Source organism: Streptomyces sp. NPDC050145 (assembly GCF_044460245.1).
GTDB lineage: Bacteria > Actinomycetota > Actinomycetes > Streptomycetales > Streptomycetaceae > Streptomyces.
In genome coordinates this window covers 1-55,732 of the sequence record NZ_JBITJS010000014.1, presented here as the reverse complement: position 1 = coordinate 55,732, position 55,732 = coordinate 1, and the positions used below count along the sequence as shown (strand labels likewise).

Annotated in this window: 54 protein-coding genes (1 of these 54 cut by a window edge); 28 read left to right on the top strand and 26 right to left on the bottom strand. The window is 71.8% G+C overall.

The annotated features are described in order from the left end of the window. Positions 1-158, top strand: partial view of a hypothetical protein gene (locus ACIBTU_RS26910; protein ID WP_399129037.1) — the final stretch only. Its footprint begins 973 nt before the window's first position; only the last 158 of its 1,131 coding nucleotides appear in the window; the start codon falls outside the window, past its left edge; the stop codon is at positions 156-158. Between the two features lie 217 nt (positions 159-375). Here the strand turns inward: ACIBTU_RS26910 and ACIBTU_RS26905 are convergent, their stop codons facing one another. Continuing rightward, positions 376-1,281 carry a L,D-transpeptidase family protein gene (locus ACIBTU_RS26905; protein ID WP_399129036.1) on the bottom strand — a complete coding sequence of 302 codons (906 nt, stop codon included), beginning with the start codon at positions 1,279-1,281 and terminating at the stop codon, positions 376-378. A gap of 215 nt (positions 1,282-1,496) precedes the next feature. Here ACIBTU_RS26905 and ACIBTU_RS26900 point away from each other — a divergent pair, with 215 nt between their 5' ends. Together ACIBTU_RS26900 and leuE are read left to right on the top strand one after the other, a co-directional pair. After that, positions 1,497-3,077 carry a methylmalonyl-CoA mutase gene (locus tag ACIBTU_RS26900; protein ID WP_399129035.1) on the top strand — a complete coding sequence of 527 codons (1,581 nt, stop codon included), beginning with the start codon at positions 1,497-1,499 and terminating at the stop codon, positions 3,075-3,077. Positions 3,078-3,266: 189 nt separating this feature from the next. Next, positions 3,267-3,923: a leucine efflux protein LeuE gene (gene leuE, locus ACIBTU_RS26895; RefSeq protein ID WP_399129034.1), complete on the top strand. Its 657-nt coding sequence runs from the start codon at positions 3,267-3,269 to the stop codon at positions 3,921-3,923. On the opposite strand, the gene ACIBTU_RS26890 is transcribed toward leuE, so the two are convergent. Genes ACIBTU_RS26890 through ACIBTU_RS26880 form a run of 3 tightly spaced genes read right to left on the bottom strand, consistent with a single transcriptional unit; the run spans position 3,920 to position 7,364 of the window. After that, the gene (locus tag ACIBTU_RS26890) at positions 3,920-5,056 is read right to left on the bottom strand and encodes an acyltransferase family protein (protein WP_399129032.1); all 1,137 of its coding nucleotides are present in this window, start codon (positions 5,054-5,056) and stop codon (positions 3,920-3,922) included. The two genes, leuE and ACIBTU_RS26890, sit on opposite strands and share 4 nt — an antisense overlap. Beyond that, positions 5,053-6,390: a polysialyltransferase family glycosyltransferase gene (locus ACIBTU_RS26885; RefSeq protein WP_399129031.1), complete on the bottom strand. Its 1,338-nt coding sequence runs from the start codon at positions 6,388-6,390 to the stop codon at positions 5,053-5,055. The genes ACIBTU_RS26890 and ACIBTU_RS26885 overlap by 4 nt, the downstream gene beginning before the upstream one ends. Beyond that, positions 6,387-7,364: a glycosyltransferase family 2 protein gene (locus ACIBTU_RS26880; protein WP_399129030.1), complete on the bottom strand. Its 978-nt coding sequence runs from the start codon at positions 7,362-7,364 to the stop codon at positions 6,387-6,389. Before ACIBTU_RS26880 ends, ACIBTU_RS26885 begins: the two co-directional genes overlap by 4 nt. A 199-nt stretch (positions 7,365-7,563) precedes the next feature. Between ACIBTU_RS26880 and ACIBTU_RS26875 the strand changes: the two genes are divergently transcribed. The 4 genes from ACIBTU_RS26875 (at position 7,564) to ACIBTU_RS26860 (ending at position 12,254) form a co-directional block, all read left to right on the top strand. After that, on the top strand, positions 7,564-8,871 hold the full coding sequence (locus ACIBTU_RS26875; protein WP_399129029.1) for a DUF6716 putative glycosyltransferase: 1,308 nt from the start codon (positions 7,564-7,566) through the stop codon (positions 8,869-8,871). Between the two features lie 44 nt (positions 8,872-8,915). Continuing rightward, positions 8,916-10,169 carry a cytidylyltransferase domain-containing protein gene (locus ACIBTU_RS26870; protein WP_399129028.1) on the top strand — a complete coding sequence of 418 codons (1,254 nt, stop codon included), beginning with the start codon at positions 8,916-8,918 and terminating at the stop codon, positions 10,167-10,169. A gap of 16 nt (positions 10,170-10,185) precedes the next feature. Further along, complete coding sequence (locus tag ACIBTU_RS26865; RefSeq protein ID WP_399129027.1) at positions 10,186-11,127, top strand: N-acetylneuraminate synthase family protein; 942 nt, start codon at positions 10,186-10,188, stop codon at positions 11,125-11,127. Between the two features lie 74 nt (positions 11,128-11,201). Beyond that, on the top strand, positions 11,202-12,254 hold the full coding sequence (locus ACIBTU_RS26860) for a hypothetical protein (protein WP_399129026.1): 1,053 nt from the start codon (positions 11,202-11,204) through the stop codon (positions 12,252-12,254). Here the strand turns inward: ACIBTU_RS26860 and ACIBTU_RS26855 are convergent. Then, a complete protein-coding gene (locus ACIBTU_RS26855; RefSeq protein ID WP_399129025.1) occupies positions 12,228-12,665 on the bottom strand; it encodes a hypothetical protein in 438 nt (145 codons plus the stop codon). The genes ACIBTU_RS26860 and ACIBTU_RS26855 overlap by 27 nt on opposite strands. A gap of 125 nt (positions 12,666-12,790) precedes the next feature. On the opposite strand from ACIBTU_RS26855, the gene ACIBTU_RS26850 reads away from it, so the two are divergent. The 9 genes from ACIBTU_RS26850 to ACIBTU_RS26810 all read left to right on the top strand — a co-directional run bounded on the left by ACIBTU_RS26850 (position 12,791) and on the right by ACIBTU_RS26810 (position 23,240). Then, positions 12,791-14,041 (top strand): M20 family metallopeptidase, encoded by a 1,251-nt coding sequence (locus ACIBTU_RS26850; RefSeq protein ID WP_399129190.1) that lies wholly within the window; start codon positions 12,791-12,793, stop codon positions 14,039-14,041. A gap of 170 nt (positions 14,042-14,211) precedes the next feature. Then, positions 14,212-15,267: a BMP family protein gene (locus ACIBTU_RS26845; RefSeq protein ID WP_399129024.1), complete on the top strand. Its 1,056-nt coding sequence runs from the start codon at positions 14,212-14,214 to the stop codon at positions 15,265-15,267. Between the two features lie 237 nt (positions 15,268-15,504). Continuing rightward, entirely contained in the window at positions 15,505-16,560 is a 1,056-nt protein-coding gene (locus ACIBTU_RS26840) for a BMP family protein (RefSeq protein WP_399129023.1), read from the top strand. Positions 16,561-16,717: 157 nt separating this feature from the next. After that, positions 16,718-18,325 (top strand): ABC transporter ATP-binding protein, encoded by a 1,608-nt coding sequence (locus ACIBTU_RS26835; protein ID WP_399129022.1) that lies wholly within the window; start codon positions 16,718-16,720, stop codon positions 18,323-18,325. Positions 18,326-18,327: 2 nt separating this feature from the next. Next, on the top strand, positions 18,328-19,488 hold the full coding sequence (locus ACIBTU_RS26830) for an ABC transporter permease (protein ID WP_399129021.1): 1,161 nt from the start codon (positions 18,328-18,330) through the stop codon (positions 19,486-19,488). Continuing rightward, positions 19,485-20,747, top strand: a complete 1,263-nt coding sequence (locus ACIBTU_RS26825; protein ID WP_399129020.1) for an ABC transporter permease — start codon at positions 19,485-19,487, stop codon at positions 20,745-20,747. Before ACIBTU_RS26830 ends, ACIBTU_RS26825 begins: the two co-directional genes overlap by 4 nt. Continuing rightward, a complete protein-coding gene (locus ACIBTU_RS26820; RefSeq protein ID WP_399129019.1) occupies positions 20,744-21,154 on the top strand; it encodes a cytidine deaminase in 411 nt (136 codons plus the stop codon). The genes ACIBTU_RS26825 and ACIBTU_RS26820 overlap by 4 nt, the downstream gene beginning before the upstream one ends. Positions 21,155-21,276: 122 nt before the next feature. Continuing rightward, a complete protein-coding gene (locus tag ACIBTU_RS26815; protein WP_399129018.1) occupies positions 21,277-22,554 on the top strand; it encodes a thymidine phosphorylase in 1,278 nt (425 codons plus the stop codon). Positions 22,555-22,649: 95 nt separating this feature from the next. Next, positions 22,650-23,240, top strand: a complete 591-nt coding sequence (locus ACIBTU_RS26810; RefSeq protein WP_399129017.1) for a Uma2 family endonuclease — start codon at positions 22,650-22,652, stop codon at positions 23,238-23,240. A 4-nt stretch (positions 23,241-23,244) separates the two neighbouring features. On the opposite strand, the gene ACIBTU_RS26805 is transcribed toward ACIBTU_RS26810, so the two are convergent. Beyond that, positions 23,245-24,171, bottom strand: coding sequence for an AEC family transporter (locus ACIBTU_RS26805; protein WP_399129015.1), 927 nt, complete (start codon positions 24,169-24,171; stop codon positions 23,245-23,247). A gap of 122 nt (positions 24,172-24,293) precedes the next feature. Between ACIBTU_RS26805 and ACIBTU_RS26800 the strand changes: the two genes are divergently transcribed. Then, entirely contained in the window at positions 24,294-24,737 is a 444-nt protein-coding gene (locus ACIBTU_RS26800) for an STAS domain-containing protein (protein WP_399129014.1), read from the top strand. On the opposite strand, the gene ACIBTU_RS26795 is transcribed toward ACIBTU_RS26800, so the two are convergent. Both ACIBTU_RS26795 and ACIBTU_RS26790 read right to left on the bottom strand, forming a co-directional pair. Beyond that, the gene (locus ACIBTU_RS26795) at positions 24,645-25,625 is read right to left on the bottom strand and encodes a sigma-70 family RNA polymerase sigma factor (RefSeq protein ID WP_399129013.1); all 981 of its coding nucleotides are present in this window, start codon (positions 25,623-25,625) and stop codon (positions 24,645-24,647) included. The two genes, ACIBTU_RS26800 and ACIBTU_RS26795, sit on opposite strands and share 93 nt — an antisense overlap. Before the next feature lie 153 nt (positions 25,626-25,778). Continuing rightward, on the bottom strand, positions 25,779-27,089 hold the full coding sequence (locus tag ACIBTU_RS26790; RefSeq protein ID WP_399129012.1) for an MFS transporter: 1,311 nt from the start codon (positions 27,087-27,089) through the stop codon (positions 25,779-25,781). A 63-nt stretch (positions 27,090-27,152) separates the two neighbouring features. Between ACIBTU_RS26790 and ACIBTU_RS26785 the strand changes: the two genes are divergently transcribed. Further along, positions 27,153-28,121: a LysR family transcriptional regulator gene (locus ACIBTU_RS26785; protein WP_399129011.1), complete on the top strand. Its 969-nt coding sequence runs from the start codon at positions 27,153-27,155 to the stop codon at positions 28,119-28,121. A 125-nt stretch (positions 28,122-28,246) separates the two neighbouring features. Further along, positions 28,247-29,320, top strand: coding sequence for a hypothetical protein (locus ACIBTU_RS26780; protein ID WP_399129010.1), 1,074 nt, complete (start codon positions 28,247-28,249; stop codon positions 29,318-29,320). Between the two features lies 1 nt (position 29,321). On the opposite strand, the gene ACIBTU_RS26775 is transcribed toward ACIBTU_RS26780, so the two are convergent. Further along, entirely contained in the window at positions 29,322-30,080 is a 759-nt protein-coding gene (locus ACIBTU_RS26775) for an alpha/beta hydrolase (protein ID WP_399129008.1), read from the bottom strand. A 124-nt stretch (positions 30,081-30,204) separates the two neighbouring features. Here ACIBTU_RS26775 and ACIBTU_RS26770 point away from each other — a divergent pair, with 124 nt between their 5' ends. Together ACIBTU_RS26770 and ACIBTU_RS26765 are read left to right on the top strand one after the other, a co-directional pair. Continuing rightward, on the top strand, positions 30,205-31,341 hold the full coding sequence (locus ACIBTU_RS26770) for an adenosine deaminase (protein ID WP_399129007.1): 1,137 nt from the start codon (positions 30,205-30,207) through the stop codon (positions 31,339-31,341). A 53-nt stretch (positions 31,342-31,394) separates the two neighbouring features. After that, positions 31,395-32,338 (top strand): IS5 family transposase gene (locus ACIBTU_RS26765; RefSeq protein ID WP_399129006.1). Its coding sequence is split into 2 segments (ribosomal slippage): positions 31,395-31,842 and positions 31,842-32,338, totalling 945 coding nucleotides; the frame shifts between segments, so codons are not numbered across the junction. A 15-nt stretch (positions 32,339-32,353) separates the two neighbouring features. Here ACIBTU_RS26765 and ACIBTU_RS26760 read toward each other — a convergent pair. After that, positions 32,354-32,653 carry a hypothetical protein gene (locus ACIBTU_RS26760; RefSeq protein WP_399129004.1) on the bottom strand — a complete coding sequence of 100 codons (300 nt, stop codon included), beginning with the start codon at positions 32,651-32,653 and terminating at the stop codon, positions 32,354-32,356. 256 nt (positions 32,654-32,909) lie between these two features. Here ACIBTU_RS26760 and ACIBTU_RS26755 point away from each other — a divergent pair, with 256 nt between their 5' ends. Next, the gene (locus tag ACIBTU_RS26755; protein WP_399129003.1) at positions 32,910-33,248 is read left to right on the top strand and encodes an ATP-binding protein; all 339 of its coding nucleotides are present in this window, start codon (positions 32,910-32,912) and stop codon (positions 33,246-33,248) included. Positions 33,249-33,325: 77 nt separating this feature from the next. Here ACIBTU_RS26755 and ACIBTU_RS26750 read toward each other — a convergent pair whose 3' ends face one another. From ACIBTU_RS26750 to afsQ1, 5 genes are all read right to left on the bottom strand, one after another. Then, complete coding sequence (locus ACIBTU_RS26750; protein WP_188337214.1) at positions 33,326-33,526, bottom strand: PspC domain-containing protein; 201 nt, start codon at positions 33,524-33,526, stop codon at positions 33,326-33,328. Positions 33,527-33,612: 86 nt separating this feature from the next. Next, positions 33,613-34,155 carry a VanZ family protein gene (locus tag ACIBTU_RS26745; protein WP_399129001.1) on the bottom strand — a complete coding sequence of 181 codons (543 nt, stop codon included), beginning with the start codon at positions 34,153-34,155 and terminating at the stop codon, positions 33,613-33,615. Between the two features lie 67 nt (positions 34,156-34,222). Continuing rightward, positions 34,223-34,825, bottom strand: a complete 603-nt coding sequence (locus ACIBTU_RS26740) for a hypothetical protein (protein ID WP_399129000.1) — start codon at positions 34,823-34,825, stop codon at positions 34,223-34,225. Continuing rightward, entirely contained in the window at positions 34,822-36,390 is a 1,569-nt protein-coding gene (locus ACIBTU_RS26735) for an ATP-binding protein (protein ID WP_399128999.1), read from the bottom strand. The genes ACIBTU_RS26740 and ACIBTU_RS26735 overlap by 4 nt, the downstream gene beginning before the upstream one ends. Beyond that, positions 36,387-37,064, bottom strand: a complete 678-nt coding sequence (gene afsQ1 / locus ACIBTU_RS26730) for a two-component system response regulator AfsQ1 (protein ID WP_161300939.1) — start codon at positions 37,062-37,064, stop codon at positions 36,387-36,389. The genes ACIBTU_RS26735 and afsQ1 overlap by 4 nt, the downstream gene beginning before the upstream one ends. A 193-nt stretch (positions 37,065-37,257) precedes the next feature. Here afsQ1 and ACIBTU_RS26725 point away from each other — a divergent pair, with 193 nt between their 5' ends. Continuing rightward, the gene (locus ACIBTU_RS26725; RefSeq protein WP_399128997.1) at positions 37,258-38,025 is read left to right on the top strand and encodes a SigE family RNA polymerase sigma factor; all 768 of its coding nucleotides are present in this window, start codon (positions 37,258-37,260) and stop codon (positions 38,023-38,025) included. Positions 38,026-38,380: 355 nt separating this feature from the next. Here ACIBTU_RS26725 and ACIBTU_RS26720 read toward each other — a convergent pair whose 3' ends face one another. After that, entirely contained in the window at positions 38,381-39,013 is a 633-nt protein-coding gene (locus ACIBTU_RS26720) for an ATP-binding protein (RefSeq protein WP_399128996.1), read from the bottom strand. A 163-nt stretch (positions 39,014-39,176) separates the two neighbouring features. Between ACIBTU_RS26720 and ACIBTU_RS26715 the strand changes: the two genes are divergently transcribed. After that, positions 39,177-39,572, top strand: coding sequence for a hypothetical protein (locus ACIBTU_RS26715; RefSeq protein WP_399128994.1), 396 nt, complete (start codon positions 39,177-39,179; stop codon positions 39,570-39,572). Between the two features lie 32 nt (positions 39,573-39,604). Here ACIBTU_RS26715 and ACIBTU_RS26710 read toward each other — a convergent pair whose 3' ends face one another. Next, a complete protein-coding gene (locus ACIBTU_RS26710) occupies positions 39,605-41,059 on the bottom strand; it encodes an MDR family MFS transporter (protein WP_399128993.1) in 1,455 nt (484 codons plus the stop codon). A gap of 14 nt (positions 41,060-41,073) precedes the next feature. Then, positions 41,074-41,670 carry an NADPH-dependent FMN reductase gene (locus ACIBTU_RS26705; protein ID WP_399128992.1) on the bottom strand — a complete coding sequence of 199 codons (597 nt, stop codon included), beginning with the start codon at positions 41,668-41,670 and terminating at the stop codon, positions 41,074-41,076. Positions 41,671-41,833: 163 nt separating this feature from the next. Between ACIBTU_RS26705 and ACIBTU_RS26700 the strand changes: the two genes are divergently transcribed. Then, the gene (locus ACIBTU_RS26700; RefSeq protein WP_399128991.1) at positions 41,834-42,559 is read left to right on the top strand and encodes a TetR/AcrR family transcriptional regulator; all 726 of its coding nucleotides are present in this window, start codon (positions 41,834-41,836) and stop codon (positions 42,557-42,559) included. An 82-nt stretch (positions 42,560-42,641) separates the two neighbouring features. Here the strand turns inward: ACIBTU_RS26700 and ACIBTU_RS26695 are convergent, their stop codons facing one another. The 3 genes from ACIBTU_RS26695 to deoC are packed head-to-tail and all read right to left on the bottom strand — an operon-like array spanning position 42,642 to position 45,926. Next, positions 42,642-43,535 (bottom strand): aldehyde dehydrogenase family protein, encoded by an 894-nt coding sequence (locus tag ACIBTU_RS26695; RefSeq protein WP_399128990.1) that lies wholly within the window; start codon positions 43,533-43,535, stop codon positions 42,642-42,644. Next, the gene (locus tag ACIBTU_RS26690) at positions 43,528-44,964 is read right to left on the bottom strand and encodes an aldehyde dehydrogenase family protein (RefSeq protein ID WP_399128989.1); all 1,437 of its coding nucleotides are present in this window, start codon (positions 44,962-44,964) and stop codon (positions 43,528-43,530) included. Before ACIBTU_RS26690 ends, ACIBTU_RS26695 begins: the two co-directional genes overlap by 8 nt. A 5-nt stretch (positions 44,965-44,969) precedes the next feature. Beyond that, positions 44,970-45,926, bottom strand: a complete 957-nt coding sequence (gene deoC, locus ACIBTU_RS26685; RefSeq protein WP_399129189.1) for a deoxyribose-phosphate aldolase — start codon at positions 45,924-45,926, stop codon at positions 44,970-44,972. A 339-nt stretch (positions 45,927-46,265) separates the two neighbouring features. Between deoC and ACIBTU_RS26680 the strand changes: the two genes are divergently transcribed. Continuing rightward, a complete protein-coding gene (locus tag ACIBTU_RS26680; protein WP_399128988.1) occupies positions 46,266-46,895 on the top strand; it encodes a PH domain-containing protein in 630 nt (209 codons plus the stop codon). A 45-nt stretch (positions 46,896-46,940) separates the two neighbouring features. Here the strand turns inward: ACIBTU_RS26680 and ACIBTU_RS26675 are convergent, their stop codons facing one another. From ACIBTU_RS26675 to ACIBTU_RS26660, 4 genes are all read right to left on the bottom strand, one after another. After that, positions 46,941-48,140, bottom strand: a complete 1,200-nt coding sequence (locus ACIBTU_RS26675; RefSeq protein ID WP_399128987.1) for a hypothetical protein — start codon at positions 48,138-48,140, stop codon at positions 46,941-46,943. Positions 48,141-48,859: 719 nt separating this feature from the next. Then, a complete protein-coding gene (locus ACIBTU_RS26670) occupies positions 48,860-50,512 on the bottom strand; it encodes a phospho-sugar mutase (protein ID WP_399128986.1) in 1,653 nt (550 codons plus the stop codon). An 81-nt stretch (positions 50,513-50,593) separates the two neighbouring features. Next, entirely contained in the window at positions 50,594-51,418 is an 825-nt protein-coding gene (locus ACIBTU_RS26665) for a purine-nucleoside phosphorylase (RefSeq protein ID WP_188337201.1), read from the bottom strand. Between the two features lie 138 nt (positions 51,419-51,556). Next, positions 51,557-51,994 carry a gamma-glutamylcyclotransferase gene (locus ACIBTU_RS26660; RefSeq protein WP_188337200.1) on the bottom strand — a complete coding sequence of 146 codons (438 nt, stop codon included), beginning with the start codon at positions 51,992-51,994 and terminating at the stop codon, positions 51,557-51,559. Positions 51,995-52,132: 138 nt separating this feature from the next. Here ACIBTU_RS26660 and ACIBTU_RS26655 point away from each other — a divergent pair, with 138 nt between their 5' ends. Then, positions 52,133-53,581: an NAD(P)H-quinone dehydrogenase gene (locus ACIBTU_RS26655; RefSeq protein ID WP_399128985.1), complete on the top strand. Its 1,449-nt coding sequence runs from the start codon at positions 52,133-52,135 to the stop codon at positions 53,579-53,581. A gap of 192 nt (positions 53,582-53,773) precedes the next feature. Continuing rightward, complete coding sequence (locus tag ACIBTU_RS26650) at positions 53,774-54,709, top strand: DeoR/GlpR family DNA-binding transcription regulator (RefSeq protein ID WP_399129188.1); 936 nt, start codon at positions 53,774-53,776, stop codon at positions 54,707-54,709. Between the two features lie 193 nt (positions 54,710-54,902). On the opposite strand, the gene ACIBTU_RS26645 is transcribed toward ACIBTU_RS26650, so the two are convergent. Continuing rightward, positions 54,903-55,487: a TetR/AcrR family transcriptional regulator gene (locus tag ACIBTU_RS26645; RefSeq protein WP_399128984.1), complete on the bottom strand. Its 585-nt coding sequence runs from the start codon at positions 55,485-55,487 to the stop codon at positions 54,903-54,905. Between the last annotated feature and the right edge of the window lie 245 nt (positions 55,488-55,732).

Here is a 55,732-nt window from a genome sequence, read left to right as displayed (position 1 = left end):
CCCCCTCGTCGTCCGACTCCTCGGACTCCTCGGACTCCGCCGGCTCCTCCGGCTCGTCGGCCTACGGGTCGCGCCCCGTCACGCCGACCCGCACGGTCTCGGCCACGGCGGTGGCACCTGCGGAATCCGTCGCGCCCGAGCCCGTTCCTCCACGCTGACCTGCGCGGACGCGGTTTCACGAAAAAAGGTTCACTCAGGGTGTGACGTTTTTCGTGCGGGTGGCGCAGTACTGAGTGAGCCGACTGGTCATCGGCCCGTGCACGAGCCGGGGTTCCCCCCGTACCTGCGGCTCTGTGCCATCGGCGTGGGTGGGACACGTTCCCCCGGTCCCACCCACGCCCTCTCTTCTTTCTCCTCAGCCCCCTGAGTGCGGGCTCACCAGTAGACGACCACCTTGTCGCCGGTGCGGACCTGGTTGAACAGGGACGCGATCTTCGCCTCGTCCCGTACGTTCACGCAGCCGTGCGAGGCACCCGCGTAGCCGCGGGCCGCGAAGTCCGAGGAGTAGTGGACGGCCTGGCCGCCGCTGAAGAACATCGCGTACGGCATGGGCGTGTGGTAGATCGTCGAGACGTGGTGCCGGGACTTGAAGTCCACGTGGAAGACGCCCTCGCGGGTCGGCGTGTACTGCGAGCCGAAGCGCACGTCCGTCGTCATCAGCCGCTTGCCGTCGATCATCCAGGTCAGGGTCCGGCTCGTCTTGCTGATGCACATCACCCGGCCCGTCATGCAGCGCGGATCCGGCTTCGCCGCCGGCTGCCCGCCCGCCGCGTACAGCTCGTCGCGGGTCGGCTCGTGCGTCATCTTCAGCAGCCGATCCCAGGTGACCGCGTCCGTCGTGCCCGTCTTCGGCAGACCGCGCTTGCCCTGGAAGCCCTTGACCGCCTGCGTCGTCGCCGGCCCGTACGTGCCCGTCGGCCCCTCGAACAGCCAGGCCACCTGGCGCAGCCGGGCCTGGAGCTCCCGTACGCCCTTGCCCCGGTCGCCCGGCTTGTACAGCGTCCTCGGCGCCGGGGTCGGCGACGCGGCGGGCTTGGCGTCGTCGGACGCGCCGGCGTCCGGCGCGGCGGGCTTCGTTCCGGCGGGCTTCGTCCCGGAAGGCTTCGGCGAGGCCGCGCCGGAGGATGAGGCGCCGGGGGACGAGGCATCGGCGGTGGTGCCGGAGGGCTTCGCGTGCCCGCCGCTCTGCACGGCCTGCGCCGTGCACCCGCCGACGAGCGCCAGCACCCCGGCGACCGACAGTGAGGCCCGGATGGAATTCCTGATGACAGCTGTCCGCATGGCGTCCCCCGCCCGTCGCGCCGTTCTCTCTTGTCTGCACAGATGCTGCCCGGGCGTAAATGGTTGCGAACGCGGCGCGGAGGCAGGGCCCGACGGCCCGTGCGAGTCTGTGAGCAAGGTCGCGGCGTGGGCCACTCCACTCACCGCGGGCCCGCCGCTACAGTCCGTCGCGAAGGTCGGCCGGCACGGTCCGTCACACCGTTGGAGGCATCACCATGGCGCGCGAATCCGAGTCCGGACTGCCCATCGAGCCGGTGTACGGCCCGGCCGCGCTGGACGGCTGGGACCCGGACAGCAAGCTGGGGGAGCCCGGCGCCTATCCGTTCACGCGCGGCGTGTACCCCTCGATGTACACGGGGCGGCCGTGGACGATGCGCCAGTACGCCGGTTTCGGCACCGCCACCGAGTCCAACGCCCGCTACAAGCAGCTCATCGCCAACGGCACGACGGGCCTGTCCGTCGCCTTCGACCTGCCGACGCAGATGGGGCACGACTCGGACGCGCCGATCGCCTCCGGCGAGGTCGGCAAGGTGGGCGTCGCCATCGACTCGATCGACGACATGCGGGTCCTGTTCGACGGGATCCCGCTCGACAAGGTCTCCACGTCGATGACGATCAACGCGCCCGCGTCGCTGCTGCTCCTGCTGTACCAACTGGTCGCGGAGGAGCAGGGCGTGCCGGCGGACCGGCTGACCGGCACGATCCAGAACGACGTGCTGAAGGAGTACATCGCCCGCGGCACGTACATCTTCCCGCCGAAGCCCTCCCTGCGGCTGATCGCGGACATCTTCAAGTACTGCCGGGCCGAGATCCCGAAGTGGAACACGATCTCGATCTCCGGGTACCACATGGCGGAGGCGGGGGCGTCTCCCGCGCAGGAGATCGCGTTCACGCTCGCCGACGGCATCGAGTACGTCCGCACCGCCGTGGCCGCCGGCATGGACGTGGACGACTTCGCCCCCCGCCTCTCCTTCTTCTTCGTCGCCCGGACGACGATCCTCGAAGAGGTCGCCAAGTTCCGGGCGGCCCGGCGGATCTGGGCGCGGGTGATGAAGGAGGAGTTCGGCGCGGAGAACCCCAAGTCGCTGATGCTGCGCTTCCACACGCAGACGGCCGGGGTGCAGCTGACCGCGCAGCAGCCCGAGGTGAACCTGGTGCGGGTCGCGGTCCAGGGTCTGGGCGCGGTGCTCGGCGGCACGCAGTCGCTGCACACGAACTCCTTCGACGAGGCGATCGCGCTGCCGACGGACAAGTCGGCGCGGCTGGCCCTGCGGACGCAGCAGGTGCTGGCCTACGAGACGGACGTGACGGCCACCGTGGACCCGTTCGCCGGGTCCTACGTCGTCGAGAAGATGACGGACGACGTGGAGGCGGCCGCCCTCGCGCTCATGGGGAAGGTCGAGGACCTGGGCGGGGCGGTGAGCGCGATCGAGCGCGGCTTCCAGAAGGCGGAGATCGAGCACTCCGCGTACCGGATCGCGCAGGAGACCGACTCGGGTGAGCGGGTCGTGGTCGGGGTCAACCGTTTCCAGCTCGACGAGGAGGAGCCCTACGAGCCGCTCCGCGTCGACCCGGCCATCGAGGCCCAGCAGGCGCAGCGGTTGGCGCGGCTGCGGGCGGAGCGCGACCAGCCTGCGGTGGACGCCGCGCTGGCCGCCCTGAAGAAGGCGGCCGGGGGCGACGACAACGTCCTCTACCCCATGAAGGACGCCCTGCGCGCCCGCGCGACGGTCGGCGAGGTCTGCGGGGCGCTCCGCGAGGTGTGGGGGACTTATGTGCCGTCCGACGCGTTCTGATGGGGCGGGGGGTCGGTGACCCGGCACCCCGAGTCAGATACGCCCCGACAGGGGCGCGGGGAACTGCGCGACCAGCCACGACGGCGCGGTACCCGGCGATGATCCTCGCCCGGCAGCCCCCGGAGGGGCTCCCGTCCGGGATGCGGAATCGGTTGGGGGTATTTCGTATTGTCGTGCGACACTCCGGCCATGCTGGGTGTCATCGATCTGCCGACCTATCTCGCGGGGCTCGTCCTCATCGTCCTTCTGCCGGGGCCGAACTCGCTGTACGTGCTCTCCGTCGCCGCCCGCAAGGGCATACGCACCGGCTACAAGGCCGCCGCCGGCGTCTGGTGCGGGGACACCGTGCTGATGACGCTGTCGGCCGCGGGGGTCGCCTCCCTGCTCCAGGCCAACGCCGTGCTGTTCGGGATCGTGAAGTACGCGGGCGCCGGCTATCTGACCTGGCTCGCCGTCGGGATGCTCCGCGCGGCCTGGAGCATGTGGCGCACCCGCCGCGAGCGGCTCGCCGCCCGGACCGGTGCGGACGAGGTGCAGGAGGCCCAGGAGCGGCCCTACCGCAGGGCGTTCGTCATCAGCCTGCTCAACCCGAAGGCGATCCTGTTCTTCATCGCCTTCTTCGTGCAGTTCGTCGACCCCTCGTACGCGTACCCCGCGCTGTCCTTCGTGATCCTCGGCGCCTTCGCCCAGGCCGCGAGCGTGCTGTACCTGTCGGCCCTGATCTTCAGCGGCACCCGCCTCGCGGCCGCGTTCCAGCGGCGCCGGCGGCTGTCGGCGGGCGCGACCTCCGCGGCCGGCGTCCTCTTCCTCGGCTTCGCCGTGAAGCTGTCCCTGGCCAGCGCCTAAGCGGACAGCGCCCTCCGCAGTCGCGGCGTCGCCCACTCCTCCACGTACCGGTTCAGCACCCACGCCAGGGCCAGCATCGCGGCGATCGTCCCCGCGAACGTGGCCCACGACGGCAGGCCCAGGCGCTGGTGCAGGAAGCCGATCGTCACCCAGCCCAGGTGTTCGTGGACCAGGTAGAACGGGTACGTGAGCGCGCCCGCGACCGTCAGCCGGCGCCAGTTCGCCCACCGGAACCACCCGAGCGCGACCGCCGCCACCGCCGCGAAGCCGAGGGTGACGATCGCGATGATCACCGAGGTGTGGCGGTAGGAGAAGAAGGCCGGGTTCGGGGCGTGCCACAGGCCGGCCACCGCGTAGTGCTGCCCGACGAGCCAGCCGACCGCGACGACGCCCCAAGCGGTGGCGTCCCGCCGGTCCCGGTGCACCAGGTACAGGCCGATGCCGCCGATGAAGAACGGCGCGTACTCCGGCACCAGGACGAGTTCGAGCAGCGGCTCGTTCGAGGCGTCGGCCAGCGCCGCCGCCATCGTCCACACCGCGCAGAACAGCAGCACCCGGTGGCGCGAGGCGCCGGGCAGGACGACGAACAGGGCGAACAGCGCGTAGAAGCGGATCTCCGCCCACAGCGTCCAGCACACCCCGAGCACCCGGTGCGCGCCGAGCGGCTGCTGGAGCATGGTCAGGTTCACCAGGGCGTCGCTGGGCCCGACGGCCTCGTAGGCGACGACCGGCAGCGCGAAGACCGCCGTGACCAGCACGATCGCCACCCAGTAGGACGGCAGCAGCCGGGACGCGCGCGAGGCGAAGAAGGAGCGCAGCGGCCGCCCCCAGCCGCTCATGCAGATCACGAACCCGCTGATGACGAAGAAGACCTGCACCCCGAGACAGCCGTACGCGAACCAGCCGTGGAGCGAGGGGAACTGCTCGGCCGGTGAGCTGCCCCAGGCGCGGGACACCTCACCGCCCCGCCCGCCGTAGTGGTAGGCCGCGACCATCAGCGCGGCGACGAGCCGCAGCCCGTCGAGGGCGTACAGGCGCGGCACGGCACGCTTGACGGCCGGTGGCGGGGGGCCGGTGTCCACCCCGCCGGGGCCGGGTACGGCGGAGGCTGCGGTCGTGCCGGTGACGGTCATCCGAGTGCGGCTCGCTTGAAGGATCGGGCCCGCCGCGCCACCCGGCGCACCGCGGCGTTGCGCGGGATGAAGGCGAGCTGGGTCGGGACGGCCCCGGGCAGGCCGAGCGAGGTCAGCCGGCGGCGCTTGAAGTACCGCCAGGTGTGCGCGTTCAGGTGCGCGGAGAGGTACCGCTCGGCGGCCGGGCGCAGGTCCGGGTAGATCTTCGCCTGCATCGCGAAGCCGACCGCCCGCAGCAGCTCCGTCAGCTCGGCGACGGAGAAGCCCTGTTCCTGCGACTCGACGCCCGCGCGGTCGCCCAGCTCGGGCAGCAGCGCGTCGACGATCGTGACGGGCACCCGGTTGCTGTTCTGGTACGGGGCGAGCCGGTCGAGCAGGGTGTCGGTGCCGACGCGGGCCACCGGGATCCCGTACAGGGCGGACGCCGTGAGCAGGGCCGTCGAGAAGCAGCCGACGACGAGGGCCGGGCGGGTGCGCTGGTAGAGGACCTCGGCGAGGACCGGGGTGTCGAGGACGGTGAGCTCGACGCCGAGCCGCTCCGCCTCCTTCTCCAGGGTGCGCGACCAGCGGGCCGGGGCCGTCGGGTGCGGTTTGAACACGATGCTGCGGTGGCCGAGTTCGACGGCGCCGCGCATCATCCGGACGTGCAGCTCCTCTTCCTCCTCCGCGCTCAGGATGTCGAGCGCGGAGAGGTACTGGCCGAGCAGCAGGGCCGGTTCGGCGGGGACGGCGGGCAACTCGTCGGCCGTGTCGCCGAGTTCGGCGAGGACCTTGACGAAGGCCTCCGTCGGGACGATCTCCGGCGCGACGCCGAACTCGGTGAGCAGCAGCGGCCGCAGTCCCGGCACCAGGTCCAGATGGAGCAGCCTGCGCACCCGGGTGCCGACCAGCGGGTCGATCTTGTTGCGGGTGGGGCCGTAGCTCATCAGGCCGTCCGCGTACACGTCGACGGGCGCGCCGGTGAAGATCTGCGCGACGGCCATGGCCGGGTTGACCTGGATCGACTCGACGGCGAGCTCGATGTCGTCGTCGCCCAGGTTCCACAGGAGCCTCAAGTAGCGCTCCCACAGCGGGAGATCGTCCGGGCGGGGCGCCCATCCGCCGGGGTGGAACGGGGCGATCGCCTCGTTCCACGACAGGACGTCGTCGAACCGGTCGCGCAGCCGCTCGAAGCCCGGCATCACGTCGACCGACGGCGTCGTCTCGGGCGTCGCCGCGTTGTTGGCGACGAGGAGGATCGTGCGGTCGGCGGGCGTGAACGCCTCGGCGTCGAGCGCCGCCGCCAGCGTGGCCGTGCCGTACAGCGTGGAGGCGAGAAGGATGCGGGTGGTCACGCGGCGGCCTCCGCACTGACGGGGCGGCGGCGCAGCCGGCGCAGCCGGGTCGCCCGCTGGACGTCCATCGAGTCGAGCGCGTCGTCCAGCACCTGCTGCGGCATGCGCTTGAGCGCCGCCGCGCTGAGGGACTTCAATTTCCGCGCCACGGGCGGTTCGAACCTTTCGATGGATCCCAGATGATGGGAAATGATGGCGCAATAAGTGCGCACCGCTTTCGGAAGAAGCCGGTCGGCGTCCCGGTCCTGCGCGGTTTCCCGTACGACCTGGTCGAATGCGCGAATGAAATCGAGCTGCCGTACGTCGCCGATCTGCGTCAGCGAGGACGCGACACCGCGCCGGTAGAAGACACCGAGAAGTCCGACGGCCGCGAAGGATTCCGCCTCGCGGTGCAGCCGCCAGATCCACGGCCGGTCCTCCGCCGTGCGCAGCCCGTCCGTGAAGTGCAGCAGCCCCCGGTCGGCCAGCCTGCGGTGATAGATCCCGGCCCACGCGTACGCGTAGTCGACGGACGTCGAGCGGTCCGCCGGCAGGATCGCCTCGCGCGGGTCCATGACGACGTCGCGCAGCCCGTGCGGCACCCGGTGCACGGTGCGGGCCCGCGCGGTGCACTGCACATGGTCCGTGCGTACGAAATCGCAGCCCAGACCCTCTATGGCGGCGACCAGTTGTCCGTAGTACCCGGGCGCGAGCCAGTCGTCCCCGTCCAGGAACGTCAGGTATTCGCCGCGCGCCCGGTCCAGGCCCGTGTTGCGCGCGGTGGCGAGTCCCCCGTTCGTCTCGTGTCTGACGACGACCGCCCCCGGCAGCTCGCGCTCGGCGCGCGCGAGAATGTCCGGGGTCTCGTCCCTGGAACAGTCGTCGACGAGAATGAATTCGAAGTCTTCACGTGCGTTGGCGCGCAGACTTCTGAGCGTGTCGGGCGCGTATTGCTGCACGTTGTAGAACGGCACGATGACGGAGAGCTTGACCACGTCGGTGACGTTAGGCGGCCCGCCCGGCATTCGTCTTGACCGTCACCTTGATGCCAGGTGAACGACGTGTGGCGGGACCGTGAACCAGCCCTGGCATAACCCGTTTCCCGAGCCGATTCGCCATTCGTCGGTGTGCTGTTAACCGTTTGTTGCACTCCGGTTGGGCCGCGGCTCGAAATGCCTTCCTAACTTTCTCGACGTGCCAGCAAGGAACGAGAAGACCCCCCGGGTCGCCGTGCTCGCGGACTCCGACACCCGATGGAAATGGGGTGCCCTGACCGCGACCCGGCTCCGCAGCGAAGACGTCACCCTCGACGGCTTCCTGCTGCGCGGCCGAGCGACCCCCACCCCCCGCCAGCTCACCGAGGTCGGCGTGCGCGCCGACCGGCTGCGCGAGGTCACCGCGGTCGAGTTCCTGCGCGAGATGGAACGCGCACCCGAAGAGTACGACGTGGTCGTCCTCGCCCTCGTGGGCGGAGCCGTCCAGGCCGTACTGCACGGACTCGCCCATGTCTGGCGCGGCGTGACCCGCCGGCCCGTCGTCGTCACCGGCTACGTCGGCGTCGTCTACGAGAAGCTCGCCGACGGCCTTCTCCTGCGCCACGGCGCCGACGTCGTCCTCGCCAACTCGGCCTACGACGCGGACCGGTTCCGCGCCGTGTACGAGGGAGTGGGCGCCGACGCGGGCTCCGTCACCGAGTGCGCGCTGCCCTTCCTCGGCGGCACGCCCTACGACAAGCCGCACGACCCGTACACCGTGGTCTTCGCCGCCCAGCCGTCCGTCCCGGACACCGTGGCCGACCGCAGGTACCTCCTCGAACGGCTCGTCCGGCACGCGAAGGCACACCCCGACCGCGAGGTCCTCCTCAAGCTGCGCAGCAAGCCCGGCGAACACACCACGCACATCGAGGAGACCCCCTACCAGAAGCTCGCCCAGCGCCTCGAACTCCCGCCCAACTTCCGGCTCGTGTACGGGAACATGGGCGAGGTCCTCGACCGCACCGACCTGCTCGTCACGGTCAGCTCCACCGCCGCCCTCGAAGCCCTGCACCGGCGGATCCCGACCGTGCTGCTCACCGACCTCGGGGTGCGCGAGGCGCTCGGCAACCACCACTTCACCGGCTCCGGCTGCCTGCTGTCCTGGGACCGGCTCGACGCCGGCGAACTGCCCGCCCCCGACCCGGCCTGGGTCGCCCGGCAGGGCGTCGCCGCCGACGGCACGTACGGGCAGGCCTTCGACGGAGCCCGCGCCGAGGTCGAGGCGCTGCTCGCCGCCGACCGGCCCGCCATCGAGCCGTACTACAGCCGCACCACCGCCCCCGGCTACCTGCCGCGGATCCTCGCCCGCCACCACCTCGCGCCCGACGGCAGTCCGCTGCCCGGCGCCCCGGCCGGCGACCGCGACCCCTCGGCCGTGCGCCAGATCGTCCGCCGCGCCGCCCGCGGCGCGTACCGCCACGGCGTCCAGCGCGTCGCCCCCGTGATCCGCCGGATGGGCGAGCTGTGACCGCCCCCGAAGACCGCTCCCGACTGCCCGAAGGAGAAGCGCAGATGACCGACCCCGACGGCGGCGCCGCCGCTCCCGTACGCCGCGTGCTCGCGGTGATCCCCGCCCGCGGCGGCTCCAAGGGGGTGCCCGCCAAGAACCTCGCCCCGGTCGGCGGCGTCCCCCTCGTGACCCGCGCCGTCCGCGAGTGCCTCGCCGGCCGGTACGTCACCGACGTGGTCGTCTCCACGGACGACGCGGCCATCGCCGCCGCCGCCCGCGAGGCCGGCGCCGAGGTCGTCACCCGGCCCGCCGCCATCGCCGGCGACACGGCCACCTCCGAGGCCGCCGTGCTGCATGCCCTGGACACCCACGAGGGGCTCCAGGGAGCGTCCGTCGACGTCGTCCTGCTCGTCCAGTGCACCAGCCCCTTCCTGGTCCGCGAGGACATCGACGGCGTGGTCCGCGCCGTCGTCGAGGAAGGCGCCGACAGCGCCCTCACCGTCGCCCCGTTCCACGGCTTCGTCTGGCGCGAAGGGACCGAGGGCACGGTGGAGCCCGGCGGCCACGGCGTCAACCACGACAAGTCCTTCCGGCCCCGCCGCCAGGACCGCCCCCAGGACCTCCTGGAGACCGGCGCCGTCTACGCCATGGACGCCCGCGGCTTCCGCCGCCACGAACACCGCTTCTTCGGCCGTACGGAACTCGTCCGCACCGACCCCGCCCGGGTCCTGGAGATCGACGACCCGCACGACCTGGCCCGCGCCCGCGCGCTGGCCCCCCTCTTCGACACCGCGGCACGCACCCTCCCCACCCGGGAGGACATCGACGCGGTCGTCCTCGACTTCGACGGCACCCAGACCGACGACAAGGTGCTGATCGACTCCGACGGACGGGAGTTCGTCACCGTGCACCGCGGTGACGGACTCGGCATCGCGGCCCTCCGCAAGAGCGGCCTCAGCATGCTGATCCTGTCCACGGAGGTGAACCCGGTCGTCGCCGCCCGGGCCCGGAAGCTCAAGATCCCGGTCCTGCACGGCATCGACCGCAAGGACCTCGCACTCAAGCAGTGGTGCGAGGAGCAGGGCATCGCGCCGGAGCGCGTGCTCTACGTCGGCAACGACGTCAACGACCTCCCGAGCTTCGCCGTCGCCGGCTGGCCCGTGGCGGTCGCGAGCGCCCACGACGTCGTGCGCGGCGCCGCACGCGCGGTCACCACCCTCCCCGGTGGCGAAGGCGCGATCCGGGAGATCGCCGGCTGGATCCTCGGCCCCTCCCTCAGCTCGAGCGACTCTCTCGACCCCCTCGAAAACAAGTAAGGAACGTGTGACCCACATGTCTGCTGACAACTCCCGCCTCCGCACCTTCGGTTCGCGCACCGCGGGCCCCGGCCGCCCCGTGTACGTCACCGGCGAGATCGGCATCAACCACAACGGTGACCTGGAGAACGCGTTCAAGCTGATCGACGCCGCCGCCGAGGCCGGCTGCGACGCCGTCAAGTTCCAGAAGCGCACCCCCGAGATCTGCACCCCGCGCGACCAGTGGGACATCGAGCGGGACACCCCCTGGGGCCGCATGACGTACATCGACTACCGCCACCGCGTCGAGTTCGGCGAGGACGAGTACCGCCAGATCGACACCTACTGCAAGAAGAAGGGGATCGACTGGTTCGCCTCCCCGTGGGACACCGAGGCCGTCGCCTTCCTGGAGAAGTTCGACGTTCCCGCCCACAAGGTGGCCTCCGCCTCCCTGACCGACGACGAGCTGCTCCGCGCCCTGCGCGCCACGGGCCGCACGATCATCCTGTCCACGGGCATGTCGACCCCGAAGCAGATCCGTCACGCGGTCGAGGTCCTCGGCTCGGACAACATCCTCATGTGCCACGCCACGTCGACCTACCCGTCGGTCGCCGAGGAGCTCAACCTCCGCGTGATCAACACCCTCCAGGCCGAGTACCCGAACGTCCCGATCGGCTACTCCGGCCACGAGACCGGCCTGCAGACCACGCTCGCCGCCGTCGCCCTCGGCGCCACCTTCGTCGAGCGCCACATCACCCTCGACCGCGCCATGTGGGGCTCCGACCAGGCCGCCTCCGTCGAGCCGCAGGGCCTCACCCGCCTCGTCCGCGACATCCGCACCATCGAGGCCTCCCTCGGTGACGGCGTCAAGAAGGTCTACGAGTCCGAGCTCGGCCCGATGAAGAAGCTGCGCCGCGTCGCGGGCGTCGTCGCCGAGTCGGAGATCGCCGACGCCGCCGGCGAGCCGGTCGGCGTCTGACCCTCACCACCCCGACGGTCCGGCGCCCGAAAACCCGGCGCCGGACCGTCTCGGTGTCCCTCAGGAGGGGCCGCATGTCCAGCAGCAGTACGTTCGGCAGCACGCTGTGCTTCGTAGAGAGCCCGGTGCAGCTTCTCAACGTCCTGGAGTGGGCGCACCTGGACGGGGCCACCGCGACCGTCGTGGTCCTCTCGCCCACCGACCCCATGACCCGCGGCCAGCTCCGCCGCATGGCCGAGCTCGCCCGCGCCGACGGACACACCGTGCGCTGGGAGGAGGCGCGGGGCGGACCCGCCGCCCCGTTCCAGACCATCGGCGGACTCGCCGGGCCGCTGCGCGCCGCCGACCGGGTCGTCATCGGCGACCCGTTCTCCCGCTACGTACAGCTGCTGCTGACGCTGTATTCGTTTCTTGGCCGCAGGGCCCGCGACCTCGTCGTCGTCGACGACGGCACCGCCACCATGGAGTTCGTCTCCCAACTGGCCCGGGGCGAACGGCTCGTCCGGTGGCACCGGCGCGGTGGCCGCCCCGGCCCCCGCGACCTCGTCTTCGCCCCCGTGTCCGCCGCCGCCCGCCGCCGGCTCACCCCGGCGCCCGGCCGCACCACCGTCTCCCTGTTCACGTCGATGCCCGTGGACGAGGCCCTCGACGGCGTCACCGTTACCACCAACGCCTACGCCTGGACCCGGGACCGCTTCGGCCCGCCCCGCGTCACCCGCGGCGCCGACCTCGTCGGCACGTCACTGGTCGAGACCGGGGTCGTCGATCTCGACCGCTACCTCCAGGCGGTCAGCGGCCTCGCCGCCGCGCACGGCGCGACCCGCTACTTCGCGCACCGCCGCGAGAGCGCCGACAAGCTGCACCGCCTCGCCGGCGAGACCGGCCTCGAAGTGGTCCGCCCCGACCTGCCGCTCGAGCTGATCGCCCGCCGCGGCCCCATCGGCGGCACGATCCTCAGCTTCCCGTCCACGGTCGTGCACACCCTGCCGATCGCCCTGGAGGGCACCGGCGTCAAGGTCGCGGTCTGCGAGATCGACCCGAGCTGGCTCAGCGAGGGCGTCTCCGACCACGCCCAGGGCTTCCTCCGCGGCATCGCCGGATCAGCCCGCGGCGTCCGCACGGTCTGACCCCGGATCCTCCACCCCGAGGCGCACCACGACCCCCGACGTCGACCGGAACACGGCCTCCCGCCCCTCGACGACGACCCGTGTGAACGGGTTCGACTCCTCCAGGAACAGCGCCCACACCAGCGCCCCGCCCACCGTCAGCCGCGCCGCGAACCCCTGAGACCCGTGATCACCCTCGCCGCCCCACAGCACCCCGCCGCCGTCGAGCCGCACCTCGACGAGTCCGTCGACGTACGCGACCTCCTCCGCCGACCCCGTGATGCGCGCCCCGAGCCGGAACCCGGCGGGGACCGACGGATCGAGGCGGACGCGGTACGACGTGCCGTCGGGCAGATGCAGCGCGTCCCCGGCGGGCAGCCGATGGCCGTCCGCCCAGAGATCGCCGACACTGGTGGAAGAAAGAGAGGTCATACCCGCCCCGGGTGATCAGCATGCGGACCGCGACGCTTTTTCTTACCCCAATCCGGCTGAACTTTTGTTGATCGCGCGTTGGTTGACCCCTGCACCGCCCTACCCTTCAGAGGGTGAACCAGTTGATGTCCCGAGAGTCCGAGGCCGACGAGCCCGGGGGACCCGCCACCGGCGACGTCCTCCCCGGCACCCTGCCCGCAGAGCTCCGTGCCGAACTCGTCGCGTTCCGCCGCGACTTGCACATGCACCCCGAGCTGGGCAATCAGGAGTTCCGCACCACCGCGGCGATCAAGGCGCGCCTGGAGCGCGCCGGGCTCGTACCGCGGGTGCTCGGTATCGGCACCGGCCTCGTCTGCGACATCGGCACCGGCACGGAGACGGGGGAGTGGGAGGGCGGGCGCGAGATGCTCGCGCTGCGGGCCGACATCGACGCGCTGCCCATCCCGGACACCAAGACCGACTGCGCGTACCGGTCCACCGTCCCGGACCGCGCCCACGCCTGCGGCCACGACGTGCACACCACCGTCGTCCTCGGCGCGGGCCTCGTCCTCGCCGAGCTGCACCGTCAGGGCCGCCTCCCGCGCCCGGTGCGGCTGATCTTCCAGCCCGCCGAGGAGGTGCTGCCCGGCGGCGCCCCCGACGTGATCGAGTGCGGGGTGCTCGACGGGGTGCGCCGGATCATCGGCGTGCACTGCGACCCGAAGGTCGACGCGGGCCGGATCGGTCTGCGGGCCGGCGCGATCACCTCGGCCTGCGACCGCCTGGAGGTCACGCTCGACGGCCCCGGCGGGCACACCGCGCGCCCGCACCTGACCACGGACCTCGTCACGGCCGCGGCCAAGGTCGCCACCGAGGTGCCGGCGGTCGTCGCCCGCCGCGTCGACGCCCGCTCCGGCCTCGCCGTCACCTGGGGCCGCCTGGAGACGGGCCACGCGTGCAACGTGATCCCGCAGCACGCCGAGCTGTCCGGCACGGTCCGCTGCCTGGACCTGGAGTCCTGGCGGGCGGCGCCGGACCTGGTGCACGGGGCGATCCAGGAGATCGCCGAGCTGTACCGGGCGAAGCCGGTCGTCGACTACATCCGCGGCGTCCCGCCCGTGGTCAACGACCCGGCGGTCACCGAGCTGCTCCGCGACGCGATGACCGCCCGGCTCGGCCCGGACGCCGTGGAGGGCACCACGCAGAGCCTCGGCGGCGAGGACTTCTCCTGGTACCTGGAGCACGTGCCCGGCGCGATGGCCCGGCTCGGGGTGAAGGCGCCGGGCGACCGGACCAGCCGCGATCTGCACCAGGGCGACTTCGACGCGGACGAGGACGCGATCACGGTCGGCGTCGAGCTGTTCACGGCCGCCGCGCTCCTGGACGCCCAGCCCTGACCCCGGCCGATTCGTCACCGTTCGCCGCCGTGACGGACCCCACCGTCACCGGCGGGCGGCACGAATCGATAACGGCCCCGGCAAGGGCATTACGCGGCGGTTCTACGCGCGTTATCGTGCGCCGAACTGAGCGCCACACCAGGCGTGTTGGATGATTGGGGAAAATCCTGATGCGTCGAGTAACGCGGCTTACCCAGATCGCGATAGGTGTCACGGGTCTGGCGCTCGCCGCCACCGCGTGTGGCGGCACCAGCAGTGAGAAGAACAGCAACGACGGCGACAAGAAGAACCTGGGCCTGGCCATCGCCTACGACGTGGGCGGCAAGGGCGACCAGTCCTTCAACGACTCCGCCTACGAGGGCCTGGTCAAGGCCCAGAAGGAGTTCGGCTACAAGACGGCCGACCAGGAGCCCAAGGACGGCGAGTCCGACGACGACAAGGCCCAGCGCCTGAGCAACCTGGCGAAGGCGGGTTACAACCCGGTCGTCGGCATCGGCTTCGCGTACGGCCCCGCCATGAAGGACGTCGCGAAGAAGTTCCCGAAGACGACCTTCGGCATCGTCGACTCCGTCGTCGAGGGCGACAACGTGGCCTCGCTGGTCTTCGCGGAGAACGAGTCCTCGTACCTGGCGGGCGTCGCCGCCGCCAAGGCCACCAAGTCCGACCACGTGGGCTTCGTCGGCGGTGTCGACAACGAGCTGATCAACAAGTTCGAGGCCGGCTTCGAGCAGGGCGTCGCCGACACCAAGAAGGGCGTCAAGGTCGAGGTCCAGTACCTCGACGAGGACCCCGCGAAGGGCTTCGCCAGCCCCGACCTCGGTGAGGCCGCCGCCGACAAGCAGCTCGAGGACGGCGCCGACGTGATCTACCACGCGGCCGGCCTGTCCGGTCAGGGCGTGATCAAGGCGGCCGCCGAGCAGAAGAAGTGGGTCATCGGCGTCGACTCCGACCAGTACGCGCAGAAGACGCTCGACAAGTACAAGGACTACATCCTCACCTCCGCGCTCAAGGAGGTCGGCGGCTCCATCTACACGCTGGCGAAGTCGGTGAAGGACGGCAAGCCGCTCAGCGGCGTGCAGACCTTCGACCTCAAGGTCGACGGTGTCGGCGTGGCCGAGACCAACCCCCAGTACAAGACCATCTCCGGTCTCGCCGACGCGGTCGCCAAGGCCAAGCAGGGCATCGTCGACGGCACGATCAAGGTGGACACCAAGCCGAAGAAGTGACCCCGGCGCGGCGGGGGCCGCGTCATACGTACAACGTCAAGGGCGGGCGCTGATCCCATCAGCGCCCGCCCTTCTTCGCATTCGGGAAGGCCCTCGGGGCGTGTGACGCTCGCCTCGTTTCTGGCCGGTAACAGGTTGGACATTAGGGGTTTTATGTTTTGTCTACGCGCGTTACTCTGCGGCGAACTCAGCGTCGGTCACTGCTGTCCCGGCGCTTGTACGAAGGAGCACTTCTCAATGCGCCGGGTTTCCCGCATAGCGGTCGCAGGCACCGCCACCGCCTCTCTCGCCCTCGCCCTCGCCGCCTGTGGCGGCACCTCCTCCGACGCCGCCAAGTCGGACGGCGGCAAGGAGAAGGGCCTCGCCATCGCCTACGACGTGGGCGGCAAGGGCGACCAGTCGTTCAACGACGCCGCCTACGAGGGTCTGAAGCAGGCCAAGAGCGAGTTCGGCTACCAGGTCGCCGACCAGGAGCCCAAGGACGGCGAGTCCGACGACGACAAGACCGCGCGTCTGGTGAACCTGGCGAAGGCCGGCTACAACCCGATCGTCGGCATCGGCTACTCCTACGCCCCGGCCGTCAAGGAGGCCGCGGCGAAGTACCCGAAGGTCACCTTCGGCATCGTCGACGACTCCTCGGTCCAGGGGAAGAACATCGCCGACCTGGTCTTCCAGGAGAACGAGGTCTCCTACCTCGCCGGCGTCACCGCCGCCCTGAAGACCAAGTCGGACACGGTCGGCTTCGTCGGCGGCGTCGACAACGCGCTGATCAACAAGTTCCAGGCCGGCTTCGAGCAGGGCGTCAAGGACACCAAGAAGGGCGTCAAGGTCGAGGTCCAGTACCTCGACGAGGACCCCGCCAAGGGCTTCGCCTCCCCGGACCTCGGCAAGGCCGCCGCCGAGAAGCAGATCGAGGACGGCGCCGACGTCGTCTACCACGCGGCCGGCCTGTCCGGTCAGGGCGTCATCGAGGCCGCCGCCGGCGCCAAGAAGCTCGCCATCGGTGTCGACTCCGACCAGTACGGCCAGCAGGCCCTGGCGAAGTACAAGGACTCGATCATCACCTCCGCCACGAAGGACGTCGCCAAGGCGATCTTCAACCTGGCGCAGTCCGTCAAGGACGGCAAGCCGCAGACCGGCGTCATCACCGGTGACCTGAAGTCGGGCGAGGTCTCCCTGGCCGACTCCAACCCGGCGTTCAAGAGCGACGCGAAGCTGCAGGCGGCCCTCAAGAAGGCCCAGGCCGGCATCGTCGACGGCTCCATCAAGGTCGACCTCAAGCCCGCCAAGTAAGCGGCGCCACAACGGGGGTGCGGGGCGCTTCTGCCCCGTACCCCGTTCGTGCGATCCTGCTCGTCATCGCCGTCAGATCGCCGCAGCAGTCCGATCGCATCGCAGTTTGAACACTCGACATCGCTCGAAGTCGCTCGAACCCACTTCTCGCACACCGATGTTGGGGCGCTACGCGTGTAGCCGGCCCCCTTTCCCAGGAGAGTGCGCCATCGCCACGTCAAGCTCCCCGCCGACCACCGTCGCCGTAGAACTCAAGGGCATCACCAAGAGGTTCCCCGGCGTCGTCGCCAACCACGACATCTGCCTCACCGTCCGCAAGGGCACCGTGCACGCCCTCGTCGGTGAGAACGGCGCGGGCAAGTCCACGCTGATGAAGATCCTCTACGGCATGCAGAAGCCGGACGAGGGCACCATCACCATCCACGGCGAGCAGGTCTCCTACTCCTCGCCCGCCGACGCGATCGCCCGCGGCATCGGCATGGTGCACCAGCACTTCATGCTCGCGGACAACCTCACCGTCCTCGAGAACGTCGTCCTCGGCAGCGAGAAGCTGTACGGGATCGGCGCGAAGGCCCGCCGCAAGATCCTCGAGATATCCGAGCGCTACGGCCTCGGCGTCCGCCCCGACGTCCTTGTCGAGGACCTCGGCGTCGCCGACCGCCAGCGCGTCGAGATCCTCAAGGTCCTCTTCCGCGGCGCCACCACCCTGATCCTCGACGAGCCGACCGCCGTCCTCGTCCCGCAGGAGGTCGACGCGCTTTTCGACAACCTGCGCGAGCTCAAGGCGGAGGGCCTGTCGGTCATCTTCATCTCGCACAAGCTCGGCGAGGTCCTCTCCGTCGCCGACGAGATCACCGTCATCCGGCGCGGCACCACGGTCGGCACCGCCGTCCCCGCCGAGACGACCCCCAAGCAGCTCGCCGAGCTGATGGTCGGCAGCGAGCTCCCCACGCCGGAGACCGCCGACTCCACGGTCACCGACCGCCCCGTGCTCCAGGCCGAGGACCTGCGCCTGGCCGCCCCCGGCGGCGGCAAGCCGCTGCTCGACGGCATCACCTTCACCATCCACGCCGGTGAGGTGCTCGGCCTCGCGGGCGTCGAGGGCAACGGCCAGACCGAGCTGATCGAGACCCTGATCGGCCTCGTCCAGGCCGACAGCGGCACCGTCACCCTGCTCGGCGAGGACATCACCTCCTGGGCGACCCGCAGGCGCCGCGAGTCCGGCGTCGGCTACATCCCCGAGGACCGGCACCGCCACGGCCTGCTCCTGGACGCCCCCCTCTGGGAGAACCGCATCCTCGGCCACGTCACCGAGGCCCCCAACTCCAAGGGCATGTGGCTCGACCCGAAGGCCGCGCAGGCCGACACCACGCGGATCGTCAAGGAGTACGACGTCCGCACCCCCGGCATCGACGTCACGGCCGCCTCCCTGTCCGGCGGCAACCAGCAGAAGCTGATCGTCGGCCGCGAGATGAGCCACGCCCCCAAGTTCCTGATCGCCGCCCACCCCACCCGCGGTGTGGACGTCGGCGCGCAGGCGCAGATCTGGGACCAGATCCGCGAGGCCCGCCGCGAGGGCCTGGCCGTGCTGCTCATCTCGGCCGACCTCGACGAGCTGATCGGCCTGTCCGACACCCTCCGGGTCATCTACGACGGCCGCCTGGTCGCCGACGCCGACCCGGCCTCCATCACCCCGGAAGAGCTGGGATCCGCCATGACCGGTGCCGCCTCGGGCCACCTGGAGCACACGGAAGACGGTGCCTGACCATGAACAACCCCAAGCGCTGGGACTCCGAGCGGATCCTGCTCGCGGCCGCCGGTCCCGTGATCGCGCTGGTCGTCGCGTTCGCCCTGACCTCGCTGGTGCTGCTCGCCTCCGGCGAGAACCCGGTCGAGCCGTTCTCGATCATGTTCGAGCAGGCGACGTTCTCCGACGTCCAGGTCCTCATCATCAATGACGCCGCCGGTCTCTACATCGGCGCGCTCGCGGTCGCCATCGGCTTCCGGATGAACCTCTTCAACATCGGCGTCGAGGGCCAGTACCGGCTCGCCGCCTGTGTCGCCGCCATCGTCGGCGCGCACATCGCGTTCCCGGCCTTCCTCCAGATCCCGCTGCTGATCCTGTCGGCCGCCGTGACCGGCGCGCTGTGGGCCGGTATCGCCGGTGTCCTCAAGGTGACCCGCGGCGTCAGCGAGGTCGTCTCCACGATCATGCTGAACTCGATCGCGGGGTCCGTCATCGCGTACCTCACGCTCGAGGACGCGTTCGGTGTCGCCGTCGGCAACAACCGCACGACCGGCGAGATGGACAAGGCCGGCTGGTTCCCCGGCCTCAACCTGGGCGACTCCATCGGCACCATCTACGGCTTCGTCGCCGTGGCCGTGCTCCTCGGCATCGTCTACTGGGTGATGCTCAACCGCACCCGCTTCGGCTTCGACCTGCGCGCCTCCGGCGCCTCCGAGTCCGCGGCCGCCGCCTCCGGCGTCTCCGCCAAGAAGATGGTGCTCACCGCGATGCTGCTGTCCGGCGCGGTCGCGGGCCTCGCGGGCCTGCCCACGCTGCTCGGCTCGACGCACACCTTCTCCGACTCCTTCCCGGCCTCGCTCGGCTTCAACGCGATCACCGTCGCGCTGCTCGGCCGCAACAGCCCGGCCGGCATGGCCCTCGCCTCGCTCCTGCTGTCCTGGCTGTTCAACGCCGCCGACCCGCTGGACCTGCAGGGCTACAGCTCCGAGATCGCCACGATCATGCAGGGCCTCATCGTCATCGCCGTGGTCGTCTCCTACGAGTCCGTCCGCGTCTGGGGCACCCGCCGCCAGCAGAGCCGCGTCGGCGCCGAACTCGCGGCGGGCCACGTCCTCGCCGCCGCGGGACCCGACGACAGCGACGACAACAACGACACGAAGAAGGAGGTGGCGGCCCGATGAGCACGGCTCCCGCACTCGACAAGACGCCTGCCGCCGCCCCGGCGGCCCGGCGCAGGCTCAGCCTTCCCGTCCTGATGCTGATCGTCGCCGGGCTGCTCTGCCTGGTCTCGGCGGTCCGCCTGATCACCGACGCGAACGGGCTCACCTCCGTCAGCCAGATGTCCACCGCGCTGCGGCTCGCCGTGCCGATCGGCCTGGCCGGACTCGGCGGCCTGTGGGCCGAGCGCGCCGGCGTCGTCAACATCGGCCTCGAGGGCATGCTCATCCTCGGCACCTGGTTCGGTGCCTGGGCCGGCTACCAGTGGGGCCCCTGGGTCGGCGTCCTCGCCGCCCTGATCGGCGGCGCGCTCGGCGGCCTCGTCCACGCGCTCGCCACGGTCACCTTCAACGTGAACCACATCGTCTCCGGTGTGGCGATCAACATCCTGGCCCTCGGCGCCACCCGCTACCTGTCCGTCCTCGTCTACGACGGCATGGACGGCGCCACCTCCCGGCAGTCCCCGGCGGTCCCGAGCCTCGGCGAGTTCACCGTGCCCGGCCTCGCCGACGCGCTCGCCGACCTCAACAAGCACGGCTACTTCCTGATATCCGACGTCGCGGGCCTGCTCGGCGGCATCATGACCGGTGTGTCCTGGCTGACCGTCATCGCCGTCGCCCTCGTGCCCGTCTCCTGGTGGGTGCTGTGGCGCACCTCGTTCGGCCTGCGTCTGCGCTCCTGCGGTGAGAACCCGGTCGCGGCCGAGTCCCTCGGCGTCAACGTCATCAAGTACAAGTACCTCGCCGTGATCATCTCGGGCGCGCTCGCCGGCCTCGGCGGCGCCTTCCTCTCCGAGGTCTCCTCCAACTACTACCTGGAGGGCCAGACCGGCGGCCGCGGCTACATCGGCCTCGCCGCCATGATCTTCGGCAACTGGATGCCGGGCGGCCTCGCCCTCGGCGCCGGCCTGTTCGGCTACAGCGACACCCTCAAGGTCCGCGGCGGCACCGAGAACACGCACGCGCTGCTCCTCCTGATCGCCGTCCTCGCGCTCTTCGCCGTGGCCTGGCTGATCTGGAAGAAGAAGATCACCGGCGCGGTCGTCACGCTCGCCGTCTCCGTGCTGCTCTTCTTCTGGTACGCCACCACGGACTCCGTCCCCAGCCAGGTCGCCACGGCCATGCCGTACGTCCTGACCATGCTCGTCCTCGCCCTCTCGGCCCAGCGCCTGCGCATGCCGAAGGCGAACGGACAGCCGTACCGGAAGGGCCAGGGCAAGTGACCGGCGCCGACGCGACCGACTGGGAGGCCCTGCGCGCGGCCGCGCGCGAGGCCATGTCCCACGCGTACGCCCCCTACTCGGGCTTCCCGGTCGGCGCGGCGGCGCTCGTCGACGACGGCCGCACGGTGACCGGCTGCAACGTGGAGAACGCCTCGTACGGCATCGGCCTGTGCGCCGAGTGCGGGCTCGTCTCCCAACTGCGCCTCACCGGCGGCGGCCGGCTGACCCACTTCACGTGCGTCGACGGCAAGGGCGAGATCCTGATGCCGTGCGGCCGCTGCCGCCAGCTGCTCTACGAGTTCGGCGGCAAGGACCTCCTCCTGGAGACCGCGTCCGGAGTGCGCCCGCTCGCCGAGCTGCTGCCGGACGCGTTCGGCCCCGAGAACCTGGGCCGCGAGGACGCCTGATCCCCGAGCAACACCCCGAGGGCCCCGGCGAATTGGTCGGCGGGGCCCTCTTTCTCCCGCCGGTTCTATGCGCGTAGAGTCGACGGATCCCACGCAAGCCGGTGCTGGAAGGCAGGAAAGCCATGGACGTCATCTCCGTCATCCGTACGAAGCGGGACCGGGGCCGCCTGAGCGATGAGCAGATCGACTGGGTCGTCGACGCCTACACGCGCGGCGAGGTCGCCGACGAGCAGATGTCGGCCCTCGCCATGGCGATCTTCCTCAACGGGATGGACCGCGCCGAGATCGCCCGCTGGACCGCCGCGATGATCGCCTCCGGCGAGCGCATGGACTTCTCCGCGCTGTCCCGGCCCACCGCCGACAAGCACTCCACCGGCGGCGTCGGCGACAAGATCACGCTGCCGCTCGCCCCGCTGGTCGCCGCGTGCGGGGCCGCCGTGCCGCAGCTGTCCGGGCGCGGCCTCGGCCACACCGGCGGCACGCTCGACAAGCTGGAGGCGATCCCCGGCTGGCGCGCGAACCTCACCAACGCCGAGATGATGCGCACCCTGGAGGACGTCGGCGCCGTCGTCTGCGCCCCCGGCAGCGGCCTCGCCCCCGCCGACAAGAAGCTCTACGCCCTGCGCGACGTCACCGCGACCGTCGAGTGCATCCCGCTCATCGCCTCCTCGATCATGTCCAAGAAGATCGCCGAGGGCACGGGCTCGCTGGTCCTGGACGTGAAGGTGGGCTCCGGCGCCTTCATGAAGGAGCTGGACGCGGCGCGCGAACTGGCCCGCACGATGGTGGGCCTGGGCGCCGACCACGGGCTGCCCACCGTCGCCCTCCTCACCGACATGAACACCCCGCTCGGCCTGACGGCGGGCAACGCGCTCGAAGTGCGGGAATCCGTCGAGGTCCTGGCCGGCGGCGGCCCCGCCGACGTCGTCGAACTGACCCTCGCGCTGGCCCGCGAGATGCTCGACGCGGCGGGCCTGAAGGACGCGGACCCGGCGAAGGCCCTGGCCGACGGCTCGGCGATGGACGCGTGGCGCGGCATGATCGCGGCGCAGGGCGGCGATCCGCTGGCCCCGCTGCCGACGGCCCGGGAGACGCACGTCGTCACGGCCGCGGAGTCCGGCGTGCTGACTCGCCTCGACGCGATGGGCGTCGGCCTGGCCGCCTGGCGGCTCGGCGCGGGGCGCGCCCGCAAGGAGGACCCCGTGCAGGCCGCCGCCGGCGTCGAACTCCACGCCAAGCCCGGCGACTCCGTCGAGGCGGGCCGCCCCCTGCTGACCCTCCACACGGACACCCCCGAGCGCTTCGCCTACGCCCTGGAGGCACTGGAGGGCGCCTACGACATCGCCCCCTCCGACACCCCCTTCACGGCGGCGCCGATCGTGCTGGAACGTATCGCCTGACCTGCGGTTTCCCCTTTCGGGTGAACGGGATCGGTGGACCGCCGCCGGTCCCGTTCGGCATGCTGGTATCGGTGACGACCGATTGGAGCACCGCCATGAGCGCACTCGCAGTCGAGCCCGAGCCGTCGGCCGGCTCGGACTGGGACGCCGCCGTACGCCTCTGGGAGGCGACGGACGCCCCCGAGGGCTGCAAGGTGGAGATCATCGAAGGGATCGTCACCTTGGCCCCGCCGCCTTCCGAAGAGCACAACGACGCCGCTGAGATCGTCACGGAGATTCTCTGGCCGGCACGGCCCGACGGATGTGGCATCTACCAGACCCTCGGTCTGGTGGCGGCGGATGCCGCCGGCCTCTACATCCCCGACCTCTGTGTCGTCCCCCGGACGGCACTGCGCGAGGGGCGGCGCGTGCAGGCGGCCGAGGCTGAGCTGGTCGGCGAGATCACCTCGCGGAGCAACGCCAACCATGACCGTGTCAGCAAGGTCAACGGCTACGCCAAAGCAGGCGTACCGCTGTACCTGCTGCTCGACCCGTGGCACTCGGGCCGCCCGACCGCGACCCTCTACGGCGATCCGTCGGCCGGAACCTATCGCGTTCTCGCCACCGTTCAATACGGAGACCAGCTGCGGCTGCCCGCGCCCTTCGACGTCGCCCTCGACACCAAACTGCTGCCCTGCACGGACTGACGCCTCAGCCCAGCAGCGCCGCCACCAGCACCAGAACCGGCACCGATCCCATCGTCGACAGCAGGATCGACTCCCGGGCCAGGCGCTCTCCCACCCCGTAACGGCTGGCGTACGTGAAGAGGTTCTGGGCCGCCGGGAGCGCCGAGGTCACGACGACGTCCAGGAGTCGCGCCCCGCTCAGGCCGAAGACGAAAGACGCCAGCGCCCAGGACACGGCAGGCTGCCCGACGGACTTCAGCACCGAGGACAGCAGCACCGGCACCCGGTCCGAGCCCGGACCGCCCGGCCACGAACTCCCGCACAGCGAGATCCCGAACGCGATGAGGATCATCGGCACCGACATGTTCGCGATGAGCTTCAGCGGGTCGAAGACGGGCGCCGGCACCGTCCACCCCGTCGCCGACACCACGACCCCGGACAAGGCTCCGATCGCGATCGGGTTCCGGAACGGCGTGAGGACCCGCCGCCACCACGACTGCCGCGTCCCCGACGCCTCCGCCAGATCCAGGATCGTCAGCGCGACCGGCGTCACCACGATCTGCTGGAACAGCAGCACCGGCGCCACGAGCGACGCGTTCCCCAGCACGTACACCGCGATCGGGATGCCCAGGTTCCCCGAGTTCACGTACGAGGAGCACAGCGCGCCGATCGTCGTGCGGCCCACACCCCAGCCCCGTACGACCGCCACGGACACGAAGACCCCCGCGACGGCCAGCGTCGACAGGGCCGTGACCAGGAGGCTCGGGGAGAGGATCACGGACAGGTCGGCCCGCGCCAGCATCGTGAAGAGCAGCGCCGGGGTCGCCACGTGGAAGGCCAGTTTCGTCAGGACGTCCCGGCCGCTCTCGCCCAGATAGCCCTTCCGGCCGATGAGATAGCCGACGCCGATGACGACGGCGATGACCGCGAACCCGTTCAGAACCCCTTGCACGGGCTCCACCCTCGGCCGCGCGTGCGCCGGAGGTCAACGTGATCCACTCCGACGTGACGCGGCACACGCCGGGTGTCCGTCCGACGCCGATGAGTTCCGGGCCGTCGCACGGTCATGACTACGTGGCTGCCTCAACGACCCCTTCCGTCGTCGTGCTCGCCGGGCCGATCCGCCCCGGCGACGCACCGCTGCTCTGCGACCAGGTCCGTGCCGCCCTCGGCGGGGCCCCGCCCGGCGCGGACGCCCGTACGGTCGTCTGCGACGTGTCCGCCGTGACGAGCACCGACCTCGCCACCCTCGACGCGCTCGCCCGGATGCAGCTCGCCGCACGGCGGGCCGGGGGACGGATACGGCTGCGGGATCCGTCCCCCCGCCTCACGCTGATGCTCGGCCTCACCGGCCTCGACGGAGTCCTGTCCGCCGAAAGCCGGAGCCCGGGTCCGGGGCCGAGCCCGGGTCCGAGCGCGGGGACCTCAGGCGTCCAGGTGCTCCGGGACGCCGAACAGCGGGAACCACCGTCGGCTGAGGTCCAGGAAGCAGTGGAAACCGGCGATCCGGCCGTCTGAGATCTCCAGGACCTGGATCGCCCACGGCATGTATCCGCCGTTCTCCGGGTCGGGCTTGTAGTGGGCGAACGCGGGCGTCCCGTTCGCCGACACCGGCAACAGGCGCGAGTTCTCGCACTCGTGACCGAGCGTCAGCATGAAGCCGGTGATGTCGTCCGTGCCGCGCAGCCACAGGTCGAACGGCGGCATCGTCATGACCGCGTCCTCGGCGAGCAGCTCGGTCAGCGCCTTCATGTCGTAGCCCTCGAAGGCCGCGACGTAACGCTCCAGGAGCTTCTGCTGCTCCTCGTCGAGCGGGTCCGCCGTCGCCGAGTCGGCGGGCGGGGCCTCGGCGAGCGTGGCCCGCGCTCTCTGGAGCGCGCTGTTCACCGACGCGACCGTCGTGTCGAGCAGCTCCGCGACCTCGGTCGCCTTCCAGGCCAGCACCTCGCGCAGCAGGAGCACCACCCGCTGCTTCGGCGGCAGTTGCTGCAGCGCCGCGACGAACGCGAGCCGCACCGACTCCTTCGCGACGGCGGCCTCCGCCGGGTCGTGCACGGTGGGCAGGACACGGGCGTCGGGCATCGGCTCCAGCCACACATTGTCCGGGCGGGGGGTCAGCGCGGCCTGCGCGAGCGGGGCCGCGGCGGTCAAGTCCATCGGACGGGCCCGCTTGTTGCCCGCGTTCAGCAGGTCCAGGCAGACATTCGTCGCGATGCGGTACAGCCAGGAGCGCAGCGAGGAGCGGCCCTCGAACTTGTCGAAGCTGCGCCACGCGCGCACCATCGTGTCCTGTACGGCGTCCTCGGCCTCGAACGCCGAACCCAGCATCCGGTAGCAGTACCCGGTCAGCTCGACCCGGTGCTTCTCCAGATCCTCGAGCTCCGGCTTCGTCGCGGTGTCGCTCATGTCCCAACGCCCCCATAGCGGCTGTGAGTACCAGTTCTTCTCCAGCACCTTCTCCAGCACTTCGAAAGCTACCGCAGCCCACTGACAACGGCCCCCGGACCCGCGAAATGCGCAGGTCCGGAGGCCGTTGTGGTAGGGCTCGTGGGCGGTGGGTCAGTGGGCGGCGACCGTACGTGCCGTCGCGGTCGCCCCGCGTCGCTGCGCACGGGCCGCGTACGTGCCCCACACGGTGAGCGAGACGACGCCGAGGACGGCGACGAATCCGAGGCCGACGGTCCCGGCCCAGCCCCGCGCGTGGAAGGCCATGGCGCCCACGGCCGAGCCGACGCTGGAGCCCACGTAGTAGGCGGACTGGTACAGCGCGGAGGCCTGGGCGCGGCCGTGCGTCGCGGTGTGGCTGACGGACGAGGAGGCCGTCGCGTGCCCGGCGAAGAATCCGGCGGTGATCAGCACGAGCCCGAGCAGCACCACCGGGAAGAGCGGCACCAGCGCGAGCAGCAGGCCCGCCATCGTCGTACCGGCCGCCAGGTACAGCGTGCCGCGCCGGCCCAGCCGGGCGACGAGCCGTCCGGCCGCCGCCGAGGAGAGCGTGCCGACGAGGTACACGAGGAAGATCGAGCCGACGACGCCCTGCGGCAGCGAGAACGGCGCGGCGGTCAGCCGGTAGCCGATCACCGTGTAGACGGCACCGAACACCGTCATGAACAGGGCGCCGATCACGTACAGGCGGCGCAGCAGCGGGTTGGCGAGGTGGCCGCCGACCGTGCGGGCCAGAGCGCGCGGGCGCAGCGACCCGGGCGTGAAGTGCTTGGGCGCGGGCAGCAGCAGCCGGAACGCGATCGCGCACACCACGGCCATGACGCCGATGACGCCGACGGCCGCGCGCCAGCCCCAGGCCTGGGCGATCCAGCCGCCGACGACCCGGCCGCTCATGCCGCCGATGGAGTTGCCGGCGACGAACAGTCCGATGGCCGCGATCAGCGCCTTCGGCCGCACCTCCTCCGCCAGGTACGCCATCGCGGAGGCGGGCAGTCCGGCCAGGGCGGCGCCCTGGAGTGCGCGCAGCGCGATCAGGACGCCGAGCGACGGCGCGAAGGGGACCAGCAGACCGACCACGACGGCCACCGACAGCGAGGCCGTCATCACCGCGCGCCGCCCGAACCGCTCGGACAGGGCGCTCAGCGGCAGCACGCACAGCGCGAGCGCGAAGGTCGCTCCGGACACCGTCCAGCTCGCCGTGCTCGCGCTCGCCCCGAAGTCCTCGGAGATGAGCGGGAGCAGGGCCTGCGTGGAGTAGAGGAGCGCGAAGGTGGCGACACCGGCCAGGAACAGGGCGAGGCTCATCCGGCGGTAGCCGGGCCCGCCCGGGGCCATGCGCGTGTCGTCGGAGCGCGGGTCGCTGGACGGGGGGACGGGGGCGGCGACCGCGTGGGTGGCGGCCGCCTGGCTACTGACGGGAGGCATGTGTCGAACGTAGGCCCGCCCCGACTGATGCGTCCAATGCATGAAACGGCCATAATCGTTCCCATGCAGCATGAGCACAGGTCACGGCCGCGCCTGTCACCCGCCGGTGACACAGAAGACATGGTCACGTTGCTGGCCCCGCGTCTCTCCTACTTCGCCGCGGTGGCCCGCGCCGAGCACGTGACCCGCGCGGCGCAGGAGCTGAACGTCCCGCAGTCGACGCTGTCCCGCGCGATCGTCCGGCTCGAACAGGACCTCGGCGTCGACCTCTTCGCCCGCCACGGCCGCACCGTGTCCCTGACCCCCGCAGGCCGCACCTTCCTCGGCTCGGTCGAGCGCGCGCTCGGCGAGGTCGAGAAGGCCGCCGAGTCCGTACGGGCCGACGCCGACCCCGAGTCCGGCAAGGTCGCCTTCGGCTTCCTGCACACCATGGGCACCGAGACCGTGCCCGGCCTGATCCGCGCCTTCCGCGCCGACCATCCCCGTATCCGTTTCAGCCTCGTGCAGAACTACGGGGAGGCGATGCTGGAGCGGCTGCGGGCCGGGGAGCTCGACCTGTGCCTGACCTCGCCGGTGCCCGACGCGCCGGACCTGGTGGCGCGGCGTCTCGACGAGCAGCGGCTGCGCCTGGTCGTCCCCGAGGACCACCGGCTCGCGGGCCGCAAGCGGATCCGGCTCGCCGAGACCGCCGACGAGACCTTCGTGACCCTCGAACCCGGCTACGGGCTGCGCCGCATCACCGACGACCTGTGCGCGGAGGCGGGCTTCACACCGCGCGTCGCGTTCGAGGGCGAGGAGGCGGAGACGCTGCGCGGCCTGGTCGCGGCGGGCCTCGGCGTCGCGCTGCTGCCCCCGCCGGCGGTGCCGCGCCCCGGGGTCGTCGAGCTGACGGTGACCGGGCAGCGGGCGGTGCGCGAGATCGGCGTGGCCTGGCTGGAGGGGCACCCGGACACGCCTCCGGTCGCCGCGTTCAAGAAGTTCCTGCTCTCCCGCCGCGGCCGCCTCCTCCCGGAACAGGCCCCTCCGGAGTAGCCGTTGCCGGTCCCCGGCAGCCCACGGCCGCCCCGGGTGCCCGCCACGCGCATTGCCCTGCCGGATCCCGGCGGGCAAGGTGGAGCACCGGCCGGCGGCCCGGAGCCGGACGGGGAGGGACGATCGTGAGCGGGATACCGGCCTACGACGACTACGGCGACCGCATGCTCAGGCGCCGTACCCGCTTCACGTACGCGGGCACGCTCCTGGTCCTGCTCGGCGCGGTCCTCTTCGCCCTGATCGTGCCCGCCGAGGCCGACAACCGCGCTTACGCGGCGGCCGCGCCCTGCCCGCCGGGCACCCGCGCCGACACCTGCCGGGTGCAGGCCGAGACGACCGTCCTCGGCAAGAACCACGAGTCCAGCGGCAAGAGCACCAAGTACTACCTGGTCCTCACCGACCCGGCGACGCGCGCCGAGCACCGCGTCCGGATGCCCTCCGACCGCTCCGTCTACGCGGCGGCCCGCCCCGGCGACCAGGTCACCGCCACCTACTGGAAGGACGAGGTCCGCGAGGTCCGGCTCGGGAACCTCGTGGCCGAGGCCGAGCTGTCCCCGGTGCACGACGGCCGGCTGCCCGGCGCGTTCGCCGTCGCGCTCCTGTCCGGCGGCCTGGGCGCCCTCTGGTTCGCGGCCTGGCTGCGCTTCCGCCCCGAGACCCCGGGCACCCCGCTCGACTGGAGGCCGCCCACGGGACTCGTCGCCGGCATCCTCGTGGCCTGCGCGAACTTCCCGATCGTCCTCATGGCCGCGGACGACATCTGGTCCGGCCTCGAGTTCACGGCCTGGTCGATCCCCGCGTCCCTGCTGCTCTCCGCCTGGCTCTGCCGGTGGTCGGTGCGCAAGGTCCGCCGTGCCGCCGCCCGCATCACCCCGACCGCCCCCACCCGCCGCCAGGTCCTGCGCGTCCTGGTCCACGGCGACGTCCCGTACAGCAGACCGGGCTACGTCCACCTCGTGGTCGGCGACGGCCCGCCCGCCCTGAGCACGGACCCCGAGGCCCGCCTCGCCCGCCTCCCCCTCCCACCCACCCTGCGCCCCCACCGCGTCCGCGAACTCCTCGTCGGCGACCCGGAGTTCACCCCCGGCCGCCGAGGCGAGTACCCCGTGGTCATCGCATGCACGGACACCACCCACCCGGTCCTCATCCTGGCGGGCAAGAACACGGCGGGGCTGGTGCTCGGCGCGCTGGGCGGCTGAGCTACAGCTCCAGGGACCGGCCGAAACCGACCGCCAGCGGCATCCGCAACCCGATCGGCGGGGGTGCCGCGAGGGCGTCTTGGAGGGGGCGGGAGAAGGGGTGGCCGAAGAGGGTGCCCAGGGTGAAGTCGACGGCCAGGGCGGCTACTTCGGAGCGGTGCTGGTGGAGGCCGTGGCCGTCGGAGTGGACCTCGAAGCGGCACACGTCGCGGTTCGTCTTCTTGGCGCGGCCGGCCAGGCGGAAGGAGAGCTCCGGGTCGGTGCGGCGGTCGTCGGTGCCGTGCACGATGAGGACGCGGCGCCCGGCGAGCTGGCGCACCGGTTCGGGGGAGACGGCGACATCGTCCTCCGGCAGCCAGGGGGCCAGCGCGAGGACGGATTCGACGGCCGCGTGGTCCGCCGCGTGCAGGGCCGCGCGCCCGCCCATGTCGACGCCGACCAGGCAGACCGGCACGTCCCCGTACCGGCGCACCACCTCGTCGGCGGCCCAGCGGGCGTCCCGCGCGAGCTCGGCCTGCGCCCCGTTCCAGCCGCGCCCGCGATAGTGCACGGTGTGGGTGATCAGGCCCTCCGCGCGCCCGGCCCGGGTGAGCCTGCGGGCCAGGGGGCGCAGGGCCGTGGCCGACAGCGGTGAGGGTCTGCGGGTGGAGTTCTCCTCGCCCGCGGGGAGCAGCAGCGCCACGCCGCCCACCGCCCCGGGAACCGGCCCGACCGCCTTGCCCAGCCTGGCCTCACGGGCCTGCGTCGCTTCCTGCTGCATGACAGAACAGTGTCAGAAGCGCCGATGTACGCGACCCGTCCTCCGGGTCACTGTTACGTATCGACGGAAGGTTTTCCGCCGCCGGAACCGTGCGGTCTACGCGCGTAGGCGTTAGGGTGCGGAAATGACGAGCCAGACCACCGTGCACCCCGACCGCCCCCGGATCCCGAGCCCGGACCAGATCCGTCGCGCGCCCAAGGTGCTGCTCCACGACCACCTCGACGGCGGGCTGCGCCCCGGCACGATCGTCGACCTCGCCCGCGAGCAGGGCTACGCGAACCTGCCGGAGACCGACCCCGACAAGCTCGGCGTCTGGTTCCGCGACGCGGCCGACTCCGGCTCCCTGGAGCGGTACCTGGAGACGTTCGCGCACACCTGCGCCGTCATGCAGACCAAGGAGGCCCTGGTCCGGGTCGCCGCCGAGTGCGCCGAGGACCTCGCCGAGGACGGCGTCGTCTACGCCGAGATCCGCTACGCGCCGGAGCAGCACCTGGAGCAGGGCCTCAGCCTCGAAGAGGTCGTCGAGGCGGTCAACGAGGGCTTCCGCGAGGGCGAGCGCCGCGCCAAGGAGAACGGGCACCGCATCCGCGTCGGCGCCCTGCTCACCGCGATGCGGCACGCCGCCCGCGCCCTGGAGATCGCCGAACTCGCCAACCGCTACCGGGACTCGGGCGTCGTCGGCTTCGACATCGCGGGCGCCGAGGCCGGTTTCCCTCCCACCCGCCACCTCGACGCGTTCGAGTACCTGAAGCGGGAGAACAACCACTTCACGATCCATGCCGGTGAGGCCTTCGGCCTGCCGTCGATCTGGCAGGCCCTCCAGTGGTGCGGCGCCGACCGGCTCGGCCACGGCGTGCGGATCATCGACGACATCGAGGTCGACAAGGAGGACGGTACGGTCACGCTGGGCCGGCTCGCCTCGTACGTGCGCGACAAGCGGATCCCGCTGGAGATGTGCCCGTCGTCCAACCTCCAGACGGGCGCGGCCGGTTCGCTCGCCGAGCACCCCATCGGGCTGCTGCGCGAACTGCGGTTCCGCATCACGGTCAACACGGACAACCGGCTGATGTCGGGGACGTCGATGAGCCGCGAATTCGGCCTGCTCGTCGAGACGTTCGGGTACACGCTGACCGACCTCGAGTGGTTCACGGTGAACGCGCTGAAGTCGGCCTTCATCCCGTTCGACGAACGGCTCGCGATGATCAACGACGTGGTGAAGCCGCGGTATGCGGAACTGCGCTCGGAGTGGCTGTTCCGCTAGGAGCTGTCCGGCCGATCATGTGACCGTCGCCTGATCTGCTCGTTGGCTCGAGCATGGGGCGGGGAGAACGCGGTGATCTGTCGGATGCCGAGTGGGAACGGCTGCGGCCGTTCTTGCCGGTGAGCAATGGTCGGTGCGGGCGGTGGCGTGATCACCGACAGGTGATCGACGGGATTCTCCACCGGGTTCGGACGGGGGTGCACTGGCGCGATCTGCCGGAGCGGTTCGGGCCGTGGAAGACAGTCTACGAACGCCATCGGCTGTGGTCGGCTGACGGCACTTGGGAACGGCTGCTGCAACAGGTCCAGGCCGCGGCGGACGCGTCGGGCCAGATCGATTGGGATGTCTCGGTGGACTCCACCATCGTGCGCGCCCACCAGCACGCGGCCGGCGCCCGCACCGACCCGCCGTCGGCGCTCGTCGACTCAAAGGGGGACGAGGCGCTGGAACACCAGGGCGAAAGTCCGTGGCAGAGCCTCGCCGGCCGACTGGTGGAGGTGGTGCGGGAGGTGAGGGCCTGGGCCGGTCGCGCGGCGGCTTCACCAGCAAGATCCACCTGAGCGCGGACGGTCTCTGCCGTCCGTTGTCCCTGATCGTCACGCCGGGGCAGCGGGCCGACTGCACCCAGTTCGTGCCGGTGCTGGAGAAGATCCGGGTTCCGCGGCTCGGGTCGGGTCGGCCCCGCAACAAGCCCGACAGCGTCGCTGCCGACAAGGCATACAGCAACGGTCCTTGCCGTCAGCACCTGCGGCGGCGCGGCATCCGGCACACGATCCCGGAGAAGGCCGACAGCCAAGTTGCCCGCCTGCGCAGGGGGCCGCGGGGCGGGCGGCCACCCGGTTTCGACGAGGAGCGGTACAAGAAGCGCAACACCGTCGAGAGGGCCATCAACAAGCTGAAGAACTCTCGCGCCGTCGCGACCCGTTACGACAAGCGCGGCTACGTCTTCCTCGGCACCGTCACCGCAGCCGCCCTGGTGATCTGGCTCCGCACCTGACCGCGTGTCATGACATCAATCCACCGCGGCACCCGGCGCAAGCATCAGGCCGGCTGCCGCGATGAAGTCCTCAAGGCTGATGGTGCCGCTGCCGGTGCCGTCGTTCCATTCGATGAGTAGCCCCGAGCGGCCTTCGTCCCAAGACTCCGAACTGTCATCAAAGTCAGGGCCGGGGTGCCACTCGACGCTGCCCTCGCCATGCCGGTATCGGAGATACAGGTACTGGCCATCCGACGTCCAGGCGTCCCACTGCGATGGGCTGGCAGAACACGTCTGCACGACCCGCGTCAGTTTTCGACCTTCATTCGTACCCATCCCACGATGGTCGCGAAGCACCAGGCGCCCGGCAAGCGACTTTGATCTCAAGCAGCAGCCACACACACGCCGTCAATGATCGGCCGGACAGCTCCTAGGGGGCAGGGCCGCTTCGGCAAAGGTCACGGCCCGGGTTCCGAGCGACCGGAACGGAGGGTTCCGGTCAACACCAGGTTGACGAATGAGTAACTCCATGGTGATCCCAGGTGTTTGCCGAGGACCGACTCATTCCCAAGGAACCAGGAACAAGGGACCCATGAAGCAGTCTGCTGTGAAGACCCTCGGTGTCGCCGCTCTCGGTGCCGCCTTCGCCGCCGCCGGTGCCGGTGCCGCGAACGCCGCCCCCGCCCTCCCGGACGCCACGGGGGCCCTCGGCTCCGTCTCCTCGGTGCTCCCCGTCGAGCAGGCGGCGAGCACCCTGCCGGCCGGCACCCCCCAGGCTGTCAGCGCCGCGCAGGGCGCCGTCGGCAGCGGCGTCACCGCCCTCCAGCCGACCGTCGCCAAGGTCACCGAGGGCGGCGACCCCGTCTCCGGCCTCATCGGTGGCCTGCCCGTCGGCCAGGGCCTGCCCACCTCGGGTCTGCCGATCGGCTGACCCGGCCCGCACCGCCCGAAGGGGCGCACCCCGCGATCCGCGGGGGGCGCCCCTTCGGTGTACGGCGACGAGCCCGGTCACCAGGCCTGACGGACCTTGCCCTCGCTCGGGAACAGGATCCACAGCGCGATGTAGAGCAGGAACTGCGGGCCGGGCAGCAGACACGACACCAGGAAGATCACGCGCATCGTGTTCGCGGAGGTGCCGAAACGCCGTGCCAGCGCTGCGCACACTCCGCCGATCATCCGTCCGTTGGTGGGGCGGGCCAGGGCGGTCATGGTGGGCTCCTTCGCGAACCGTGGGTCTTCGGTGGGTGGTGCTTACGTCTTCGAAGGTACGGTCACGAAGCGGGTGAAACGTCACCTCACGGGGCGATGCCGACCCTGGGAATCGTCGGGGTCGGACCCTGAGCCGGCTCCTCCCGGGGCAGGGAGACCAGGTCGGGCCGGCGGCGGAGCCGGGCCCGCAGCGCCGGCACCACGACGGCGTGGGCGATCGCGACGCCCAGCGTGTTCAGCAGCACCGAGTCCACGTCCACGACCTGACCCGGCACCCCGGTCTGCAACAGCTCGATGCCGAGCGAGATCAGCGCGCCCGCCGCGACCGTGCGCAGCAGCGAACCCCACACCGACACGTGCAGCCGGCCACCGGCCAGCGGCAGCAGCACCCCGAGCGGCGCGAGCAGCAGCAGCCCCTCGGCGATCCGCAGCCCGCCCGCACGCCAGCCGAGCGCCAGATCGGCCCGGATCCCGGCCAGCGGATGCAGGTTCGCCGCACTCACCCAGGGCACGTCCAGCGGACGCAGCGTGAACCATGCGACGAACACGAGATGCGCGGCCAGGACGACGAGCCCTGCCGTACGGAAGCGGACAGCGGCCCTGTGGCCGCCCGAGCGATGGCGCTGCACGCCCCCCAAGACGTCACCCGCGGGAGAATCGGTTCCGGGGGATTCCGGATGAGTGACGCGAGTGACCTCAGCCCACGGTCTCGGCCGGCGCCGGGATCAGTCCGGGCCGCGCCTTCACCGCGTCCGAGCACTCGTAGCTGCGCAGCGCGTCGTCACCCGGCCCGCCCAGCACCACGTGATCCCCGTCCTCCGCCGTCACCTTGCTGTTCGCGAACGTGCAGACGATCTGCGCGAGCGCGTACGGGGACAGGTCGTCCGGCGGCGTGTTCAGCCGCAGCGCGTCCGCCGGATCGCCCTTGCGCGGCCCCGACACCCGGGTGCGCGGGGCGACGTCCGTCGAGTATCCGGCGTCCGACTCGGCGCCCGAGGGCTTGCGCGACAGCTCCGCGAGCAGCTCCCGCGCGACCGTCACCCGGTCCGAGGTCCCGCGCCGCTCCAGCGTCACCGTACGGTCCACCGTCACGAGCTGAGACGTGCACACGAGATAGACCTGCACCGCGAACTCGCCGCCCGCGCGCGTCCCCACCTCGTCCGAGCCCGCCAGCGAGCAGCCCACCCGGGTCGGCGCCGCGCCGAAGTCCGTCGGCACCTCCGTGGAGCGGATCCCGCAGCCCGTCAGCAGCAGCGCCGCCAGGCCGCACAGGCCCGCGACCTTCGCACCGCGCCTCACCGGCCGTCACCGCTTTCCTCGGAGTTCGGATCGCTCTTGGCCTGCTCCGGCTCCTGCTGCGGCAGCCGCAGGGTGAACACGGCGCCGCCGTCGGGCGAGTTGGCGGCCGTGATCTCGCCGCCGTGGATGTGCGCGTTCTCCAGCGCGATCGACAGACCGAGCCCGCTGCCCTCCGAACGCGGCCGGGAGGCGCTCGCCTTGTAGAACCGGTCGAAGACGTGCGGCAGCACGTCCTCCGGGATGCCGGGACCGTGGTCGCGTACGGCGATGACGAGGTCGGAGCCCTCGCCGCGCGGCTCGGTGCGCACCGACACCCGCACCGGGGAGCCGCCGTGCTTGAGCGCGTTGCCGATCAGGTTGGCGAGGATCACGTCGAGACGGCGCGGGTCCAGCCGGACCGTCATGCCGCGCTCCGCGTCCAGCTCCACCGCGTCCAGCCAGGCACGGGCGTCGATACAGGCCGTGATCTGGTCGGCGATGTCGAGGTCGTCCAGGACGAGCCGGGCGGTGCCCGCGTCGAAGCGGGTGACCTCCATCAGGTTCTCCACCAGGTCGCCCAGGCGCCGCGTCTCGCTGACCACGAGCCGCACGGCGGGCTCGATCATCGGGTCCACCGAACCGGTCTCCGCGTCGAGCTCCTCCTCCAGGACCTCGGTGACCGCCGTGATCGCGGTCAGCGGGGTGCGCAGCTCGTGCGACATGTCGGCGACGAACCGCCGCGAGGCCTCCTCGCGGGCGCTCATGTCGGCGACCTTCTTCTCCAGGTTCTCCGCGGTCCGGTTGAACGTCCGTGACAGATCGGCCAGTTCGTCCGTACCGGACACCCGCAGGCGGGTGTCGAGCTTGCCCTCGCCGAGCCGGCGCGCGGCGACACCGAGCCGGTGCACCGGCTTCAGCACGGTCGCGGCGGCGGCCTGCGCGAGCAGCGCCGAGCCGATCAGGGCCAGCGCCGTCGCGATGCCGAGCGACCAGGCCAGCGAGCCCAGGTCCTTCGCCTCCGGCTCCAGCGACTTGAGCATGTAGCCCGACGGCCCGCCGTTCACCCGCGCGCCGCCCACCAGGTACGGCGTGCCGTCCTGCGTGATCCGCTGCCAGTACAGGTGGTACGGGGCCTTGTTGTTCTCGGTGATCTTCTGCTTCTTGTTCACCGCGCGGCGCAGCGACGCGGGCACGTCGACCGGCGTGAAGGCGTCCAGGTCCGAATTGCCCACCACGTCACGGCCGTTCTCGTCCGTGGCCGTGAGCAGCACGCTGAAGTGCTGGCTGCTGTTCGCCATCAGGTTCGCGGCGTGCTGCAGCTCGCCCTGCGTCGGATGCTCCGGCAGCACCGCCGCCCGGTTCTGCATCTCCTGCTGGAAGTCGCTGAGCGCCGAGTCCTGGGTACGGGTCAGCACCGCCTCGCGGTTCAGCCAGTACGCGATCCCCGACGCGGACACCGCCGCGGTCAGCGCCACCAGCGCGAACACGACGACGAGCCGCAACCGCAGACTCGTGAAGCGCAGCCCCGCGAGCAGGGCCTTCTTGGCCGCGGCGAGACCGCGCGGCGTGGGGTGCGGCTCCGTCACTGAGGCGAGTCCAGCCGGTAGCCGACACCCCGCACCGTACGGATCAGCGTCGGCGAGGACGGCACGTCCTCGACCTTCGCGCGCAGCCGCTGCACACACGCGTCGACCAGGCGGGAGTCGCCGAGGTAGTCGTGCTCCCACACCAGGCGCAGCAGCTGCTGCCGGGACAGCGCCTGCCCCGGCCGCCGGCTCAGTTCGAGCAGCAGCCGCAGCTCGGTCGGGGTGAGCTGCAGGTCCTCGCCGTTCTTCGTCACGGTCATCGCGGCCCGGTCGATCACCAGCGAACCGAACGACGCCGCGTCGTTCGCCTCGCGCTCGCCGCGCCGCAGCACGGCCCGGATCCGGGCGTCGAGCACCCGCCCCTGCACCGGCTTCACCACGTAGTCGTCGGCCCCGGACTCCAGGCCGACCACCACGTCGATGTCGTCGCTGCGCGCGGTGAGCAGGATGATCGGCAGCTGGTCGGTGCGCCGGATGCGACGGCACACCTCGAACCCGTCGATGCCCGGCAGCATCACATCCAGCACGATCAGGTCCGGCCGCTGCTCGCGCAACAGCTTCAGACCGTCCTCGCCGGTGGCAGCGGTGGCAACCCGGTGGCCCTGGCGCGTAAGAGACAGCTCCAGGGCCGTGCGGATGGCGTCGTCGTCCTCGATCAGCAACAGGGAAGGCACGAGCGCCATTCTGGCCCATCACTGGCCTTTAGTTCGACCGTGGGACCGGTCCCACACATGACCCGCACCGCCCCGGGGCCTGTGACAGCTCTGTGACAGTCGACGGACACCGTCATGAAGTCACCGCGGCAAGCTTTTGGTCATCGCAAGGAAGCGAGCTCAGGAAAACGGACTCCACGACGGGGGGCGCGAGATGAACACGCTGCACAGCACCACCTCAAGCGCAGTTGTCACGCGTCTGCACGACGTGGCGGTCCGCACCGAGCGGCATGAGAAGTCCGGTGCCGTGAGCGGGCGGGGGTGCGCTCGCGGTACCGGGCGTCAGCACCCGGGTTACATGACGGTGGTTGACGCGCCGGCGGTTCCCGACGGGGGAAACAACGGGGGAATCCACGGGGGAGCGGCGTACGGGGAGGGCTCGGGGGAGCAGCGGAACCTGTCGGAGGCCGAGTTCACGGCCTACGTCCAGGAGCGCCGTGCCTCCCTGTACGCGACCGCCTATCACCTGACCGGTGACCGGTTCGAGGCCGAGGACCTGCTCCAGAGCGCCCTCTTCTCGACGTACCGGGCGTGGGACCGGATCAGCGACAAGGCCGCGGTCGGGGGCTACCTCCGCCGCACCATGACGAACCTGCACATCAGCGCGTGGCGCCGCCGCAAGCTGAACGAGTACCCGACCGAGGAGCTGCCGGAGACGGTGGGCGACACGGACGCGATGCGGGGTACGGAGCTGCGGGCCGTCCTGTGGCAGGCGCTGGCCCGCCTGCCCGAACTGCAGCGCACGATGCTCGTGCTCCGCTACTACGAGGGCCGTACGGACCCCGAGATCGCGGAGATCCTCGACATCAGCGTCGGCACCGTGAAGTCGAGCATCTGGCGGTCGCTGCGGCGGCTGCGGGATGACGAGGTCCTGAGCTTCGGCCGGGACCAGGAGGAGTCCTTCGGCGAGCTGGTCGCGTAGGCCCTCCGGGGGGAACGGGGGCCCTGTTCGGGGGAGCGGGGTTGTTTGAACGGGGGAGGGGATCGGGGGATCCGGGGGGATCGAGCGGGGCCGGGAAGACGGGGGGTCTTCCTGGCCCCGCTCCCTTTTGTGCCCGTTCTCTGTCTGCGGCCCGGTGGGGCTTCTCGCGCAGTTCCCCGCGCCCCTGAAATGCAGACCCTTCGGGTCGCATTTCCCCGATCAAGGTGCTGGGCGCCTGTGGTCGGGGGAAGGCGCGGCGAAGCCGCATGCCTTCCAGGGGCGCGGGGAACTGCGCGAGAAGCCCCACCGGCCGGTGGGCGAAGAACGGCCGGTGGACCCACGGCGAGTGGTCCCGTTAAGCGGCACGCGCCTTGGCGCAGTGGCCGGCCGCGGCCGCGGCGACGCGGCCGAGGGCCTCGTCCTTGCCGCAGGGGTGTGCCCCGAACGCGACCTGGCGGGCCACGATGGCCCGTTCCGCGCGCATCAGGCGCCAGCCGCGCCGCAGCAGGAACGGCACGGACTTGCGGCCCTCCTTGAGGTCCCGGAGCAGCCGGCGGCGGAAGGTCGTCGAGGGGCGCCCGCGCAGGCAGAGCGCGTCGGCGAGCACCCCGAGATCACGGCACCGGGCCACGATGTCCGCCGCGAAGATCCCCTCCGCGAGGAACAGCGGGGTGCGGGCGATGTCGAGCGACTCCGCCCCGACCCGCGAGCTGGTCGCGATGTCGTACACCGGCACCTGCGTCCGGCCCTTCGCGCACAGCTCCGCGATCGCGTCGAGCGCCGCCTCCACGTCCCAGGACGCGGGCGAGTCCCAGTCGATGTCCGACGTGCCCGGCACGAGCGGCAGCGTGGGGTCGTCGGCCTCCTTGTAGAAGTCGTCGAGGCACAGCACGGGCAGCCCGGAGCGGGCCGCGAAGGACGACTTGCCGGAGCCGGAGGGGCCGGAGACCAGGACGACCCGGGTCGGTATCGGGGGATGCGAACTCACGAGAGTCCAGTGTGAGGCATCCGGGCCCTGGCGCCGACCCCGCGTCGCGCGGTTGTGGCACGAGCCACGCCGAGTGCGACTACGCTACGTGGTTCCGCCGTCACACGCGGAGATCTCGTCACTGGAATCGTCACTGGAAACAGGAAAGGCGCGCGCGACTCCCATGGCCCGACACGCAGCCCAGAAGAACCCGACGCCGACCTCCGGAGCCCGCCGCACGCTGCTGCGCGCCGGCCTGACCATGGCCGCGGCCGGCGCGGCGGTCGCCGCCGGGGGCGCGAGCGCGAGCGCCGCGGACGCCGCGCCCGGCACGCTGAGCCCGCTGGCGGTGACCCAGGGCATCGACGCGGCGGCCACGCACGGCCTCGCCCCGGTGGCGAACCTCCAGCTCGACCCGCTGGCCAACACGGGCGTCGACCCGCTGGACAACGGGGTGGGCACCCAGATCGCCGACTTCAAGCCGCTCAGCACGGCGGCCGTGACGGGCCCGGTGACCTCCGGCAGCTCCCTGTCCGAGCTGCCGGTCGTCGGCGCGGCGGCCGGCCTGCTGCCGGGCTGACGCCACCGGATCCGAGGGCCGGGCCGGGCGGTTCATCCCTCCCGGGGCCCGGCCGCGGACCGCAGGGGCACCTCGCGCACGGCCCAGGAGACCGCGAACGCCACCGCGCACAGCAGCGCCGTCCCGAGGGCGACGCCGTGCACGCCGTCGACGACGCCCGTCCGGAACGCGGCCCCGTGCGCGCCCTCGTCGACCCGCCCCGCGAACACCGAGCCGAGCACGGCCACCCCGAGCGAGCCGCCGATCGTGCGCAGCAGGGTCTGGGTGCCGCTGGCCGCGCCGATGTCGCGGGGCTGCGCGCTGTTCAGCGTGATGAGCATCGCGGGCTGCAGCAGGCAGCCGAGGCCGGTGCCGAGGACCAGGGTCAGCGCGGACGCGGTCCAGACCGGGGTCCCGGTGCCGAGCAGCAGCAGGGCGAGCGCGCCCGCCGTCGCCACCGCGCCGCCCGCGATCGGATAGGCCCGGTAGCGGCCGCCCGCGCCGACCCGCCGCCCGATGGTGAGCTGGGCCCCCATCATGCCGAGCATCAGCGGGAGCAGGAGCAGCCCGCTCCGCGTGGCCGAGGCGCCGCGTACGTGCTGCATGTACTGCGGCAGATAGCTGGCGGCGGCGAGCATCGCCCCTCCCGCGACGAAGCTCAGCACCTGGGCGACCGTGAAGTTGCGGTCGGCGAACAGGCGGGGCGGGATGACGGGTTCGGCCGCGCGCCGCTCCGCCCGCACGAAACCGGCGAGCGCCGCCGCCGCGAGCACCGCGAGCGCCAGGACCTGCGGTGACGTCCACGCGTACGTGCTTCCCGCCCAGGCCGCGAGCAGGGTCAGGGCGACGATCCCGGCGGTCAGCAGTCCGGCGCCGGCGAGGTCGACGCGGGCCTTCACACGGGTGGTGCGGACCCGGACCCCGGCGCCGATGACGGCGAGCGCGAGGGCTCCGACGGGCACGTTGACGTAGAACACCCAGCGCCAGTCCAGCTGGTCGGTGAGGAAGCCGCCGATCAGCGGGCCGCCGATCATCGCGGCGGGCAGCAGTACGCCGATCACCGACTGGGAGCGGCCCGCCTCGGCGGGGGTGAGCAGGGTGCCGATGAGGGAGAGCGCGCCGACGAACAGGCCGCCCGCGCCGAGCCCCTGAAGGGCCCGGAAGGCGATCAACTGCCCCATGTCCTGGGCGAGTCCGCACAGGACGGAGCCCGCGAGGAAGACGATGATCGAGGCCACGTAACTGCCCTTGCGGCCCCACAGGTCGCCGAGCTTGCCCCACAGGGGGGTGCTGACGGCGGTCGTGAGCAGGTAGGCGGTCACCACCCACGACAGATGGGCGAGGCCGCCCAGATCGTCGACGATGACGGGGAGCGCGGTGCCGACGACGGTGCCGTCGAGCGTGGCGAGCACGATGCCCAGCAGCAGGCCGGCGATCACCGTGCGGGACGGTGGCGCGGGTGCCGTACCGGTCGCGGGTGTCTGCTCGGTGTGTGTCTGTGTCGTCATGAGGTCCACCGCCCTCAAGCCGCGTACGGGCTGCGGGACTTGGCGTCGCGCAGGGCGTGGGCCCACCAGGTGAGCTGGTCGAGCATGGCCTTCGCCGCCGCGTCCACCGCGGGGTCGTCGACCCGGCCGTCCGCGTCGAAGGCGCCGTAGGCGTTGTGGAAGCTGACCGTGTTGCGGACGGTGGTGGCGTTCAACTCGGCCATCACGACGCGCAGTTGCTCGACCGCGCGCAGGCCGCCGGACAGGCCGCCGTAGGACACGAAGGCGATCGGCTTGCCGTGCCATTCCGTGTTGTGCCAGTCGACGGCGTTCTTCAGGGCCGCCGGGAAGCTGTGGTTGTACTCGGGCGTGACGAAGACGAACGCGTCGGCGGCGGCCAAGCGCGGGCTCACGGCCGCGAGCGCCTCCCGGGTGCCGGGCGGCGGCTCCTCGCCGAAGGCGGGCAGCACGGTGGGCAGCGGCGTCTCGGTGAGGTCGACGATGTCAGCGCGCAGGTCGGCGCGCTGACCGAGGTGGCCGCTCAGCCACTTGGTGACGACGGGTGCGAAGCGGCCCTCGCGGGTGGAGCCGACGAGGACGGCGACGCGGAGCGGAGTGGTGGACGACGGCATGGCGAAACCCCCGGTGAGTGGGCCGTTGTGTACGGCGTATCTCCAACGCGTACAACGTACACATTGATGTGTACGGCGTCTACTGTGGATACGATGTACACGCGGGCGGGGTCGTCGCGTCCGTGCCGCCGGAACAGTCCGAGGAGCCCGAAGGAGTACGTCTGTGGCCGCGAAGAAGAACGTGGGGCCCGAGCCCTCGCTGTGGGAGCGGATGGAGCGTCCGGCCGCGCCGCGCGCCTCGCTCACCCCGCAGCGGATCGTGGACGTCGCCGTGGAACTGGCCGACGCCGAGGGGTTCGCGGCCGTCACGATGCGCCGGATCGCCACGGAGCTGGGTGTCGCGCCGATGGCCGCCTACCGGCACGTCTCGGGCAAGGACGACCTGCTGGCGTTGATGGTGGACCGGGTCTCGGGCGAGCTGGAGGTCCCCGAGGGCGTGACCGGATGGCGCGAGGTGCTGCGGGCGTACGCCGTGCGGACCCGGGTCATGACGCTGGCGCACCCGTGGATGACACAGCTGCCGGCGCCGCTGTTCATGCTGACGCCGACCCGGATGGCCGTCGCCGAACGGCAGTTGGCGGCGCTCGGCGAGCTCGGCCTCGACCCGGACACGATGATGGCCGCCTTCCGGGCCGTCGCCTCGTACGTGCACGGTGCGACCCAGTCGCAGGTCGCGCTCGACCGGTATCGCGCGGAGCAGGGCTGGGACGGCGGGGACGAGACCCGCAGGGGGCTCGCGCCGCAGATGAACTACCTGCTGGACAGCGGCCGTTACCCGGTCTACCGCTCCTACGCGTACAGCGCGACCCGCAAGGACGACCCCACCTGGGAGTTCGAGTTCGGCCTCGACTGCGTGCTCGACGGCATCGCGCGGCGGCTCGGACTCTGACGGCAGCGCGTACGGGCACGGGCGAGGCCCCGGCCCCTCCTGGACGGAGGAGGGGCCGGGGCCTCGGTGCGGGGGCCGGCGGTCAGTAGGACGAGCCGGACGCGCCCAGGGAGCCCGTCGGGTGCCAGACGGTCTTCGTCTCCAGGAAGTACGTCAGGCGGTCCGTGCCGGGGTCGGCCGCGAAGTCCTCCACAGGCTGTGGACGGCGTACGCGCTTCAGGTTGTCCGCCGCCGCGATCTCCAGCTCCTTGGCCAGGTCGGCGTCGGTGCCGGTCAGGTCGATGCCGTTGACGTCCTGGTGAGCGGCGAGGGACGGGGCGATCTCCGCCGCCCGGCCGGACAGGATGTTGACGACGCCGCCGGGGACGTCGGAGGTGGCCAGGACCTCGCCCAGCGACAGCGCCGGGAGCGGGGACTTCTCGCTCGCGATCACCACCGCCGTGTTGCCCGTCGCGATGACCGGGGCCAGCGCCGAGATCAGGCCGAGGAGCGAGGACTCCTGCGGCGCGACGATCGTGACGACGCCGGTCGGCTCCGGGGTGGAGAGGTTGAGGAAGGGGCCCGCGACCGGGTTCGCGCCGCCGACGATCTGGGCGACCTTGTCGGTCCAGCCCGCGTACCAGACCCAGCGGTCGATGGCCGCGTCGACCTGGGCGGCCGCCTTCGACTTCGACAGGCCCTCCGCGTCGGCGACCTCGCGCACGAACTGCTCGCGGCGGCCCTCCAGCATCTCGGCGACGCGGTAGAGGACCTGCCCGCGGTTGTACGCGGTCGCGCCGGACCAGCCGCCGAACGCCTTGCGGGCGGCGACGACCGCGTCACGGCCGTCCTTGCGGGAGGAGAGCGGCGCGTTCGCCAGCCACTTGCCCTTGGAGTCCGTCACCTCGTACACCCGGCCGCTCTCGGAACGCGGGAACTTCCCGCCCACGTACAGCTTGTAGGTCTTGAAGACGCTCAGACGTGCCGCATCAGACATCGAGGTAGGCCTCCAGACCGTGACGGCCGCCCTCGCGGCCGAAGCCCGACTCCTTGTAGCCGCCGAACGGCGAGGTCGGGTCGAACTTGTTGAACGTGTTGGCCCAGACGACCCCGGCGCGCAGCTTGTTCGCCACGGCGAGGATGCGGGAGCCCTTCTCGGTCCAGATGCCGGCCGAGAGCCCGTACTGCGTGTTGTTGGCCTTCGCGACGGCCTCTTCGGGCGTGCGGAAGGTCAGCACCGAGAGCACCGGGCCGAAGATCTCGTCGCGGGCGACGGTGTGCGCCTGCGTGACGTTCGTGAACAGCGTCGGCGCGAACCAGTAGCCGGAGGACGGCAGTTCGCAGGGGGCGGACCAGCGCTCGGCACCCTCGGCCTCGCCCGTCTCGGCGAGCGCCGTGATCCGGGCCAGCTGCTCGGCCGAGTTGATCGCGCCGATGTCCGTGTTCTTGTCGAGCGGGTCGCCGAGGCGCAGCGTCGACAGCCGGTTCTTGAGGCGGTCGAGCAGCTCGTCCTGGATCGACTCCTGGACCAGGAGACGCGAGCCCGCGCAGCAGACCTGCCCCTGGTTGAAGAAGATGCCGGTGACGATGCCCTCGACGGCCTGGTCGATCGGGGCGTCGTCGAAGACGATGTTCGCGCCCTTGCCGCCGAGTTCGAGCGTGAGCTTCTTGTCGGTGCCGGCGACCGTACGGGCGATCTGCTTGCCGACCGCCGTGGAGCCGGTGAAGGCCACCTTGTTCACGTCCGGGTGCGCGACCAGGGCCGCGCCCGCGTCGCCGTACCCGGGCAGGATGTTGACGACGCCCTTGGGCAGGCCCGCCTGGCGGCAGATGTCCGCAAAGAAGAGGGCGGAGAGCGGGGTCGTCTCGGCGGGCTTGAGGACCACCGTGTTGCCCGTGGCGAGCGCCGGGGCGATCTTCCAGGCCAGCATCAGCAGCGGGAAGTTCCACGGGATGACCTGGCCGGCGACGCCCAGCGGCTTCGCGCCCGGGCCGAACCCGGCGTGGTCGAGCTTGTCGGCCCAGCCCGCGTAGTAGAAGAAGTGCGCGGCGACGAGGGGGAGGTCCGCGTCGCGGGTCTCCTTGATCGGCTTGCCGTTGTCGAGCGTCTCCAGGACGGCCAGCTCACGGCTGCGCTCCTGGATGATGCGGGCGATGCGGAAGAGGTACTTGCCGCGCTCGGCGCCGGGCAGCGCCGACCACTTCTCGAACGCCTTGCGGGCCGCCTTCACGGCGCGCTCCACGTCCGCCTCACCGGCCTGCGCGACCTCGGAGAGGACCTCCTCGGTGGCGGGGGAGACGGTCTTGAAGACCTTGCCGTCGGCGGCCTCGGCGAACTCGCCGTCGATGAACAGCCCGTAGGACGGGGCGATGTCCACGACCGAACGGGACTCGGGCGCGGGCGCGTAATCAAACACAGATGCCATGGTGATCAGTCCACCGTCACGTAGTCGGGACCGGAGTAGCGGCCGGTGGCCAGCTTCTGACGCTGCATGAGCAGGTCGTTGAGCAGGCTGGAGGCGCCGAACCGGAACCAGTGGTTATCGAGCCAGTCCGCGCCCGCCGTCTCGTTCACGAGCACGAGGAACTTGAGGGCGTCCTTCGAGGTGCGGATGCCGCCGGCGGGCTTCACGCCGATCTGTACGCCGGTCGCGGCGCGGAAGTCGCGGACCGCCTCCAGCATCAGCAGCGTGTTCGCGGGCGTGGCATTGACCCCGACCTTGCCGGTCGAGGTCTTGATAAAGTCGGCACCGGCCAGCATGCCGATCCAGCTCGCGCGCCGGATGTTGTCGTACGTGGACAGCTCGCCGGTCTCGAAGATGACCTTGAGCCGGGCGCTGCCCGAGGCCTCCTTCACGGCGCGGATCTCCTCGTAGACCTTCATGTAGTGGCCCGAGAGGAAGGCGCCGCGGTCGATGACCATGTCGATCTCGTCGGCGCCCGCGGCGACGGCCTCGCGGACGTCCCCGAGCTTCACCTCCAGGGCGGCGCGGCCGGCCGGGAACGCGGTCGCGACCGAGGCGACGTTCACGTCCGTGCCGGCGACGGCGGCCTTCGCGGTCTCCACCATGTCGGGGTAGACGCAGACGGCCGCGGTGCGGGGGGTCGTGCGGTCGGTCGGGTCCGGGTTGACGGCCTTCGCGCCGAGGGCCCGGACCTTGCCCGGGGTGTCGGCGCCTTCCAGGGTCGTCAGGTCGATCATCGAGATGGCCAGGTCGATGGCGTACGCCTTGGCCGTCGTCTTGATGGAACGCGTGCCGAGCGCGGCGGCCCGGGCCTCCAGGCCCACCGCGTCCACGCCGGGCAGGCCCTGCAGGAAGCGGCGCAGGGTGCTCTCGGACGCGGTGGCGTCGGCCAGTGCGTGTTCTTTGGCGGGTGCAGTGGGCATGGTCACGAGGGGAGCATATCTACGCGCGTAGCGGCGGGACAAGTGGTGGGCCGGGGGGCGCCTTTTCGTCTGCGGGGTTCTGTTTCGTGGGCGACTGCGGGCCGGTGGGGCTTCTCGCGCAGTTCCCCGCGCCCCTGAAATGCAGACGCTGCGCGCCGCATTTCCCCGATCAAGGTGCGGGGTGCCTTTCATCTGGGGAAGGCGCGGCGAAGCCGCATGCCTTCCAGGGGCGCGGGGAACTGCGCGACCAGCCCCCACCGGCCGGTGGTCGACATGCCTCGTCCGGAGCTACGGCGCCCACACGGATCAGGCTGGCGCAGCGTCAGGCACAATCGGGCCATGACCTCGACCCCCGCCCCCCTCAAGGACCGCGTCTACCGATCGTCCGCCGGTATCGCGGGCGGCATCGTGCTGCTCGCACTGTGCGCCTGGCTCGGAATCGACGCCGTGGTCCAGGGCGAAGGCCGCACCCCGTGGCTGGCCCTCGCGGGCCTCCTCCTCGCCGTGCCGGTCGTGGTGGCGTTCACCCTGCGCCCGGCGGTGTTCGCGAGCGAGGACCGGCTCCGCATCCGCAACCCGTTCCGCGTGATCACGCTGCCCTGGGCGGCCGTCGCGACGTTCCGGTCCGGTTACTCCAACGAGGTCCTCGACCAGGACGGCACCAAGTACCAGCTGTGGTCCATCCCCGTCTCGCTGCGCGCCCGCAAGAAGGCGCAGCGCAATCTGAGCCGGGCCGCCGCCATGGACGACCCCGGCCGGGGCTCGCTGCTGTCCGGCGGCAAGGGTGCCAAGGAGCGTCCGACGCGGGCCGCCTCCGACCAGGCCATGGACGACCTGCGCGAGCTCCAGGAGGCCCGCGCGGGCGAGCCGGAGGCGCAGGGTGTGGCCACGGCCCGCTGGGCCTGGGAGATCCTCGCCCCGGCCGCCGCCGGCGCCGTCCTCCTGGCCGTGCTCTCGGCGATCGGCTGAGACTCCCCGGGCCGACAGGGCCGACAGGGCCGCCAGGCCGACAGGTCAGGGCGCCCCGGCCCAGACCAGCACCATGTACCCGCTGCCGTATGCCGCCACCAGTACGGCCCCGGCCACCGAGAACACCCGCACCCGCCGCGACGCCCGCGCGAGCGCCAGCGCGAGGGGCAGCAGCAGCGGGAACGCGGGGATGAGGAAGCGGGCCCGCGGGAAGTAGACGCCGCCGCTGCCGAGCACGATCGCGAGCAGCGCGCCGGTGAACAGCAGCAGGGGCAGCGGCTGGCGGTGCGCGACGCACACCCCGTACAGCGCGACCGCCGCGAACAGCGTCAGCGTCACCATGACGAGGAACAGGTCGGGGCGGGGCTCCACGGCGAGGATCTCGTGGACCCGGCGCAATGTCTCGGCGCCGCCGTCCACCTGGTTGAACCACAGCTTCTGCACGGCGAAGTAGCCGTCCCAGCGGCCGACCCGCAGCCCCACCCAGCCGACGTACCCGAGCCAGCCCAGCGGCGCCAGGAGCGCCCCGCACACCACGCGCCACACAAGGCCCCGGCGCAGCGCCAGCAGGCCGCACAGACCGATCGCGGCGGCCAGCGCGACCCCGGTCGGCCGGGTCAGGCCGGCCAGCGAGCACAGCGCGCCCGCCCAGATCCAGCGCCCGGTGAGCAGCGCGTACAGGGACCAGGCCACGGCGGCCGTGAACAGCGACTCCGTGTAGCCCATCCACTGGACCAGGCCCACGGGCAGACAGGCCCACAGGAACACCAGCAGCACGCCGACCCGGCGCCCGTACAGCCGGTGCCCGACCGCGAAGATCCCCCACGCGGCCACGTACGAGGAGAGGACGGCCAGCGCGAGGCCGACGGTGGCGCGCGAGCCCGGGGTGAACGCGGCGACGACCTTGATCAGGACCGGGTAGAGCGGGAAGAACGCCAGGTTGTTCGCGTTGACGGCGGTCCCGAGGGCGTCGGCGTAGCCGTGGTCGGCGATGCCCACGTACCAGTTGGAGTCCCAGTCCGAGGCGAGCAACGACCAGACGCCCTCGCCCCGCCGGTGCGCCCAGACGCCGACGGCGAGCAGGACGAGCACGCGGACGGCCGTGTACACGGCGAGCGCCGGCGTGGCCCGGCGCAGGGCACGCGCCGCGCGCTCCCGCAGCCCGCCGATCACGGACCCCGGAACCGGCCGGCCACGGCGGGGCGGGGGCAGCAGGCGGGGGGCCTGGGTGGCGGTCTCGGTCACGGAGGCGGCTCCTGGATGCGCGGACGGGGGGCGGGGGCAGCCTTCCCGCCGCCCCCGCCCCCCGTCGCCCCGCGTTCCGTCAACTGACCGCCGATTTCACCCGTCCGGGTGGCCCGCGAATCCCCGCCGCCGACACCGCAGCGGCACACCCGGCGTCCGGCCGCGAGCGGCGGATGCGCCGGGCGTCGGTGGCCCGGGGCGCCTGGCCGACCGGTGTCCCCGGCGGCCAGACAGCCGCGACGCCTGCGCGCAGCTGAAGCCGCCCGATCTAGGGCGCGGTGCGGGAAGGCGGCCGTGCCGCTGCACGCGGCGGTCGCTAGGAGCGGCGGATGTCCCCGGCGTCGGTGGCCCGGGGTGCGCGTCTCCCGACCGGTGTCCCCGGCCGTCGGGCAGCCGCGAGGCCTGCGCGTAGCTGAGGACGCCGGCCGATCCCGGGCGCGGTGCGGGAAGGCGGCCGTGCCGCTGCATGCGGCGGTCGCTGGGAGCGGCGGATGTCCCCGGCGTCGGTGGCCCGGGGCGCGCGTCACCCGACCGGTGTCCCCGGCCGTCGGGCAGCCGCGAGGCCTGCGCGCAGCTGAGGACGCCGGCCGATCCCGGGCGCGGTGCGGGAAGGCGGCCGTGCCGTTTCACCCCGTTCCGGTCGGAGGCCGGGGAAGGGGGACGGAACGCAGCAGGGCGGCGCCCGGGAGGCGCCGCCCTGCTGGGTGATGCTGCGGTCGTCAGATGCCCGCGGCCGTTGCCAGGTCCCGCTTCAGAGCGGTGAGGCGGCGGGTCGCCTCCTCGCGGGCCGTGGGGAGCGCGGAGCGTTCCGGGACCGGGACCACGACCTCCAGGTAGCACTTGAGCTTGGGCTCGGTGCCGGAGGGGCGGACGATGACACGGGCGCCGGACAGGGCGTAGCGCAGGCCGTCCGTCGGCGGCAGGCCACCGGCGCCGGCCGAGAGGTCCTCGGCCGACGTCACCGCGAGGCCCGCCAGCTCCGCCGGAGGCTGCTCGCGCAGGCGGCGCATCGCGTCGGCGATGACCGACAGGTCCTCGACGCGGACGCTCAGCTGGTCCGTGGCGTGCAGCCCGTGCGCCAGGGCCAGGTCGTCGAGGGCGTCCAGGAGCGTGCGGCCCTGCTCCTTCAGCTCGCTCGCCAGCTCGGTGACGAGCAGCGCGGCCGTGATGCCGTCCTTGTCGCGCACGCCCTCGGGGTCGACGCAGTAGCCGAGCGCCTCCTCGTAGCCGTAGCGCAGGCCGTCGACGCGGGCGATCCACTTGAAGCCGGTCAGCGTCTCCTCGTACGGCAGCGAGGCCGCCTCGGCGATCCGGCCGAGGAGGGACGAGGAGACGATCGACTCGGCGAAGACTCCGGTCGCGCCGCGCGCCACCAGATGGGCCGCCAGCAGCGCGCCCACCTCGTCCCCGCGCAGCATCCGCCAGCCGTCGCCGTCCCGCACGGCGACCGCGCAGCGGTCCGCGTCCGGGTCGTTGGCGATGATCAGGTCGCAGTCCGGGGTCCGGGCGGCCGTCGCGAAGGACAGGTCCATCGCGCCCGGCTCCTCCGGGTTCGGGAACGCGACCGTGGGGAAGTCCGGGTCGGGCTCGGCCTGCTCGGCGACGAGCACCGGCTCCGGGAAGCCCGCACGGGCGAACGCGGCGAGCAGCGTGTCCTTGCCGACGCCGTGCATCGCCGTGTAGACGGTGCGGGCCGTGCGCGCCGAACCCGGGGCGAGGACCGCGTCCGTACGGGCGAGATACGCGTCCAGGACCTCGTCGCCGAGGGTCTCCCAGCCGGACTCGGGGCGCGGCACGTCGTGCAGGGACCCCACCGCGTCGATCTCGGCGGCGATCTCCGCGTCGGCGGGCGGCACGATCTGCGAGCCGTCGCCGAGGTACACCTTGTAGCCGTTGTCCCGCGGCGGGTTGTGCGAGGCGGTCACCTCGACGCCCGCGACCGCGCCCAGGTGCCGTATGGCGAAGGCGAGGACGGGCGTGGGCAGCGGCCGGGGCAGCACCGCGGCACGCAGCCCGGCGCCCACCATCACGGCAGCCGTGTCCCGGGCGAAGTCCGCCGACTTGTGGCGCGCGTCGTAGCCGATCACGACCACGCCGTCGGTCTGCCCCTTGGCCTTCAGGTACGCGGCGAGGCCCGCGGCCGCGCGGATGACCACCGCGCGGTTCATCCGCATCGGGCCCGCGCCCAACTCACCGCGCAGCCCCGCCGTGCCGAACTGCAGCGTGCCGGCGAACCGCTCGCCGAGCGCCGCCGCGTCCCGGGCCTCGATCAGCTTCGCGAGCTCGTCGCGCGTCTCGGGGTCCGGGTCCTGTGCCAGCCAGGTCTTCGCCCGGTCGAGCAGTTCGCTGCTGAGATCGGTCACGGTTCGCATTCCTTAAGGCAACAAGACGTACGGGGCTACGGGGAAGGCACGTACAGGACGTACGGGACGGGGCGGGGACCGTCGGTGCGGTCAGATCTTGGCGAGGACCTGGGTGAGGAGCTCGCCCATGCGCGCGGCCGAGTCACGGCCGGCCTGGAGGACCTCTTCGTGGTTGAGCGGCTCGCCGGACAGGCCCGCCGCCAGGTTCGTCACCAGGGAGATGCCGAGCACCTCCGCGCCCGCCTCACGGGCCGCGATGGCCTCGAGGACGGTCGACATGCCGACGAGGTCGGCGCCGAGGATGCCGGCCATGCGGACCTCGGCCGGGGTCTCGTAGTGCGGGCCGGGGAACTGGGCGTAGACGCCCTCCTCCAGCGACGGGTCGATCTCCTGGCACAGGGTGCGCAGGCGCGGCGAGTACAGGTCGGTGAGGTCGACGAAGTTCGCGCCGACGATCGGCGACGTCGCCGTCAGGTTGATGTGGTCGGAGATGAGGACCGGCTGGCCCGGGCGCATGCCCTCGCGCAGACCGCCGCAGCCGTTGGTCAGCACGATGGTCTTGGCGCCGGCGGCGGCGGCCGTGCGCACCCCGTGCGCGACGGAGGCGACGCCCCGGCCCTCGTAGTAGTGGGTGCGGCCCAGGAAGACCAGGGCGCGCTTCTGGCCCACCTGGTACGAGCGGACCTTGCCGCCGTGGCCCGCCACCGCGGCACCGGTGAACCCGGGCAGCTCGGTGAAGGGGAACTCGGCGGCGGGAGCGCCGAGGGCCTCGGCGGCCGGCGCCCAGCCGGAGCCCATCACGAGGGCGACGTCGTGGGTCTCGGCGCCCGTGAGCTCGCGCAGGCGCGCGGCGGCGGCGTCGGCGGCGGCGTAGGGATCGCCCTGGAGGTTGTCCGGAGTAACAGATGCGTTCACGCGATCGAGGGTAGCCGGTCCTGGCCTACGCGCGTAGATGGCGATGCCCCCGGGTTTGCAATCGTTCTCTTGTCGTTTCCGACGAAGAAGCGCCCGGGACTCGGCGAAAGGGGCGCGCGGGAGCGGGCTCGGGCGGGCTCAGCAGGGCCGCTTGCGCAGCTCCATCACGTAGTCGTGCGGTGCGCCCGCGGAGTCCGCCGCGTCGGCGATCTCACCCAGATAGCGGGCGGACGGGAGGCCGCCCTCGTACCCGTTCAGCACGTACACCCAGGCCGGCTCGGCGCCGTCCAGCGTGTCGACCCGCACCCGCATCCGCCGGTAGATGTCGAGGCCGACACCCTCCCAGCGGTCCATCGAGTCCTCGTCCATCGGCGCGATGTCGTACAGCGCGACGAAGACCTGCGAGCGCGGCGCCTCCACGATCGTGGCCAGCGCACCCTCCCAGCCCATGTGCTCGCCGCCGAACGTCAGCCGCCAGCCGTTGATCCAGCCCGTCGCGCGCAGCGGCGAGTGCGGGGCGCGGCGCGTCATGAGCCGCGGGTCGAGATTGCCGGCGTACGCGGCGTAGAGCGACATGTGGTCGAGGGTACGTCAGTCGGCGGACGCGTCCCCTGCGGAACCGTGCAACGCGATCACCCCTCCCGAAGAGGACGTTCGGCCGCGCGCTACCCGGACGGGGGCCCCGATTCGGTGCTCCTTGAAGCGTGCGGGACAATGGCGTATGTGACTCGGATCGTGATCATTGGCGGCGGACCTGGCGGATACGAGGCGGCACTGGTGGCCGCTTCGCTCGGCGCGGAGGTGACCGTCGTGGACTCCGACGGTCTGGGCGGGGCATCGGTGCTGACCGACTGCGTGCCGTCGAAGACCCTGATCGCGACGGCCGAGGTGATGACCACCTTCGACTCCTCCTACGAGGAGCTCGGCATCATCGTCGAGGACGACACCCCGGACCCGGACTCCCCGGCCCGCGTCGTCGGCGTCGACCTCGGCAAGGTCAACCGCCGGGTGAAGCGCCTCGCGCTCGCCCAGTCCCACGACATCACCGCCGCCGTCACCCGCGCGGGCGCCCGCGTCATGCGCGGCAAGGGCCGCCTGGACGGCAAGCAGGACCTCGACGGCTCCCGCAAGGTCGTCGTCACCGTCGCCGACGGCACCGAGGAGACCCTCGTCGCCGACGCCGTGCTGATCGCGACCGGCGGCCACCCGCGCGAGGTCCCGGACGCCCAGCCCGACGGCGAGCGGATCTTCAACTGGACGCAGGTCTACGACATGGAGGAGCTCCCTGAGGAGCTCATCGTGGTCGGTTCCGGTGTCACGGGTGCCGAGTTCGCCGGCGCCTACCAGGCCCTCGGCTCCAAGGTCACCCTCGTCTCCTCCCGCGACCGCGTGCTGCCCGGCGAGGACCCGGACGCCGCCGCCGTCCTGGAGGACGTCTTCCGCCGCCGCGGGATGAACGTGATGGCCCGCTCCCGCGCCGCCTCCGCCAAGCGCGTCGGCGACCGCGTCGAGGTCACCCTCGCCGACGGCCGCGTCATCTCCGGCACCCACTGCCTCATGGCCGTCGGCGCCATCCCGAACAGCGCGGGGCTCGGCCTGGAGGAGGCCGGCGTCCGGCTCAAGGACTCCGGGCAGATCTGGACCGACAAGGTCTCCCGCACGACCGCCCCGGGCGTCTACGCGGCCGGTGACGTGACCGGCGTCTTCGCCCTCGCGTCCGTCGCCGCCATGCAGGGCCGCATCGCCATGTACCACTTCCTCGGCGAGCCGGTGGCCCCGCTGAACCTGAAGACGGTCTCCTCGAACGTCTTCACCGACCCCGAGATCGCGACCGTCGGCTACACGCAGGCGAACGTCGACGCGGGCAAGATCGACGCCCGCGTGGTGAAGCTGCCGCTGCTGCGCAACCCGCGCGCCAAGATGCAGGGCATCCGCGACGGCTTCGTCAAGATCTTCTGCCGTCCGGGCACGGGCATCGTCGTCGGCGGTGTGGTCGTCGCCCCGCGCGCCTCGGAACTGATCCACCCCATCTCGATCGCGGTCGACAACAATCTGACGGTGGAACAGATGGCGAACACGTTCACCGTGTACCCCTCGCTGTCGGGTTCGATCGCCGAAGTGGCACGGCAGCTGCACACACGGAAGCTCGCCGAGGAGAGCTGACCTGCGCGCTGACGCTGTGTGACGAAGGGCGGGGCCGCGGCCCCGCCCTTCGTCGTTGCCGTGCGTATACCACTCCCAGGTGTTCTGTGCGAACAGAACCTGTAATTCGGCGCAAACTGCTGAAAGCAGACGGTCGTTGGGGTTACTGTCAGTTTCGTGTTCGCTGCAGAACGTCGTCAATTGATCCTCGAAATGGTGCGGGCCAACGGGGCGGTATCGCTCCGGGAGCTCGCCCGCGTCGTCCAGACCTCCGAAGTGACCGTACGGCGGGACGTGCGCGCACTGGAGGCAGAAGGACTCCTCGACCGCCGGCACGGCGGTGCGGTACTGCCGGGCGGATTCACGCGGGAATCCGGCTTTCCGCAGAAGTCACATCTCGCGACCGCAGAGAAAACGGCCATCGCCGATCTCGCCGCGGGTCTCGTCGAAGAGGGCGAGGCCATCGTGGTGGGCGCGGGGACGACCACGCAGGAGCTGGCCCGCCGGCTCGCGCGCGTCCCCGGCCTGACCGTCGTCACCAACTCCCTGTTGGTGGCCCAGGCGTTGGCGCACGCCAATCGCGTGGAGGTCGTCATGACCGGTGGCACGCTGCGGGGTTCCAACTACGCGCTGGTGGGCAGCGGGGCCGAGCAGTCCCTCCAGGGGCTCAGGGTGTCCCGGGCCTTCCTCAGCGGGAGCGGGCTGACCGCCGAGCGCGGCCTGTCCACGTCCAACATGCTGTCGGCGTCCGTCGACCGGGCGCTCGTGCAGGCCGCGGCCGAGGTCGTCGTCCTCGCCGATCACTCCAAGCTCGGCACCGACACGATGTTCCAGACGGTGCCCACGGATGTGATCACCCGGCTCGTCACCGACGAGCCGCCCGCGCACGACGAGCGGGCCGCGACCGAGTTGCAGGCGCTGGCGGATCAGGGCGTGCAGATCGCTGTCGCGGGGGGCGGGGACGGGGCCGGGGCCTCCGGCGGTGAGTCGGGTGGGAGTCCGGCGCGGGGTGCGCGCCGCGAGGTCCCTCCGCTTCCCGGGCCCCGGCGAGGCCAGCCTCGCCACGGCGGTCACCCGCTCCGTAGCGCGGCTCCACTCGATCCGGGACCGGAACGGGCGGCTCGGGTCGCCGACCTCCGCCGTCGCTGACTCGGCCTCCGGCCTCCGGCCTCGGCCACAACGCCGCCGCCGTAGGGGCGGAGGATCGTCGCCGGGTGCGCCACCGTCGTGGTTGCTCGCGCCCCGCGACGGAGTCGCTGATCGGATACAGCCCCGCGCCCCTGGAAGGCACACTTCGTGCGCCCCAGGGGCGGCTTGCTCGCGCCCCGCGACGGAGTCGCCTCTACGGGGCCGTGATGCCGCGCAGGGTGAGTCTCAGGAGGCGGTCGGCCAGGTGCGGGTCGGAGGGGGTTTCCTCGGCGGCCAGCGCGATCGCGTTGGTCAGTTGCAGGAGGTCCGTGATGGAGACGTCGCGGCGGACCGTGCCGGCGGCCTGGGCCCGGGAGAGCAGGGCCTGACCTGCCTCCCGCATCGGGTTGCTGCACCGGGACAGCGCCGAACTGGCGTCCTGGGACGCCGACATGAGGGCCCGGGACAGACCCCGGTACTCACCGGCGTGCGTGATGATGTCCCGCAGCCACGCCACGAGCGCCGCACACGGCTCGTCCGAGTCGAGCAGCGCCCGCGAGCGGGCCAGCAGATCGTTCACCGCCTCCTCGAAGACGGCACTGATCAGCGCGTACCGGTTCGGGAAGTGCCGGTACAGCGTGCCGATGCCGACCCCGGCCGCGCGGGCCACGTCCTCCAGGGACGCCCCCGTACCGTGCTCGGCGAACGCCTTGCGGGCCTGCGTGAGCAGCCGCTCGTAGTTGCGCCGGGCGTCCGCCCGCATGGGGCGGACACGCTCGTGCTCGGTGCCGGTGCTCATCGGGCCTCCCAGGGCGTGCGGGGCATTTTCCAGGATGCCTGATCACTGCCGGAGGGATCGGGTCCGGATACGGGTGGTGGGCGCCTGCGGGCCGTGTGGCCCTGCAGACGCCCACCGTGGAGCCGTGCTGACTACCGCGGGATGACTACCGGTGTCAGTCCTTGATCTCGCAGATCGCGGCGCCGGAGGTGAGGGAGGCGCCGATCTCCGCGCTCAGGCCCTTGATGGTGCCGGCCTTGTGCGCG

Excerpts from the sequence above, each read along its gene's own strand:
- ACIBTU_RS26850 (WP_399129190.1), top strand. The coding sequence starts at position 12,791 with ATGTCCCGAGAGTCCGAGGCCGACGAGCCCGGGGGACCCGCCACCGGC.
- ACIBTU_RS26810 (WP_399129017.1), top strand. The coding sequence starts at position 22,650 with ATGAGCGCACTCGCAGTCGAGCCCGAGCCGTCGGCCGGCTCGGACTGG.
- ACIBTU_RS26705 (WP_399128992.1), bottom strand. The coding sequence starts at position 41,670 with ATGCCGTCGTCCACCACTCCGCTCCGCGTCGCCGTCCTCGTCGGCTCC.
- ACIBTU_RS26855 (WP_399129025.1), bottom strand. The coding sequence starts at position 12,665 with ATGACCTCTCTTTCTTCCACCAGTGTCGGCGATCTCTGGGCGGACGGC.
- leuE (WP_399129034.1), top strand. The coding sequence starts at position 3,267 with ATGCTGGGTGTCATCGATCTGCCGACCTATCTCGCGGGGCTCGTCCTC.
- ACIBTU_RS26755 (WP_399129003.1), top strand. The coding sequence starts at position 32,910 with ATGAAGCAGTCTGCTGTGAAGACCCTCGGTGTCGCCGCTCTCGGTGCC.
- ACIBTU_RS26785 (WP_399129011.1), top strand. The coding sequence starts at position 27,153 with ATGCAGCATGAGCACAGGTCACGGCCGCGCCTGTCACCCGCCGGTGAC.
- ACIBTU_RS26815 (WP_399129018.1), top strand. The coding sequence starts at position 21,277 with ATGGACGTCATCTCCGTCATCCGTACGAAGCGGGACCGGGGCCGCCTG.
- ACIBTU_RS26725 (WP_399128997.1), top strand. The coding sequence starts at position 37,258 with ATGAACACGCTGCACAGCACCACCTCAAGCGCAGTTGTCACGCGTCTG.
- ACIBTU_RS26690 (WP_399128989.1), bottom strand. The coding sequence starts at position 44,964 with ATGGCATCTGTGTTTGATTACGCGCCCGCGCCCGAGTCCCGTTCGGTC.
- ACIBTU_RS26645 (WP_399128984.1), bottom strand. The coding sequence starts at position 55,487 with ATGAGCACCGGCACCGAGCACGAGCGTGTCCGCCCCATGCGGGCGGAC.
- ACIBTU_RS26845 (WP_399129024.1), top strand. The coding sequence starts at position 14,212 with ATGCGTCGAGTAACGCGGCTTACCCAGATCGCGATAGGTGTCACGGGT.
- ACIBTU_RS26760 (WP_399129004.1), bottom strand. The coding sequence starts at position 32,653 with ATGGGTACGAATGAAGGTCGAAAACTGACGCGGGTCGTGCAGACGTGT.
- ACIBTU_RS26835 (WP_399129022.1), top strand. The coding sequence starts at position 16,718 with ATGTTGGGGCGCTACGCGTGTAGCCGGCCCCCTTTCCCAGGAGAGTGC.
- ACIBTU_RS26865 (WP_399129027.1), top strand. The coding sequence starts at position 10,186 with ATGTCTGCTGACAACTCCCGCCTCCGCACCTTCGGTTCGCGCACCGCG.
- ACIBTU_RS26890 (WP_399129032.1), bottom strand. The coding sequence starts at position 5,056 with ATGACCGTCACCGGCACGACCGCAGCCTCCGCCGTACCCGGCCCCGGC.
- ACIBTU_RS26775 (WP_399129008.1), bottom strand. The coding sequence starts at position 30,080 with ATGCAGCAGGAAGCGACGCAGGCCCGTGAGGCCAGGCTGGGCAAGGCG.
- ACIBTU_RS26710 (WP_399128993.1), bottom strand. The coding sequence starts at position 41,059 with ATGACGACACAGACACACACCGAGCAGACACCCGCGACCGGTACGGCA.
- ACIBTU_RS26655 (WP_399128985.1), top strand. The coding sequence starts at position 52,133 with ATGGCGTATGTGACTCGGATCGTGATCATTGGCGGCGGACCTGGCGGA.
- ACIBTU_RS26870 (WP_399129028.1), top strand. The coding sequence starts at position 8,916 with ATGACCGACCCCGACGGCGGCGCCGCCGCTCCCGTACGCCGCGTGCTC.
- ACIBTU_RS26790 (WP_399129012.1), bottom strand. The coding sequence starts at position 27,089 with ATGCCTCCCGTCAGTAGCCAGGCGGCCGCCACCCACGCGGTCGCCGCC.
- ACIBTU_RS26695 (WP_399128990.1), bottom strand. The coding sequence starts at position 43,535 with ATGTCTGATGCGGCACGTCTGAGCGTCTTCAAGACCTACAAGCTGTAC.
- ACIBTU_RS26750 (WP_188337214.1), bottom strand. The coding sequence starts at position 33,526 with ATGACCGCCCTGGCCCGCCCCACCAACGGACGGATGATCGGCGGAGTG.
- ACIBTU_RS26900 (WP_399129035.1), top strand. The coding sequence starts at position 1,497 with ATGGCGCGCGAATCCGAGTCCGGACTGCCCATCGAGCCGGTGTACGGC.
- ACIBTU_RS26860 (WP_399129026.1), top strand. The coding sequence starts at position 11,202 with ATGTCCAGCAGCAGTACGTTCGGCAGCACGCTGTGCTTCGTAGAGAGC.
- ACIBTU_RS26795 (WP_399129013.1), bottom strand. The coding sequence starts at position 25,625 with ATGAGCGACACCGCGACGAAGCCGGAGCTCGAGGATCTGGAGAAGCAC.
- ACIBTU_RS26830 (WP_399129021.1), top strand. The coding sequence starts at position 18,328 with ATGAACAACCCCAAGCGCTGGGACTCCGAGCGGATCCTGCTCGCGGCC.
- ACIBTU_RS26670 (WP_399128986.1), bottom strand. The coding sequence starts at position 50,512 with ATGCGAACCGTGACCGATCTCAGCAGCGAACTGCTCGACCGGGCGAAG.
- deoC (WP_399129189.1), bottom strand. The coding sequence starts at position 45,926 with ATGCCCACTGCACCCGCCAAAGAACACGCACTGGCCGACGCCACCGCG.
- ACIBTU_RS26715 (WP_399128994.1), top strand. The coding sequence starts at position 39,177 with ATGGCCCGACACGCAGCCCAGAAGAACCCGACGCCGACCTCCGGAGCC.
- ACIBTU_RS26840 (WP_399129023.1), top strand. The coding sequence starts at position 15,505 with ATGCGCCGGGTTTCCCGCATAGCGGTCGCAGGCACCGCCACCGCCTCT.
- ACIBTU_RS26770 (WP_399129007.1), top strand. The coding sequence starts at position 30,205 with ATGACGAGCCAGACCACCGTGCACCCCGACCGCCCCCGGATCCCGAGC.
- ACIBTU_RS26650 (WP_399129188.1), top strand. The coding sequence starts at position 53,774 with ATGGTGCGGGCCAACGGGGCGGTATCGCTCCGGGAGCTCGCCCGCGTC.
- ACIBTU_RS26680 (WP_399128988.1), top strand. The coding sequence starts at position 46,266 with ATGACCTCGACCCCCGCCCCCCTCAAGGACCGCGTCTACCGATCGTCC.
- ACIBTU_RS26905 (WP_399129036.1), bottom strand. The coding sequence starts at position 1,281 with ATGCGGACAGCTGTCATCAGGAATTCCATCCGGGCCTCACTGTCGGTC.
- ACIBTU_RS26825 (WP_399129020.1), top strand. The coding sequence starts at position 19,485 with ATGAGCACGGCTCCCGCACTCGACAAGACGCCTGCCGCCGCCCCGGCG.
- ACIBTU_RS26660 (WP_188337200.1), bottom strand. The coding sequence starts at position 51,994 with ATGTCGCTCTACGCCGCGTACGCCGGCAATCTCGACCCGCGGCTCATG.